This window comes from Streptomyces vulcanius (assembly GCF_042653945.1).
Taxonomy (GTDB): domain Bacteria; phylum Actinomycetota; class Actinomycetes; order Streptomycetales; family Streptomycetaceae; genus Streptomyces; species Streptomyces mangrovi.
In genome coordinates, this window is sequence record NZ_JBHSFK010000056.1 from 1 (window position 1) to 56,475 (window position 56,475).

Consider the following 56,475-nt stretch of genomic DNA (forward strand, 5'->3'; position numbering starts at 1 on the left):
TGGCGGGCGAACTCCTTGTTCGCACCGATGTAGGAACCGGTCACCCGCGCGATCCGCCCCGCGGCCAGCAGGACCGCCAGCCCGGACTCCATCGCCCCGCAGTTGTTGGACACCACGCCCAGACCGCCCACCCCCCGCTCGTAGAGGGCCTGGATCAGCACGTTCGGCACACCGCTCAGCCCGAAGCCGCCGACGGCGAGCGTCGCGTCGTCCGGCACATCGGCCACCGCCTCGGCAGCCGTGGGGACCACTTTGTCCATCGGAGAAGCTCCATCTCGTCCGAGCCGACCGGTCAGGGCATTAGTCAGGGCACTGAGCATTTCGGCGACGTTTCCCTCACGCTGCCACTGGACGGGGATGACGTCAAGGACGAGTATCGTTCAGTACACGGACGAATACCACGACGATCTCGGGAGTGCACATGGCCGCGGTGGACCTCTCCACCCACCCCGGGCACCTGGCCCGGCGGCTCCAGCAGGCCCACTACCTGCTGTGGAACACGATGGTCTCCGAGGAGATCACGTCGCCGCAGTTCGCGGTGCTCAACGCGCTCGTCGCCGAGCCGGGCCTCGACCAGCGCACGGTGGGGGAGCGGGTGGGGCTCGACCGGTCCACCATCGCCGAGGTGATCAGCCGTCTCGGCCGGCGCGGGCTGCTCGACAAGGTCCGTGACGCCCAGGACGGCCGCCGGTTCCTGCTGCGGCTCACCGACGACGGGGTGCGCACCCACCGCAAGCTGACCGTGCGCACGGCCCGGATGAACCAGATGTTCCTGGCGCCGCTCTCCGCCGACGAGCAGTCGCAGTTCTTCGAGCTGATCCGCCGGGTGTCCGACGCGGCGGAAGGGCTGCGCAATCCCGCCGAACCGCTGGTCACGCCGGCCTGATCGCCGCCCCCTCGCCGCCGGTCTGTCGCCCTTGACTGATCACGCCTTCGCGAGGACCACCCACACCTGCCCCTCGGCGAAGTCGACCGGTGTGCCGTCGTCCGTGGTGAACTCCGTGCCGTCCGTGGCCGTCGGACGCTGCCAGTGCACGTCGTAGGCGCGTCCGTCGCGCAGCACCTCCGCCTTCCCCGAGCCCACCGTCTCGGTGTACGGCGTGTTGTTGCCGAGGAAGTCGTGGAACGCCGACGTGCGGACCTTGACGTACTGCACGACCACCGTGGCCGGCGAGACCCGCGGTGCGGCCCTGCCGTCCATGGAGACCAGCCAGCCCGCCCGGTTCTCGGACCAGGTGAAGGTGAAGCGGGCCGCCGGGTACCGCACGGTCCGGGAGGCCTCGGGCCTGCCGCCGGAGGGGGCGGCGCCGTAGCGGAAGCCGGTGGTGAGCGCCGCGGGGCCTGCCGGGGAGGGCACCAGCCGGTCGGGGCGCAGATAGAGGTTGTGGGGGGCCGACCGGTCCGAGCCGCGGTAGTAGTCGCCGGACGCCGCGTCCTCCGGGGTCACGGCGTCCAGCGGCGCCCGGTCGATCAGCGGCAGCAGTTTGCCCTGCGCCCCCGAGAAGGCCAGCACCGGGCGGTCGAACTGGCGCAGCAGCTCCAGATCGGACTCACGGGCGCTGCGCACCGGCCCCACGGCCTTCGGCAGGCTGGTCGCGTACACCGCCATCAGCCGGCTCAGACCGCCCTCGACCTGCTCGACGTACACGATGTCCGCCGCGTCCAGGCCGGTCTGCGGCCGGGCCGCACCCGCGTTGTCGATCTTCACGGCGAGCACCGGGCCGACCGCGGCGGAGGGGCTGGTGACCACCGGGTTCGGCCGCTGGGACGCGCTGCGGCCGTCGTCCGGGGCGGGAGCGCGGGACGACGTACAGCCCGCCGCCAGTGACACCGCGAGGGCCGCCGCCATCAGCGCGCCGACGGCGGAGCGGCGCCGCCCCGTTCTTCGTCTGGAACGTCCCGTGCCTGTCATGGCCACCCCGTTTCGTGTCTCGATTGTGCGCTCATCGGATCGCGAACGCCCAGCGGAGGGGTAGCGGACAGGGAGGGCGCGGCGGGACCGGGGCCGCTACGGCGCCGTCCGCGGGGGCGTTCCGAGGATCTCCGCGAGGTCGTAGCGCACCGGCTCCTCCAGCTGGGCGTATGTGCAGCTCTCCGGTTCGCGGTCCGGGCGCCAGCGGCGGAGGCGGGCCGTGTGCCGGAAGCGCGCGCCGTTCTCCATGTGGTCGTACGCCACCTCGGCCACCCGCTCCGGGCGCAACGCCACCCAGGACAGGTCCTTCTTGCCCGACCAGCGGCTCGGAGCGCCGGGCAGCCGGGCGCTCTCGTGCGCCGCCTCGTCCGACCAGGCCGCCCACGGATGGCCCGTCGCGTCCGCCATCCGCAGCGGCTCCAGCTCCTCCACCAGCTCCTCCCGGCGTTTCATCGGGAAGGCGGCGGACACGCCGACGTGCTGAAGCGCGCCCCGGTCGTCGTACAGCCCCAGCAGCAGCGAGCCGACCACCGGCCCGCTCTTGTGGAAGCGGTAGCCCGCCACGACGACGTCCGCGGTGCGCTCGTGCTTGACCTTGAACATGGCCCGCTCGTCCTGGAGGTACCGCAGCGAGAGCGGCTTGGCGATCACACCGTCGAGGCCCGCGCCCTCGTACTCCTCGAACCACCGCAGGGCGACCGCCTCGTCGGTCGTCGCCGGCGCCAGATGCACGGGCGGGGTCACCCCGGCCAGCGCCCTGGTCAGCAGCTCCCGCCGGTCGGTCAGCTCCACGTCGACGAGCGCGGCGTCCGCGAGCGCCAGCAGATCGAAGGCGACGAAGGACGCCGGGGTCCGCTCGGCGAGCGTGCGCACCCGGGAGTCCGCCGGATGGATGCGCTCGGTCAGCGCGTCGAAGTCCAGCCGCCCCTCCCGGGCGATCACGATCTCCCCGTCCAGCACGCACCGCTCGGGCACCCGCTCCCGCAACGCCTCCACCAGCTCGGGGAAATACCTGGTGAGCGGTTTCCCGGTACGGCTGCCCAGCTCGACCTCGTCCCCGTCGCGGAACACGATCGCCCGGAAGCCGTCCCACTTCGCCTCGTACTGCATGCCCGGCGGAATCGCCGTCACCGATTTGGCGAGCATCGGCTTCACGGGCGGCATCACCGGCAGATCCATGCTCCGACTCTACGATTCGTCCATGGTGTCCGCACGCTGCGCGGTACGTCCGGCCAGAGGCCGTCTATTCTCGGTTTTTGCCGCAGTCCGGCGGCTGGACTGTGAGACGAGTGTGAGACGGCCTCCCCGTCCCCAGGGCTCGGTGACCGTCTCCGTCTCGCCAGCTGTGCCAACGGCCTCCGCACCGTGGTCAAGCGACTCGGCGTCATCCCCGCCGCAACCGCCTGCACCCGCCGCACCGTCCACGGTGGCCGCGAAAGCCGCACCCACTCCGGCGGCCGGTACACCCTCCGGCAGGTTCGGACGCTGCTGGGCTCCTACTCCCCGCGCAAGCCCGAGTACCGGGCCGCAGTTCCCCGCATCGCCGTCTTCGCTGGAGCGTAACCGCCACCTCGGTCGGCCGCTCGGGGCACGCGGGGAGATCTCCTGGGCGGCACCCCGAAAAGCCGAAACGGTGCATTCTGTGCTCCACTTACCGTGAAGTAGGCGGGCTCGGGGCGCACACCCCTCGAACGGGACGGTTCCCGCAACCGCGTTCGACAAGGCCCGTACCGCCAAAGAAACCGCCCCGGTCGGTCCTTTCACCACCGGTCCCGAGGTCATAGCCCGACTCCTGTATGTCGCCGCACCGCACCTGGTCCGGAGCGTCGGCGGTGAAGTCGCGGCGGGCAAAGTCCGCGAACGCGGGCCGTTTGCCGGGGCGGGTCAGTCCGCCCCGGCGGCGGATCTTTCGTCCGGCCGGGCTGAGTTCGGCCATGAGACGCGTGACGGTGTTCACCGAGACGCGCCAGCCGGCTCGGATCAGGAGGAGCCAGGCCTTCGGAGAACCGTAGGTGCCGCCGGAGTTCTCGAAGATCTGCCGGAAGAACCCGGCAGGCCAGGCGGTGCGGGACGTGGTGCTCGGTCCTCTGGTTACCGATGAACGCGGCCAGGGCGGCCGGGTCCGTTTCGGTCACTTCACCCAGGGGACCATGCATCGCTTGAGGACATCACGCTCCATCTCCGGCTCGCGGATCCGCTTGTTCTTGTCCGCCGCATCCCGCCGCAGCCGCTCCAGCTCGGCCCGCTCGGGTTCGCGCAGCTGCCCGCCCGGTGCGGGCTCGGCAGGCTGGTCGGACGACGCCGACCCGTTGCGCCACCACCGCGACACCCAGCTGTGCAGCGTGCCGGAATGCACACCGAACTCCTCGGCGACCTCCGGGATCGGCCTGCCCGTCTCGATCACTATGCGTACAGCACCCTCAACGAAACTCAGGCGCGTACGTCCGTTGCCTGGACCCGATGAACCCCAACTTCCCCTGCAATCACGGACTCCGTGACCAGCAGTTACGGGACAACCCTCGGGGTTGGCGAAAATCCGTGGCAGACGGCGCACCGTGCCATGTGCTTTGCAGGTAGTTCACCCGGGCAGTGACCGATGGCTCGGCGGCCAACTTCCCTGTACACGCGGGCAGTTCGGCCCTCTCGGGCTGGTCAGCTGCCGTTTCAACGGAAGAGAATGATCATGGATCTCGGTGACTGTACCACGCACCCCAACGGACAAAACGATGCAATGAAGCATCGATTTGATTCTCAACCCCTGCGCATCGGGAATTCAGCGAAAGGTTGAGATTACCCGTGTCGATTCCTTCTGGGGCCACACGCTTCATTGATGAACAGCTGATCGATTTGATCAAAAAGCGAAAGGAAATATCCCGCAATATTCAGGAGTGTCGTTTAGGAGCCGGAGGGACCAGGTCCGACGTATCCCGCGAGAACAACATCCTGCAAATATACCGTGAAGGCATCGGCAGCCAACGAGGCGTGGCTCTCGCCATGAAGGTACTGGAGATTTGCCGAGTCTAGTTTCTCGTCACCAAAATCGCACCCAAATCCCATTGATTCCAACCGGAGGTATTCCCGTGAAAACAATCGAAGACATGCTCAAGCAGCACGAAACGTCCCGCTTGGACTCGCTGAATCTCATAGTGAGCGAAAATCGCATGACTGAGCGGGCGATGCGCCCTCTGGGATCAGACATAGCTCAGCGCTATGCAGCCGATTTCTATCACGGCACGGCGGCCGCTCAAGAAATCACCGAATACGCGACAAATCTCGCCCGTGAAGTATTCGATGCACGGTACGCGAACTTGTCGCCGATCTCGGGAAATATGAGCTTACTGGCGGTCGTGTTCGCGCTCTCCGAAGTGAACGATCACGTAGGGCGAATTCCTCCGTTCTTCCCCGGAGGCGGCTACCCTCTTGACTACGCCGTATTCGACCGCCAGCCCCTGCCGCTGCCCTTCTCGGACAAGAACTGGCAGGTCGACCTTGACGCCGCGGTCTCCCTCCTCGAGAAGGTACAGCCGCCCCTGGTCGTTCTGGGTTCCTCGATCGTCACTTACCCCATGCCCGTCCGAGAAATCAGCGAGGTCGTCCATGCGTACGGAGGTCTCGTCGCGTACGACGGCTCACACAGTCTTGGCCTGATCGCGGGCGGCCAATACCAGGATCCGCTGCGCGAGGGTGCAGATCTGTTGCTGGGGTCGACGCACAAAACATTCCCTGGACCGCAGGGTGGCGTGATACTCACCAACAACGAAGAGATCCACAAGCGAGTGGAAGTTCTTTCGAATTTCCGTCCGCTGAACGGGCCGACTCTGATCTGCAACCCGCATCTTGCCCGGATTGCGTCGACCGGAATGGTCCTCGAGGAGACCGACTGGCGACACTACGCGAAGCGGGTCGTCGAGAATGCGCGGGCCATCGCTGCGTCTTTGCAGGAGGAGGGCATACCACTGCGCGGGGTGACCGCCGAGAACTTCCCCGAGTTGACGTACTGCCACCAGGTCCTCCCGGATATCCCGCTGGAAGACGCGCGACGGCTTCGTGATCGCCTCGGCCGGCACGGGATCAATGTGGACGGTTTTCTTCGCCTGGGGGTTTCAGAGATAACACGCCTGGGCTTCACGGTTGAGGAATGCGTGGAATTGGGGGGTCTCATTGCGGCCCTCCTCGCGAACGAAAATGAAGTGCCGCGCGGCGTTGACCAGCGAATCCAGGAGCTGATTGAAACGCATCGGGAGGTTGTCCTCTAACCTCGCCGTTTCGCTTGGGTACGGCGGCTGTTGAGGCGGACATACGAAAGTGCCTTCCTGAACTGGGACGATGAACCTTGCTGAGGGGTTCTGTCGGTCCAGGCGGAGGGCACTTTCTACGTGCAGGCTATCGGGTTGCGTCCCAGGGTCCTTGTCAGGGCGACGGCCTGGCGGCTGCTCGCCGATGTCGACGAGACCGCCCTCGCCTCGCTGGCTTCTGCCCGTGCCCAGGCCCGGGAAGCCGCCTGGCTACAGGCCGCCGAACACAGTGAAGGCATACCCGCAGCCCGGGCCGCCGGACGCATTCTGCCCGGGCCGGCCCTGGACCTCGACGCCACGCCGGTCACCTGTCACTCCGAGAAAGCGCAGGCCGCGCCGACCTATAAGGGCGACTTCGGGTTCCACCCGCTGCTGTGCTTCCTGGCCAACACCGGCGAGGCACTGTCCGGCCGGCTGGCCCGGGAACGCCGGCGCCAGCACCGCCACCGACCACATCACGGTCCTCGACCAGGTACTCGCACAGATCCCCGACGTCCACCGGCACGGCACCGACATCCTCATCCGCACCGACAGCGCCGGATCCGCGAAAGCCTTCCTTGCCCACGTCCGCGACCTGCGGAAACGAGGAATACGTACCTACTTCTCCGTCGGATACGCCATCACCGAGCCCGTCCGCCACGCTATCCGCGTGATGCCTGACCGCCTCTGGAGTCCCGCCCTGAACCAGGACGGGACGCTGCGTGACGGCGCCGAGGTCGCCGAGCTGACCGGCATGGCCGACCTGACCGGCTACCCGACTTCAACATCAATACCGTCTGGCTCGAACTCAGTCTCGCGGCGATCGATCTGCTGGCCTGGATGGTCCTGGCGGCGTGGGCGGGGCACCCGCGAACGCGGCGTTCACCGTGGCCAAGTACGCCGCTCCGGACGCTGAGGATCTTCGTCAGCGTCCGCTGCGCTCGACGGTCTGCACGGGCTGGGGTGAGAAATTGTGAGCGAAACGCGTGAGAGGGTGAGCCGATGTGGCGAGTGACCTGCTCTTATGAGGTTCGTCGCAGATCCATGCTCCGATGCTGCGCCGAGATCCTCCCTCCTGCCCGGTATGCGCCTCCCGGCGGCCTCGCCTACCGTGGCTCGCATGGGTGACGCGGTGGAACTGGAGGCGGGCGGCCGGACCGTACGGCTGTCCAGTCCCGGCAAGGTCTTCTTCCCGGAGCGGGGCTTCACCAAGCTGGACCTCGCCCGGTACTACCAGGCGGTCGCCCCCGGCATCCTGCGCGCCCTGCGAAGCCGCCCCACCACCCTGGAGCGGTACCCGGACGGCGTCACCGGCGAGTCCTTCTTCCAGAAGCGGGCGCCGAAGAACATGCCCGACTGGATCCCGACCGCCCACATCACCTTCCCCAGCGGCCGCAGCGCCGACGAGATGTGCCCCACCGAGGAGGCGGCGGTGCTGTGGGCCGCCCAGTTCGGCACGCTCACCTTCCACCCCTGGCCGGTCCGCCGGGACGACGTCGACCGCCCCGACGAACTGCGCATCGACCTCGACCCGCAGCCCGGCACCGACTTCGACGACGCAGTCCGCGCCGCCCACGAACTGCGCGCCGTCCTCGACGAGTTCGGCGGGCTGCGCGGCTGGCCCAAGACCTCCGGCGGGCGCGGCCTGCACGTCTTCGTGCCGATCGAACCCCGCTGGACGTTCACCCAGGTCCGGCGCGCCGCCATCGCCGTGGGCCGTGAGCTGGAACGCCGGATGCCGGAGCAGGTGACCATCAAGTGGTGGAAGGAGGAGCGCGGCGAGCGCATCTTCGTCGACTACAACCAGACCGCCCGCGACCGCACCATCGCCTCCGCCTACTCCGTACGGCCCCGCCCGCACGCCCCCGTGTCGGCGCCCCTGCGCTGGGAGGAGGTCGGCGAGGCCCACCCGCGCGACTTCGACCTCGCGACCATGCCGGGCCGGTTCGCCGAGGTCGGCGACGTCCACGCCGACATGGACGACCACGCCTTCTCCCTCGAGACCCTCCTGGATCTCGCCCGCCGCGACGAACACGACCACGGCCTGGGCGACCTGCCGTATCCGCCGGAGTACCCGAAGATGCCGGGCGAACCGAAACGCGTCCAGCCGAGCCGGGCCCGGCACGACACCCCGCCGGAGGCGGCGGCGCCCTGACATACCGGTCACGGCGGTCTCCCCAGGGGGGTGAGAGCGCTCTCACCCCCCTGGCTCCCGCGGCTATCCTGATCCGCACCCGCGAGGAGGAGGACCCCGACCGTGACCCCCGACCCGACCGGGACCGCGCAGCGTCCCACCCTTGAGGCCGTGGCCGCGCGGGCCGGGGTCTCCAGGGCGACCGTGTCGAGGGTCGTCAACGGCGGGGACGGGGTGCGGGAGCCGCTGGCGGAGCGGGTCCGGCGCGCGGTGGAGGAGCTCGGGTACGTGCCCAACCAGGCCGCGCGCAGCCTGGTGACGAAGCGGCACGGCGCCGTCGCCGTCGTCATCGCCGAACCGGAGACCCGGGTCTTCGCCGACCCCTTCTTCGCGCTCCAGCTCCGTGGCATCAGCAAGGAACTGACGGCCCACGACAACCAGTTGGTGCTGCTGCTCACCGAGGGCCGCGCCGACCACGCGCGTGTCGCCCGCTATCTCGCCGGCGGCCATGTCGACGGCGCCCTGGTCTTCTCCCTGCACTTCGACGACCCGCTGCCCGGCCTCATCCAGGGCGCCGGGATCCCCACGGTGTTCGGTGGCCGCCCCGGCTGGCGCGAGGAGGGCGGTGGTGTGGTGTACGTCGACAGCGACAACCGCGGCGGCGCCCGTGAGGCCGTGCGCCACCTCGTCGGCCTTGGCCGCACCCGGGTCGCCCACATCACCGGCCCCCTCGACCAGACGTCGGCGGCGGACAGGCTCGCAGGGTTCCGGGACGTGACGGGCGACGTGACGGGCGATGCGACGGGTGATATGACGAGGGACGCCATGGGGGACATCGATCAGGGGCTCGTGGTGGAGAGCGACTTCACGCCCGGCGGCGGGAAGCGCGCGATGCGGGAACTCCTCGACCGCCGGCCCGACCTGGACGCCGTGTTCGCCGCCAACGACCTCTCCGCCTCCGGCGCCCTGCGGGTGCTGCGTGAGCGCGGACTGCGGGTGCCCGAGGACGTCGCCGTGGTCGGTTTCGACGACATGCTGCCCGTCGCCGAGACCACCGACCCGCCGCTGACGACGGTCCGTCAGGACATCGAGGAGATGGGCCGCATCATGGCCCGCCTGCTCCTCACCGGCCTGGCCCCCCGCACCACCGACGCCGACCCCCCGTCCGGAGTGATCCTCCCGACGACCCTCGTACACCGCGCCTCGGCCTAGGAGTGCCGTTCCGGGGAGTCCCGACCCGGTTCATCCCTACTGTGGCGTGGCGCTCCTGATCACTGCGAAACGCGCCCCGTAGGGGTCGGCCAGCCGGGCTGTGCGGCCCACTCCCTCGACGTCCGTGGCCGGCATCCGGACCGTGCCGCCCCGCCGCTCCGCCTCCGCGACGACCCCGTCCACGTCCGCCACCTCGAAGTACGGCAGCCAGTGGGGCTGAGTCTCGACCGGGTCGTCGGCCAGTGGGACGACCCCGCCGAACATGGCGTCCTCGCCCAGGCCGGCCGGGTTGACGCAGGTGTACGTGCCGCCGGGGAAGGTGACCGCGGAGGTCTCCAGGCCGAGCGTCGCGTAGTAGAAGGCGGCCGCCGCGGCGATGTCCGCGGTGTACAGCTCGACCCAGCACAGCGAGCCGGGGTCGCCCGCCTTGTCCAGGCCCTTGTTCAGCCCCGGCTGCCACAGGCCGAACGGCACGCCCGCCGAGTCGGCGACGATCGCCGTCGTGCCCTGGTCCATCACGTCCATCGGTGGGGCCAGTACATGGCCGCGGGTGCGCTCGGCCGCCTCGGCCGTGGCCGCCGCGTCCGCTGTCCGGAAGTAGACCGTCCATGACGGGGGGCCCTGCTCCGGTGCGGTCCGCATGCCGCCAGCCACGGTCCGGCCGTCCAGCTGGAAGAAGCCGTAGCCGCCGGCCTCGGGACCCGCCGACTCGAACCGCCAGCCGAAGAGGGCACCGTAGAACGACGTCGCGCCGTCCATGTCGGACGTACCGACGTCGATCCAGTTCGGAGCGCCGTCGACGAAACGGGTGGTGAGCATTCTCGCCCTCCTCGAAGGGTCCCGTTGCCTGCACACCCGAGTCTTGCACCGCCCACTGACAATCGCCGCCGGAGTACCCGTGCCAGTTCCGGCAATCGCCGCCGCGGTACCCGTGTCGTTCCGCGCGCCGCCGTGCGCCCAGGGGTTCCACGGGTCACCATCGAGTCGGCCGGAGGCCCACGCCGTCGCGTATATGCGGCGTTGATCGAACGTTTTTCGCCGACGGGCAGCATGCTCGACATGTCCACAGACACGTACACAGACACGATCGCCGTCCCCGACCTCGGCTGGCAGCGCGAGGCGCTGTGCGCGCAGACGGGGGCCGACTTCTTCTTCCCGGAGCCCGGCAGTTCGGTGCGGGAGGCGAAGCGCATCTGCGGCATGTGCGAGATGCGCTCGGCCTGTCTCGACTACGCCCTGGCCAACGACGAACGCTTCGGTGTCTGGGGCGGCCTGTCCGAGAAGGAACGGCTCCAGATCAGGCGTACGGCACGGTGAACCGCCCCACCGGGCCGGGTCGGCAGGTCCCGGTGACCGCATCGCGGGGGTGCGGTCACCGGGGTCGGATCACGGGGGTTCAGGTCAGCCGGCGGCGCGGGCCGCCACGCGGGCCTTGCGCGCGGCCAGCTTCTCGTCGAACTTCGAGGCCTCCGCGTCCAGGCCGCCCATGAACAGACCGAGCTCGTCCTGGGCCTGCTGACCCTCCGGGCCGAGGCCGTCGATCTCCATGACCTTCAGATGGCGCAGGACGGGCTGCAGGACGTCGTCGTGGTGGATGCGCATGTTGTAGACCTCGCCGATCGCCATCTGCGCGGCGAACCGCTCGAAGCCGGGCATGCCGTGACCGGGCATCCGGAAGTTGACGAGGACGTCGCGCACGGCCTGCATGGTGAGGTCGGGGGCCAGCTCGAACGCGGCCTTCAGGAGGTTGCGGTAGAAGACCATGTGGAGGTTCTCGTCGGTCGCGATGCGGGCCAGCATGCGGTCGCAGACCGGGTCGCCCGACTGGTGGCCGGTGTTGCGGTGCGAGACGCGGGTGGCCAGCTCCTGGAAGGCGACATAGGCGACCGAGTGCAGCATCGAGTGCCGGTTGTCCGACTCGAAGCCCTCGCTCATGTGGACCATGCGGAACGCTTCCAGCTTGTCCGGGTCCACCGCGCGCGAGGCGAGCAGGTAGTCGCGCATCACGATGCCGTGCCGGCCCTCCTCCGCGGTCCAGCGGTGCACCCAGGTGCCCCAGGCGCCGTCACGGCCGAAGAGGGAGGCGATCTCGTGGTGGTAGCTGGGGAGGTTGTCCTCGGTGAGGAGGTTCACCACGAGCGCGATACGGCCGATCTCGGTGACCTTCGACTGCTCCTTGCCCCAGGCCTCGCCGTCCTCGAAGAGGCCGGGGAAGTTGCGGGCGTCGCTCCAGGGCACGTACTCGTGCGGCATCCAGTCCTTCGCCACCTTCAGGTGCCGGTTGAGTTCCGTCTCGACCACTTCCTCCAGCGCGTACAGCAGCTTGGCGTCGGTCCAGACGGCGGGGCTGCCGAGGTGAGGGGAGGTGATCGTCACGAGGTACTCCAGGGGACGGTGAACGGAGCGGGAAACTCCGGCGAGCGGTGCCGGTGCTCGGCTAACTTACGGGATCGTAGGCTACGAACCCGTAGGTTACGACACCGTAGGTTAAGTTCGCGGTAAAGACCGCTGATCAACCATGCTGCGCCCGGGAATTCGAGGGCATGCGACAGCCCCGGGATCCGCAGGTCCCGGGGCCGAAACGGTGATCCGCTCACCCGTTCAGGCGTACAGCTCCCGCAGCCGGACCGAGAGGCACGTCACACATCCTTCGAGCTTCTCGAACTCGCTGATGTCGACCGGAACGGGTTCGTGCCCGAGGTCGGCGAGGAGATCCGCCGTCTGCGGCGCGCTCGCCGCGATCAGCAGCTTGGGGCCGCCGAGCAGCACCACGTGCGCGCCGGCCTCCTCGGGCACCGCCAGGAAGCTCGGGAACAGCGACGGCCGGTCCACCTTCGGGATGTGCCCGATCACCGTGCCGTCGGGCAGCGCCGTGACCGCCGACTTCAGGTGCAGCACCTTGCTCACCGGCACGGCGATCACCCGCGCGCCCAGCGGCTCGAACGCGGCCCGCAACTGCTGCACCCCGGCCGCGTTGGTGCGCCCGCCCCGGCCGACGTAGATCGTGTCGCCGATCTTCAGCACGTCGCCGCCGTCCAGCGTGCCCGGCTCCCAGATCCAGTTGACCGAGCAGCCCAGGCGCGCCACGGCCTCCTCGACGCCCTCGGTCTCGTCGCGCCGGGACTCGGCGCCGGAGCGCGCGATCAGGGCGACGTTCCGGTACATGACCACCGTGTCCTCGACGAACACGGAGTCCGGGCAGTCGTCGGCCGGTTCGACCTCGACGGTCTCCCAGCCGTGCGCGCGCAGTGTCTCCGCGTACGCCTCCCACTGGTCCAGGGCGAGCTCCACGTCGACCTTCTCCCGCTCGACGTGCGTCACCAGACCTTCGGCGAGAAGCGGGCTGGGGCGGCGCATGAGGGCCTTCTTGCTGGGCACGTCCAGGACTCCGAATCGAACGGTATCGACAGGTATCGGCGGTGACGGAACCGGCGCCTCGGACTCGGCACCGGTCAGCCATCATGCAGCCCGGGTCCACCAGGGGAAAACCCCTGTCCTCACCCTGTGCCTCTCCTGAGACCCGGGCGGGCCCGCGCTAGTCCGCCACCTCCTCGAGGCTGCTCTCCCGCAACTCCCCGTCCAGCAGCAGCCAGCGGGTGATTCCGACGGACTCCAGGAAGGGCAGGTCGTGGCTGGCGACGACCAGGGCGCCCTCGTAGGACTCCAGGGCCGTGGTGAGCTGTCTCACGCTCGCCATGTCGAGGTTGTTCGTCGGTTCGTCCAGCATCAGCAGCTGCGGGGCAGGCTCGGCCAGCATCAGCGCCGCCAGGGTCGCCCGGAAGCGTTCCCCGCCGGAGAGGGTCGCCGCCCTGCGGTCGGCGCGGGCGCCCCGGAACAGGAAGCGGGCGAGCCGGGCCCGGATCCGGTTGTTGGTGGCGTCGGGCGCGAACCGGGCCACGTTCTCGGCGACCGTCAGCGTGTCGTCGAGGACGTCCAGGCGCTGCGGCAGGAAACGCAGCGGCACATGCGTGTGCACCTCGCCCGCCACCGGGGCCAGTTCCCCGGCGATGGTGCGCAGCAGGGTCGTCTTGCCCGCGCCGTTGCGCCCGACCAGTGCCACCCGCTCCGGGCCGCGCAGCTCGAAACCGCCCGCCACGCGCGCGCCGTAGGCGAGTTGCAGGTCCCGCAGGAGGAGGACCTCACGGCCCGGCGGGACAGCCGTGTACGGCAGTTCGACGCGGATCTCGTCGTCGTCGCGGACCGCGTCCACCGCCTCGTCGAGCCGTTCGCGCGCGTCGGCGAGCCGCTCCTCGTGCAGGATGCGGTGCTTGCCCGCGGACTCCTGCGCCGCGCGCTTGCGCGCCCCCATGACGATCTTCGGCTCGCGCTTCTGGTCCCACATCTTCTGCCCGTACCGCCTGCGGCGGGCCAGTTTCATCTGGGCGTCGGCCAGTTCGCGCTTCTCCTTGCGCAGGCCGGCCTCCGCGGCGCGCACCATGCGCTCGGCGGCCTCCTGCTCGGTGGCGAGGGACTCCTCGTAGGCGGAGTAGTTTCCGCCGTACCAGGTGATCTCCCCGGAATGCAGATCGGCGATCCGGTCGACGAGTTCAAGGAGTTCACGGTCGTGGCTGACGACGACCAGGACGCCCGGAAAGGACGCCACGGCCTCGTACAGCCTCCGCCGGGCGTACAGGTCGAGGTTGTTGGTCGGTTCGTCGAGCAGCAGGACGTCAGGGCGGCGCAGCAGCAGGGCGGCCAGCCGCAGCAGGACGGACTCGCCGCCCGACACCTCGCCGACGGTGCGGTCCAGGTCGACGTGGCCGAGGCCGAGTTCGCCGAGGGTGGCCAGGGCGCGCTCCTCGACGTCCCAGTCGTCGCCGACGGCCTCGAAGCGCGCCTCGGAGGCGTCGCCCGCCTCGATGGCGTGCAGCGCGGCCCGCCGGGCGGCGATACCGAGGGCCTGGTCGACCCTCAGCGTGGTGTCGAGGGTGACGGTCTGCGGGAGGTGGCCGACCTCGCCCGCGACCCGCACGGAGCCGTCGGCCGGGGTGAGCAGTCCGGCGATCAGTTTCAGCAGGGTCGACTTGCCGGAGCCGTTGACGCCGACGAGTCCGGTCCGGCCGGGGCCGAAGGCGACGTCGAGCCCGTCGAAGACGGGGGTGCCGTCGGGCCAGGAGAAGGCGAGGGAGGAACAGGTGATGGATCGAGTCAAGGCGGGCCTCGCGGTTGCGTGTGCGGTCAGTGAGCAACGCGTGTCGAGACACCGGAGAGCGGCGACCACCGCGGGAGCGGGCACGAAGGCCTGCCACGCAAGGGAGCAAGGAACGGCTCGTATGCCGAGGTCGCACGCAACGCCCACACGTCTGGCGTGTGGCGTGGTGTCTCAGGACCTCAGACGAGCAACGTCCTTCTCCAATCGACGGCAACAGGACCGCTTCAGAGCCTAGAAGCGGCCGAGGGGGCCGTCAAAGCAATTAAGCCGTCGAGCAGCCAGGCGGAAGTGATCAACAGGCGTCGCGCATCAGCTCCGCCAGGTCGTGGTCGAGGTCCAGCTGGAGGTGCTCCAGACCGACGGGCACCAGTTCGTCGGTGGCCTTCAGGAAGCGGCGGACGTCCGAGGAGTGGATGTGCACCACGGCGGTGCCCTCGGGCGCGTGGAACTCCAGCACGGTGCGGTCGTAGCCGTACGGGCGGACGCGGACGTCGCCGTGGCCCACGGCCTCCTCCAGACCCGCGGAGAGCAGGTCGCGGGCGAAGGTCCAGCAGACCTCGACGCCCTCCAGGGTGGCCGGGGCCGGGAAGGTCATCCGGATGGCGAAGGGATCGCTCCGGTCGTAGTGCAGCATGGCGGGGATGCTGGGCATCCGAGGCGCGGCGGCGACCAGGCGGGCCTCTACGGGCTGCTCGATGACGGTGGACATCGCCTTGCTCCCTTGCTGACGACGGACTGCGCAGACGGACTTCCGGGTGGATCGGACCCGGATACTGGAAGAGACGCAGGAACCGGCCGATCCGTGCACACCCGGCTCTAGTGACCTCGGTCACCGCCCCGTATGCACGGGAGTGACGAAGCTCTCCTGCCGTGCCGGGTACGGCGGTTGGGGCCACGGGGGCCTCTGGACGCCACCGTGACCGTGGGCTAGCTTCCCCCGCCATGAGGCCCTTGGGGAAGACGCGACGCACGGTAAGAACGGTTCTGGCAGCGGTGTGCGGTGCGGCGCTCGCCGTGCTGGCCCCCGCGCCCGCCGGGGCCCACGGGGATCCGCACTGGCGGCTCACGGACACCGGCACCCCCTCGGTCCGCTTCCGCGGCCTGTCGGCGGTCGACCGGCACACCGCGTGGGTCTCCGGCACCGGGGGCACCGTGCTGCGCACCACCGACGGCGGCGCGAACTGGCGGAACGTCTCCCCGCCGGGCGCCTCCGACCTGCAGTTCCGCGACATCGAGGCGTTCGACGCGCGCCGCGCCGTGGTGCTGGCCATCGGCGAGGGCGAGTCCTCACGCGTGTACCGCACCGAGGACGGCGGAGCGACCTGGACGGAGTCCTTCCGCAACACCGACGCCCGCGCCTTCTACGACTGCCTGACCTTCTTCGACCGCCGCCACGGCCTGGCGATGAGCGACCCCGTGGACGGAAAGTTCCGCATCCTGTCGACGAGTGACGGGGGCCGTTCCTGGAAGGTGCTGCCGGACCGGGGCATGCCGGCCGCCCAGGAGGGCGAGGCGGGCTTCGCGGCGAGCGGCCAGTGCCTGGTGTCCTCCGGACCCAAGGACGTGTGGCTGGCCACCGGGGGAGCGGCACACGCGCGTGTACTGCACTCCGCCGACCGGGGGCTCACCTGGACGGCCGCCGGCACGCCGGTCCCGGCCGGTGACCCCGCGCGCGGTGTCTTCGCCCTCGCGTTCCGCGACCGCGTCCACGGCCTCGCGGTCGGCGGCGACTACCGCGCCGACCAGCCCTCCCCGCAGGCCGCCGCCACCACCGGCGACGCCGGCCGCAGCTGGCGCCCCGCCGCAGGCCCGCCGCCCGCCTACCGCTCGGGCGTGACCTGGCTCCCGCACAGCCGCACCACGGCCCTCGCGGTGGGCCCCACCGGCACCGACCTCACCACCGACGCCGGCCGCACCTGGCGCACCCTCGACACCGGCTCCTACGACACCGTGGACTGCGCCCCCGACCTCGGCTGCTGGGCTGCGGGCGAGCAGGGCCGTGTGGCACGTCTGGAGGGATGAGTCCGGATCGGGGGTACCCGGAGGGCACGCACGCGAGAGGAGTGAGCGTCCATGCCACGCGGTTCCAGCCCCAAACGGGAACGCCAGTACGAGCACATCAAGGAGAGTGCGCGCGACCGCGGCGAGAGCACGAGGCGAGCCGAGGAGATCGCCGCCCGGACGGTCAACAAGGAACGCGCCCGGGCCGGCGAGTCGAAGACCGCGAGCCGCACCTCCCTGGAGGACATCTCGTCCGGCAGGCGCGGCGGTCTGCGGTCCGGCAGGGGCTCCCAGGGGCCCACCTACGACCAGCTCTACGAGGAGGCGAAGCAGCGCGGGATCAAGGGGCGTTCAGGTATGAACAAGAGCCGGCTCCAGCGCGCCCTGGAGGACCGCAAGGGCTGACGGGAGCCGTACGCTCGTCCCCACCATGACGATCGTGAACATTCCCGCGGGCTGGCCCGTGACCGAGGAAGCGGCCCGCGCCGTCCAGGACGGACTGCGCGCCCGGGCGGTGCTCGACGAACCCGGACCACCGCCCGGGTCCGGCCGGGTGACCGGGGTCGACGTCGCCTACGACGACGAGCGGGACGTTGTCGCGGCGGCGGCCGTCGTCCTGGACGCGGCCACTCTCGACGTGGTCGCCGAGGCCACCGCCGTCGGGCGGGTCTCCTTCCCGTACGTGCCCGGCCTGCTCGCCTTCCGTGAGATCCCCACCGTGCTGGCCGCCCTCGACGCCCTGCCGGGCCCGCCCGGCCTGGTGGTCTGCGACGGCTACGGCCTCGCCCACCCGCGCCGCTTCGGGCTCGCCAGCCACCTCGGCGTCCTCACCGGCCTGCCCACGATCGGCGTCGCGAAGAACCCGTTCACCTTCACGTACGACGACCCGGACGCGCCGCGGGGATCCGGCGCGCCCCTGCTCGCGGGCGGTGAGGAGGTCGGGCGGGCGCTGCGGACCAGGGCGGGCGTCAAGCCGGTCTTCGTCTCCGTCGGCCACCGCGTGAGCCTGGAGAACGCCTGCGCCCACACCCTCGCCCTCACCCCGGAGTACCGCCTGCCGGAGACCACCCGCAGGGCGGACGCGCTGTGCCGGCGAGCGCTTCGTGAGGCGGCCTGAGCACGAGGCCTGAGCACGCGGTCCGAGCACGCGGTCTGGTGCCCGGCCTGAGTACGTCGTCTGAGTATCTGTACGGATGTGCGAGCCGCCCGCCCCCCGACAGGCTGTGCGCATGACCACGCACCGCGCGACGCACCGCGCCCCGCAGCCCCTGGCCGACCCGAACCGGCCCGTCGAGCGTGCCGTGAACGCCGCTCTCGTCCTCGGCGCCCTGGCAGGGTTCGGCTGGATCGTCGGGATGATCTACACGCTCATCAACTGGCCGGGCTAGAGCTGTCCGGCGGGCAGGCTCAGCGGCTCGCCGCGAGCCGGAAGCGGATGCCGGCCCGGATCAGCCGCTCGGTCAGGGCGTCGCCCATCGCCACCGCCGTGGTGACCTGCCCCGCCGTCGGCGGAAGGTCGTCGCAGGCCAGGGCCAGCGCCCCCTCGGCGAACATCTTCGCCGTCTCGTCGTAGCCGGGGTCGCCGCCCGAGACCTCCGTGTACACCCGCCGTCCGCCGCCCTCGCCGACGAACCGCACCGAGAAGCAGCTGCGCGCCCGCTTCTCCGCGCTCGGGCCCTCACCCGGCTTCAGCCGGTCCGACAGCCAGCGCCGGGCGGGCGCCACCTGGGCCGCCGCCGCGAGCGTCCCGACGGCCGCCACCCCGCCCACGGCGACCGGCAGATGCCGTACGGCGGCGTAGTGGCGGTAACGGAAGTCGGGGCCGTAACGTGCCAGCGCCTTCGCCGAGCGGCGCACGATCTGCGGGTCGATGGTCGGCAGGGGCAGCGCCCAGGCGCCCACCTCCGGGGCGAACCGGGGCACGCCCAGCGGCGCCGAGGCCCGACGCCCCATCAGCCGCGGTTCGTGCCGCCCCCGTTCCCGGGCGGCGGCGAGAAGCTGCCGGCCGCGCGCGAACTGGTTCAGCGCCGAGGCCAGCGTCCCGCCCGAGAAGGTGGCGTCGGCGGTGACGAAACCGTCCACCGTCAGCGGCACGCCCTCCGGCAGCTGCCGGACCGTGAAGTACGCGCCCAGGTCGTGCGGGACGGAGTCGAAGCCGACGGCGTGCACCAGCCGGGCCCCCGTCTCACGCGCGCGTGCGTCGTGCCGGACGTACGTCAGGTCCACGAACTCCGGCTCCCCGCACAGGTCGAGGTAGTCGGCGCCGGTGTCCGCGCAGGCGGCCACGAGGTCCTCGCCGTGGCGCACATAGGGGCCGACGGTGGTGGCCACCACGCGCGCGTGCTCGGCGAGGGCGCGCAGTGACGCGGGGTCCGCGACATCGGCGGTCAGGACCCCGGGCTTCACAGCGAGCCGCTCGCGCAGCCGCTCCAGCTTCGCCGCGTCCCGGCCGGCGATCGCCCACCGCACGTCGTCCGGGGCATGAGCGGCCAGGTACTCCGCGGTGAGCGCCCCGGCGAAGCCGGTCGCCCCGAAGAGCACGATGTCGTACGGACGGTCCGTCATTTTCAGCCTGCTCATGACACCCCATTGCTTTCGCAGCCCGCGCCGTTGTCGGTGGCTGAGGCTAGCGTGAGGGGTGCGGAGGCCGACAAGGAGCCCGGAGGCGGCAGGTGACCGTGGACAGGAACGCCCTGAAGAAGTGGGAGAAAGTACGCGAGTTCGCGCTCGGTCTGCCGGGCGCGGCCGAGGAGTTCCCGTGGGGCGAGTCGGTCGCCAAGGTCAACAAGAAGGTGTTCGTCTTCCTCGGCGTCGACGACGGCAGTCACCCGTTGGGAGTCACCGTCAAGCTCCGGGACGACACGGCCCACGCCCACGCGCTGGCCTTCCCGGGCGCCGAACCGGCCGGGTACGGCCTGGGGAAGGCGGGCTGGGTGCGTGTCCCGCTGGAGGAGAAGGGCGCCCCGGCGGCCGAGGTGCTGTGCGACTGGGTGGAGGAGAGCTACCGCGTCATCGCCCCCAAACGGCTCATAGCGGAACTCGACGCCGACTGAGCGCCGACCCGCACTGGCTAAGCGCTTGCTCGTTCAGGTCTTGTGTCCACTGGAACACGTTCCTAGCATCACTGGTGTCACATCGGTTGTGTCACAGCAAGGGGGCTGTATGACAACGGCAGAAACGCCAGGGCACGGCCCGCTGGCCGGTGTGCGCGTGGTCGAACTGGCCGGCATCGGTCCCGGGCCGTTCGCCGGCATGCTCCTCGCCGACCTCGGCGCCGACGTCGTCCGCGTCGACCGCCCCGGCGTTCCCTCCATCGCCGTCGACCCGGCGTACGACGTCACCAACCGCAACAAGCGCTCGGTTCTCGTCGACCTCAAGGCGCCGGACGGCCCCGCGCGCGTGCTCGACCTCGCCGCCCGCGCCGACGTCCTGATCGAGGGCAACCGCCCGGGCGTCGCCGAGCGCTTGGGCGTCGGCCCCGAGGACTGCCACGCCCGCAACCCCCGGCTGGTGTACGGCAGGATGACCGGCTGGGGCCAGCAGGGCCCCCTCGCCGGGCGTGCCGGGCACGACATCGCCTACATCGCGCTCACCGGCGCCCTCGGGGTGATCGGCGACCCCGACCGGCCGCCGCCCGCCCCCGCCAACCTGCTCGGCGACTACGCGGGCGGCTCCCTCTACCTCGTCGTCGGCGTCCTCGCCGCGCTCCACCACGCGCGCGTGACGGGCGACGGCCAGGTCGTCGACGCGGCCATCGTGGACGGCACCGCCCACCTCTCCGCCATGCTCCACGGCATGCTCGCCGCCGGCGGCTGGCGGGACCGGCGCGGCGTCAACCTCTTGGACGGCGGCTGCCCGTACTACGGCACCTACGAGACCGCCGACGGCGGGTACATGGCGGTCGGCGCCCTGGAGCCGCAGTTCTACGACGAGTTCGTGATCCTCCTGGGCCTCGAGGACTTCGCCGACGCCCGCAAGGACCGGGCCCGCTGGGGCGACCTGCGCGAGGCGGTCGCCGCCCGCTTCCGGACCCGTAACCGGGACGAGTGGACGGCCCTGTTCGAGGGCACGGACGCGTGCGTGGCGCCCGTCCTGTCGCTGGGCGAGGCCCCGCACCACCCGCACTTAGCCGCCCGCGGCACCTTCACCGACCACGGCGGTCTCACCCAGCCGGCCCCCGCGCCCCGCTTCTCCGCGACCCCGACCTCCGTCCGCAGCGGCCCGGCCGGGCCCGGCGCCGACACGGCCGCCGTCGCCCGGGACTGGGACGTCCCCCGCATCCTCGCCGGCCCCCGGGACTCCCGGGACCCCCGCCTCCCGGACCCTCACTGAAAGGCCCCCTGTGAGCACCGAAGCGTATGTGTACGACGCGATCCGCACCCCGCGCGGGCGCGGAAAGGCGAACGGCGCCCTGCACGGCACGAAGCCCATCGACCTCGTCGTCGGCCTCATCCACGAACTGCGCGCCCGCTTCCCGGGCCTCGACCCGGCCGCGATCGACGACATCGTGCTCGGCGTCGTCGGCCCCGTGGGCGACCAGGGCTCCGACATCGCGCGGATCGCCGCCATCGCGGCCGGCCTGCCGGACACGGTGGCCGGCGTCCAGGAGAACCGCTTCTGTGCCTCGGGTCTGGAGGCCGTCAACCTGGCCGCCGCCAAGGTCCGCGCGGGCTGGGAGGACCTGGTCCTCGCGGGCGGCGTCGAGTCGATGTCCCGGGTGCCGATGGCCTCCGACGGCGGCGCCTGGTTCAACGACCCGATGACCAACCTGGCCGTCAACTTCGTGCCCCAGGGCATCGGGGCCGACCTCATCGCCACCATCGAGGGCTTCTCCCGGCGCGACGTCGACGAGTACGCGGCCCTGTCCCAGGAGCGCGCCGCCACCGCCTGGAAGGAGGGCCGCTTCGACCGCTCCGTGGTCCCCGTGAAGGACCGCGCCGGCCTCGTCGTCCTCGACCACGACGAGCATCCGCGCCCCGGCACCACCGCCGACTCCCTGGGGAAGCTCAAGCCCTCCTTCGCCGACATCGGCGAACTCGGCGGCTTCGACGCGGTGGCGCTGCAGAAGTACCACTGGGTGGAGAAGATCGACCACGTCCACCACGCGGGCAACTCCTCCGGCATCGTCGACGGCGCCTCCCTGGTCGCCATCGGCTCCAGGGAGGTCGGCGAGCGGTACGGCCTCACCCCGCGCGCGCGGATCGTCTCCGCCGCCGTCTCCGGCTCCGAGCCGACCATCATGCTCACCGGCCCCGCCCCCGCCACCCGCAAGGCCCTCGCGAAGGCCGGGCTGACCATCGACGACATCGACCTCGTCGAGATCAACGAGGCGTTCGCGGCGGTCGTCCTGCGCTTCGTCAAGGACATGGGCCTGTCCCTCGACAAGGTCAACGTCAACGGCGGCGCCATCGCCCTCGGCCACCCGCTCGGCGCCACCGGCGCCATGATCCTCGGCTCGCTCGTCGACGAACTGGAGCGCCAGGACAAGCGCTACGGCCTCGCCACCCTCTGCGTCGGCGGCGGCATGGGCGTCGCCACGATCGTCGAACGCGTCTGACCACCCCAGCGCAGTCCAGAGACTTCTACGGAGAGCCCGTCATGACCGAGAGCACCACCATCCGCTGGGAACAGGACCGCACCGGCCTGGTCACCCTCGTCCTCGACGACCCCGACCAGTCCGCGAACACCATGAACGCGGCGTTCCGCGCCTCCCTCGCCGCGGTCACCGACCGCCTGGAGGCCGAGAAGGACACCATTCGCGGCATCATCCTCACGTCCGCCAAGAAGACCTTCTTCGCCGGCGGCGACCTGCGCGACCTGATCCGCGTCACCCCCGAGACCGCCCAGGAGCTGTTCGACGGCGGCCTGGAGATCAAGCGCAACCTGCGCCGCATCGAGACCCTCGGCAAACCCGTCGTCGCGGCCCTCAACGGCGCCGCCCTGGGCGGCGGCTACGAACTCGCCCTCGCCTGCCACCACCGCGTCGCCCTCGACGCCCCCGGCTCGAAGATCGGCTGCCCCGAGGTCACCCTCGGGCTGCTCCCCGGAGGCGGCGGCGTCGTGCGCACCGTGCGCCTGCTGGGCATCGCCGACGCCCTCCTGAAGGTCCTCCTCCAGGGCACCCAGTACAGCCCCCGCAAGGCCCTGGAGAACGGCCTGATCGACGACGTGGCCGCCACCCCCGAGGAACTCCTCGCCAAGGCCCGCGCCTTCGTCGACGCCAACCCGGAGTCCCGGCAGCCCTGGGACAGGCCGGGCCACCGCATCCCCGGCGGCACCCCCGCCAACCCCAAGTTCGCCGCCAACCTGCCCGCCTTCCCCGCCACCCTGCGCAAGCAGACCGGCGGCGCCCCCTATCCGGCGCCGCGGGCCATCCTGGCCGCCGCCGTCGAGGGCTCCCAGGTCGACTTCGAGACCGCACAGGTCATCGAGGCCCGCTACTTCGTCGAACTCGCGGCGGGCCAGACGTCGAAGAACATGATCCAGGCGTTCTTCTTCGACCTCCAGGCCGTCAACTCCGGCGCCAACCGCCCCAAGGGCGTCGAGCCCCGCCAGGTCCGCAGGGTGGCCGTCCTGGGCGCCGGGATGATGGGCGCCGGCATCGCCTACTCGTGCGCCCGCGCGGGCATCGACGTCGTCCTGAAGGACGTGTCGCCGGAGGCCGCTGCCAAGGGCAAGGACTACTCCGGGAAGCTCTGCGCCAAGGCCGTCTCCCGGGGCCGCACCACCCAGGAGAAGGCGGACGCGCTGCTCGCCCGCATCACCCCCACCGCCGACCCCGCCGACCTCGCGGGCTGTGACGCCGTCATCGAGGCCGTCTTCGAGGACACCGCCCTCAAACACAAGGTCTTCCAGGAGATCGAGCAGGTCGTCGCCCCCGACGCGCTGCTGTGCTCCAACACCTCCACGCTTCCCATCACCGCCCTCGCCGAGGGCGTGGAGCGTCAGGAGGACTTCATCGGGCTGCACTTCTTCTCGCCGGTCGACAAGATGCCGCTCGTCGAGATCATCAAGGGCGAGCGCACCGGCGACGAGGCCCTGGCGCGCGCCTTCGACCTGGTCCGGCAGATCAGGAAGACCCCGATCGTCGTCAACGACTCGCGCGGCTTCTTCACCTCCCGGGTCATCGGCCACTTCATCAACGAGGGCGTCGCCATGGTCGGCGAGGGCATCGAGCCCGCGTCGGTCGAGCAGGCGGCGGCACAGTGCGGCTACCCGGCCAAGGTGCTGTCCCTGATGGACGAACTGACACTCACCCTCCCGCAGAAGATCCGCCGCGAGTCCAGGCGGGCCGTCGAGGAGGCCGGCGGCACCTGGCCCGGCCACCCCGCCGAAGCCGTCATCGACCGCATGGTCGACGAGTTCGGCCGCCCCGGCCGCAGCGGGGGAGTGGGCTTCTACGAGTACGGCGAGGACGGCGGCCGAGGCGCCCTCTGGCCGGGCCTGCGCGAGCACTTCACGCGCGCGGGCAGCGAGATCCCCTTCGAGGACATGCAGGAACGCATGCTCTTCTCGGAGGCCCTCGACACCGTCCGGCTCCTGGAGGAGGGCGTTCTCACCTCCGTCGCCGACGCCAACATCGGCTCCCTCTTCGGCATCGGCTTCCCGGGCTGGACCGGCGGCGTGCTCCAGTACATCAACGGCTACGACGGAGGCCTGCCCGGTTTCGTCGCACGCGCGCGTGAACTCGCCGAACGCTACGGCGACCGCTTCACCCCGCCCGCCCTGCTGGTCGCCAAGGCGGAACGGGGAGAGACCTTCACCGACGCCCGCTGAGTGGACGGCGCGGAACGCTCACGGCTGGGCTGGCTGGACGCGCTGCGCGGCATCGCGGCACTGGTCGTGGTCCTCGACCACTCGTCGCAGCACTTCCTGCCGGAACTCCGGCGGGACGTGATGCCGCACTTCAACACCAGCCGCTACGGGATCATGGTGTTCTTCCTCGTCAGCGGCTACATCATCCCCGCCTCCCTGGAGCGCCGGGGCTGCGTCCGGAGCTTCTGGACCGGACGGATCTTCCGCCTCTACCCGCTGTGGGCGGTCGCCGTCACCGCCGTCCTCGTCCTCGACCTGGCGGGCGTCGCCCGGCTGCGCGCCCACTTCGGCGGCGAGAGCGTGCCCACGGTGGCCGCCGCCCACCTCACCCTCCTCCAGGAACTGCTGGGCACGCCCAACCTCCTGCTGGTCCTGTGGACGCTGTCCTACGAGATGGCCTTCTACCTGCTGGTGGTCGCCCTGTTCACGGTCCGTCTGCACCGGCCCTCGGCGGCGGTCGCCGTGCTCCTGGCGGGGCTCGCCGTCGTCGGCGCGGCGGCGGGCGGCGCGCTGCCCGCCTCGGCCCTCTCCGACGCGCTCGGCACCGGCCCGCTGGTCGCGCTCGTCTGCGCCGCCATGGTGGCCGCCCTCGGCTGCGCGAGCGCCGGGCCGCCCGCCCTGCGCGTCTTCGGCGGCCTGCTGGGCGGGGTCACGGCGCTCGCCCTGGCCGCGTTCAACAGCACGGTCCCGATATGGGAGAGCCTGGTGATCCTCGCCGTGATGTTCCTCGGCACCGCCGTCCACCGCGCCGAACACGGACAGAGCAGCCGGCGGGTCACGGCCTGCGCGGCGGCCGTGGTGATCGTCTGCGCCGTGGGCAGCGCCTACCACTACGGCGACGGCGCCTACTTCACCCGGCGCGGCTGGATCACGGCGTTCCTGCTGGCCGTGCTCACCTTCGGCGCCGGACTCGCGGTGCGCCGCCGCCGGATCCCGCGCCCGCTGAGCGGACTCGGCACGATCAGCTACTCGGTCTACCTGCTGCACCCGGTGCTGCTCGCGGTGGTCGCCGGCACGATCGGCCGGGTGCGCCGGGACAGCCCGCTGCTCGAAGCGGCCTTCTTCGCGGTGCTGCTGCCCCTGTGCGTGCTGACGTACCGGTACGTCGAGACACCGGGCCAGGCGTGGGGCCGCAGACCGACCCGCCGCAGCCCGACCCGCCACTGACCGCTCCCGTCAGAGCGTCAGCCGTCCGTCTCCTGGACCAGCCACTCCCGCAGCTCCGCCCGCAGCGACCGCTGGAAGGTGGTCAGCAGGGCCTGCACCACCAGGGGGTGCATGTCGGCGGTCAGCGACCGCACGTCCCGCGCGTCCCGTTCGGCCACCGCCTCCCGCAGCAGCCGGGACAGGTCGTGCGCCGCCGCGCGCGAGTGCTCGATCAGCGCGGTGCGCGCCGCCAGGATCACCTCAGGCGACAGGGGCACGTCGAGCAGCCGCACCCCGAGCGGGAGCAGCCCACAGTCGACGCGGTAGCCGCCGTCGGCCGCCTCCCCGGGCGCCTTTTCGACGATGTCCATCGCCACCAGCCGCTCCACGTCCGCCTCGGACAGTTGCCGCCCCGCGCGCGCCCGCAGTTCCTCCGCCGTCACCGTCTCGACCGTGTCCGGCGCCCAGGAGGCGACCACCGCGCGGTGGATGGCGAGGTCGCGCGCGTCGAGACCGGGTGGCAGCTGCCCCAGGTAGCGCTCGATCGCCGCGAGCGTCATGCCCTGCCGCTGGAGCTCCTCGATGAGGGCGAGGCGCGCCAGGTGCCCCGGACCGTAGAGCCCCACCCGGCGCGGGCCGATCGCCGGCGGCGGCAGCAGGCCCCGGCCGCTGTAGAAGCGGACCGTGCGCACCGTGACGCCGGCGCGGGCGGCCAGTTCGTCGACCGTGAGGGTCTGCTCGGCGGCTTCGTCGGCCTTGCTCGTCATGTGCAGCAGTATCGCTGTCCCACCATTGCTGTGACACCCGCTCCCGGACCGCGCGGCCACTGTCAGTGGCATCGCCTACGGTGGCTTCATGTCGGGGATCACATATGTGCGGGGCGACGCCACCGTTCCGTCGGTGAAGGGCGTCAAGGTGATCGCCCATGTCTGCAACGACATCGGGGGATGGGGAAAGGGCTTCGTGCTGGCCCTCTCACGCCGTTGGCCGGAGCCGGAGGCGGCCTACCGCCTCTGGCACCGCGAGCGCTCCGCCAACGACTTCGGCCTGGGCGCGGTCCAGCTCGTCCAGGTGAAGCCGGACGTCTGGATCGCCAACATGATCGGCCAGCGCGGAACACGCACCGGCAGCAAGGGCGTCCCGGTGCGCTACGACGCCGTCGACACCGCGCTGGGCCGGCTCGCGGATCACGCGGCCGGCCTCGGCGCCTCCGTGCACATGCCCCGCATAGGCTGCGGCCTCGCCGGTGGCAAGTGGTCACGGATCGAACCCCTTGTCACCGAGCGACTGGTACGGCGGGGCATCGCGGTCACGGTGTACGACCACGACTAGCCCACAGAGGGTGCTACTTGCTTCGTGTGGCCATCAGCCCGATCAGACCGACGAAGACGAAGAGCGCCCCCATCAGGCTCAGTACGGGGACTCCCGCGATCAGGCCGATACCGACCCCCACCCCGCCGATCCCCGCCAGGACCCGCCATGTTGCCTCGTTGCCGTTGCCCGCCCCCGCCATGACTGGCCCCCCTCTGTCTCCACGCTTCCTTCGCATGGTGATACCCGGCAGGCGCGCCGTGACTCAGTTCTGGTGCACGGAGTTCGTCGCCGCGATCTTCTGCCACGACTTCGGCCGCACGGGTGCGGCGACGGTCCTCGCGCCGGACGCCGGCTTCGACGGCCGGAACAGCCAGGTGTCGAACAGCGCCTCCAGGGGCTTCCCTGACACCTGCTCGGCGTACGCCCGGAAGTCGGCGATGTCGGCGCTGCCGTACGCGTACGTCCGCGGCCAGCCCTTCAGCACGGCGAAGAACGCGTCGTCGCCGATCTCGTTCCGCAGTGCCTGCACGGCGAGCGCGCCCCGGTCGTACACGGCGGTGTCGAACTGGTTCTCGGCGCCCGGGTCGCCCGGCTTCACCGTCCAGAACGGGTCGTCGGCCGGATGCGAGGCGTACACGTAGTCGGCGAGTTCCTGAGCCGTGCCCTCGCCCTCGTGCTCGGACCACAGCCACTGCGCGTACCGCGCGAACCCCTCGTTGAGCCAGATGTCCCGCCAGCCCTTCAGGGACACGGAGTCCCCGTACCACTGGTGGGCCAGCTCATGGACGACGACGGAGGTGTTGGAGCCGTTCGCGAACTGCCGCGGGCTGTAGAACACGCGGGTCTGCGTCTCCAGCGCGTAACTCGTGGTCGTGTTGGGCACGTACCCGCCCGCCGAGCCGAAGGGATACGGCCCGAAGTACCCGCTCAGCCAGTCGACGATCTCCCCGGTGCGCTCCACGCTCGCGCGGGCCGCCCCGTCGTCGTCCCCCAGGTCCCTGCTGTAGGCGTTGACGACCGGGACACCGCCCTCCGAGGTGCTCGTCGTGATGTCGAACCTCCCCAGCGCCAGGGTGGCCAGATAGGTCGCCTGCGGCTTGTCCTGCCGCCAGTTGTAGCGGGTCCAGCCCAGCCGCGAGGTCGTCGAACGGAGCGTGCCGTTGGAGATCGCCCGGGTGCCGTCCGGTACGGCCACCGAGACGTCGTAGGTCGCCTTGTCGAGGGGATGGTCGTTGCTCGGGAACCACCACCAGGCCGACTCCGGCTCGTCCGCCGCGACCGCGCCGTCCGGGGTGCGGTGCCAGGTGGAGAAGCCGTACGCGCTCTTCGTCGACGGCACCCCGGCGTAGCGGACGACGACCGTGACGGGTGTCCCCTTCACCAGCGGGGACTTCGGGGTGACGACCAGTTCGTGCTCGCCGGAGGCCGCGAAGGAGGCCGTGACGCCGTTGACCCGCACCTCGCTGACATCCAGCAGGAAGTCCAGGTCGAAGCTCGACAGATCCTGCGTGGTCCGGGCGAGGACCGTCGCGGTCCCCTCCAGGCGGTCCGTCGCCGGCTGGTACGTCAGCCGCAGGTCGTAGTGGGAGACGTCGTACCCGCCGTTGCCGTACGCCGGGTAGTAGGGGTCGCCGATGCCCGGCGCGCCGGGGGAGGCGCCCGCGGCGGACGCCGGGATCGCCAGCAGGACGGACGCGGCGGCGAGCGCGCCGGGCACAAGGATTCTGCGGTGCACGAGAGCTCCAAGTCGTGGGGGGTGGAGTCCGCTCGGAGCCTATGGAGTCCACTTCAGTCCACGCCCGCCCCCACACCACCCGGTGGGCGAGTTCCGGCCATCTGGCACAGCCGGACCACAGCAGGCTCACAAACGCCCTCTTCTGCACGGGAGTTGCCCGCTGTACCGTCCCGCGCATGCGCCCCACGATCTGGAGACCGCTCGCGACCGCCGCCGTCACCCTGCTGCTGGCCGCCTTCCTCACCCCGGCAGCCGCCCACGGAACCCCGCGCGAGAGCCGGCCCGTCTACTCCTACGCCGACGCGATCCGTGAGGCCGTCTGGGTCGACACCGGACTCGACGGGGACGGCGACGGCAGGCGGGACCGGGTGGCCGTCGACATCGTCCGCCCCCGCGAACCCGCCGCCCAGGGCCGCAAGGTGCCCGTCATCATGGACGCCAGCCCCTACTACTCCTGCTGCGGGCGCGGCAACGAGAGCCAGCGCAAGACCTACGACGCCGCCGGGAACGTCGTACAGATGCCGCTGTTCTACGACAACTACTTCGTGCCGCGCGGCTACGCCTTCGTCGGCGTCGACCTGGCCGGTACCAACCGCTCCGACGGCTGCGTCGACGTCGGCGGACGCTCCGACATCCTCTCCGCGAAGGCCGTCGTCGACTGGCTGAACGGCCGCGCCAGGGCGTACACCACCCGCACCGGCACCACCGCCGCGAAGGCCGGCTGGACCAACGGCAGAACCGGCATGATCGGCAAGAGCTGGGACGGCACCATCGCCAACGGCGTCGCCGCGACCGGCGTGAAGGGACTCAGGACGATCGTCCCGATCGCCGCCATCTCCTCCTGGTACGACTACTACTTCTCGCAGGGCGCGCCCCTCTACGACTCGGGACCCGACTGGCTCTCCGACTACGTCGACAGCCCCGCCGCCCGCGCCAAGTGCGCCGCCGTGCAACGGAGGATCGTCGACGGGGCCCCGCGCACCGGCGACCGGACCTCCCTGTGGACCGAGCGGGACTACGTCAAGGACGCCCGCAAGGTACGGGCCAGCGTGTTCGTCGTCCACGGAATGCAGGACCTCAACGTCCGCACCAAGCACTTCGGCCAGTGGTGGGACGCCCTGGCGAAGAACGGCGTCGAGCGGAAGATCTGGCTGTCCCAGACCGGCCACGTCGACCCCTTCGATTTCCGCCGCGCCGCCTGGGTGGACACCCTGCACCGCTGGTTCGACCACGAACTCCTCGGCTACGACAACGGTGTCGACCGCGAGCCCATGGCCGACGTCGAACGCCACCCCGACCAGTGGGCCACCTCCAAGGTCTGGCCGCCGCGCGGCACGGCCGGCGCGACCCTGCGCCCGGCCACCGGCCCCCGGGCGGGCGTCGGCACCCTCGGTCTGCGCAAGAGCAACGGCACCGAGACCCTCACCGACGACCCGCGGCTGAGCGAGACCGACTGGGCCGCACGGATCGACACCCCGACCTCCGACAAGGCGGGCTTCACCACCGGGCCGCTCACCAGGGACCTGCGCCTGTCCGGCTCCTCGAAGGTCACCGTCACCGCGACCCCGACCACCGCGACAGCCCATCTCTCCGCCGTCCTGGTCGACCTCGGCCCCGACACCGTCCGCGACTACGCGGCGAGCGGCGAGGGCATCACCACGCTCACCGACCGCACCTGCTGGGGCGCGAGCACACCCGGCGACAGCGCCTGCTACCGGGAGACGAAGCCACGGACCACCGACGTCGAGCAGACCGTCCTCAGCCGCGGCTGGGCCGACCTCGGCACCTCCGCGAACCCCGGCAAGGGCGTCCCGCTCACCCCGGGCCGGGCCTACACCATCACCCTCGACCTGGCGGCCACCGACCACGTCGTCCCCGCCGGACACCGCCTCGCGCTGATCGTCGCGGGCACCGACCGGGACCTCATCGACCCGCCCGCCGACACCCCGACGCTCACCCTGGACCTGTCCCGGACCTCGGCCCGGGTCCCGTTCGTCGGCGGCACCGCCGCCTTCGCCGCCGCCACGGCCGGAGCCACGCCGGTCACGCCCGACTCCGGGCCCCTGGACGGCGTCACCACACCGCAGGACCCGTACCGGATCCCGTAGGGGACGGCCGCCAGGAGGAGGCGGCCAGTGCGGCCGCCTCCTCCGCGCAGCCCCAGGCCACCGTCACCCCCGCCCCGCCGTGCCCGTAGTGGTGCACCAGCACCCGCCCGTCGGGCAGTGCCTCCCGCTCCAGCCGCACCGCGGGCCGCACCGGCCGCAGCCCCACCCGGTGCTCCAGGATCCGCGCCCCGGCGACCTCCGGACGCAAGCCGGCACACCGCCGTACGATCCCCTCGGCCACCGCCGGATCCGGCTCCCGCGACCACGCGTCGTCCTCGGCCGTGCCGCCCAGCAGCAGCCGGCCGGGCTGCGGGAAGAGATACACCAGCTCGGCGCCCGAGGTCGCGGCGACGAGCCAGGTGTCGACCCCGGGGTTCTCGACCACGACCAGCTGCCCGCGCTGGGGCCGCACCGACAGGTCGCCCACCAGCTCCCGCGCGCCCAGGCCCGCGCAGTTGACGACGACCGGCGCCTCGGCCTCGGCCAGGTCGGTCACCGTGCGCTCCTCGACCGTGCCGCCCGCCCGCAGCAACCGCTGCCGCAGCCACGGCAGATGCACGGCCATGTCGATCAACGGCAGCCGCGCCCACATCGCGGCCCCGGCCGGGTACTCCCGCTCCGTGGCCCGGCGCAGCACGGCCAGCCGGCCCGCCGCCCAGCCCTCGACGTCCGCCGGGTCCGTCCCGCCCATGGCGCCTTCGACCAGCCGCACCCCGGTCTCCTCGGGCCGGGCGGCCAGTTCCTCGTACACCTCCAGCGAGCGCAGCGCCCATCGCCGGGCCGTCGCCACCGGCTCTATGTGGTACGGCCACCACAGCGCCCCGGCCACGGCCGAGGTGGTCCGCTCCACGGGATCCCGGGTCCAGACCCGCACCCGCAGTCCGCGCTCGGCCAGCACGACGGCCGTCGCCAGCCCCACGACCCCGCCCCCGACCACGATCACTTCGCCGTTCGCCCCGGTGTCCACCCCGGGACGGTAACCGAACGGACCGGAGATCGGCGAGGTCACGGCGGGAGAGACGGGCCGCTAGGATCTACGACCTGTGACCGCCACCCTTGTCGCCAAGAACCTCGCCGCCGGGCACGGCGACCGCTCCCTCTTCTCCGGGCTCGACCTCGTCGTCGCCCCCGGTGACGTGATCGGTCTTGTCGGTGCCAACGGCGCGGGCAAGTCCACCCTGCTGACGATGCTCGCCGGGCTCACCACGCCCGAGGAGGGCCAACTGCGGCTCTCCCCGCCCACCGCGACCGTCGGCCATCTGCCCCAGGAACCCGAGCGCCGCCCCGGCGAGACCGTAGGGGAGTTCCTCGCCCGCCGCACCGGAGTCGCCGAGGCGCAGCGCGCGATGGACGAGGCGACCCAGGCCCTGGTCGACGGCGCCCCCGGCGCGGACGACGCCTACGCCACCTCCCTGGAGCGCTGGCTCGGGCTCGGCGGCGCCGACCTGGACGAGCGGGCCGAGGAGGTCGCCGACTCCCTCGGCCTCGCCGTCGGCCTGGAGCAGCCGATGACCTCCCTCTCCGGCGGCCAGGCCGCCCGCGCGGGCCTCGCCTCCCTCCTGCTCTCCCGCTACGACGTCTTCCTCCTCGACGAACCGACCAACGACCTCGACCTGGACGGCCTGGAGCGCCTCGAACGGTTCGTGACCGGCCTGCGCGCCGGCACCGTCGTCGTCAGCCACGACCGCGAGTTCCTCACCCGCACCGTCACCAAGGTCCTCGAACTCGACCTCGCCCAGCGGCAGATCAACCTCTACGGCGGCGGCTACGACGCCTACCTGGAGGAGCGGGACGTGGCCCGCCGGCACGCGCGCGAGGACTACGAGGAGTACGCCGACAAGAAGGGCGCGCTCCAGGACCGGGCGCAGATGCAGCGGTCCTGGATGGACAAGGGTGTCAAGAACGCGCGCCGCAAGGCGAACAACGACAACGACAAGATCGGCCGCAAGTTCCGCAGCGAGGCCAGCGAGAAGCAGGCCGCGAAGGCCCGGCAGACCCAGCGCATGATCGAACGCCTGGACGTCGTCGAGGAGCCCCGCAAGGAGTGGGAGCTGCGCATGGAGATCGCGTCCGCCCCGCGCTCCGGCGCGGTCGTCGCCACCCTGCGCGACGCCGAGGTACGGCGCGGCGACTTCCGCCTCGGCCCGGTGACCCTGCAGATCGACTGGGCCGACCGGGTCGCGGTGACCGGCGCGAACGGCGCGGGCAAGTCCACGCTGCTCGCCGCGCTGCTCGGGCGGATCCCGCTCGACGCGGGGGCCGCCGCGCTCGGCTCGGGCGTGCTGGTGGGTGAGGTGGACCAGGCGCGGAAGCTGTTCCTCGGCTCGGAGGCGCTGCTGGACGCGTTCTGTGCGGCGGTGCCGGACACCGAGCCGGCCGAAGTACGCACCCTGCTGGCCAAGTTCGGGCTCAAGGCGGACCACGTGATGCGGTCGGCGGTGACGCTGTCACCCGGTGAGCGCACGCGGGCGGCGCTGGCCCTTCTCCAGGGGCGGGGGGTCAATCTCCTTGTCCTCGACGAACCGACGAACCATCTGGATCTGCCGGCCATCGAGCAGCTGGAGTCGGCGCTCGACGCGTATGAGGGCACGTTGCTGCTGGTGACCCATGACCGGCGGATGCTGGAGGCGGTGCGGGTCACCCGGCGGTTCGAGGTCGTGGCGGGGAAGGTCTCCGAACACTGACGGCCCCGCGCCCGTTCAGGGCGCGGGGCACTCGAGAGTCAGCGTTTGCCCTTCTTCGGGTCCACCAGACCCGCCTTGCGCAAGGCGTCGGCCATCGCGCTGTTGGCCGGAGCGGGTGCCTGCCGCTGCTGCTGCTGTCGCTGCTGAGGCGGACGCCCACCCCGCTGCGGCCGGCGCTCACCCCCGGAGGCGGGCTTCGCCTGCGCCTCGTCGTCCAGGCGGAGGGTCAGGGAGATCCGCTTACGCGGGATGTCCACGTCGAGGACCTTCACCTTGACGATGTCACCCGGCTTCACCACGTCCCGCGGGTCCTTGACGAACGTCTTCGACAGCGCGGAGACATGCGCCAGGCCGTCCTGGTGGACGCCGATGTCGATGAACGCGCCGAAGGCCGCCACGTTCGTCACCACGCCCTCCAGGACCATCCCGGAGGCCAGGTCGGAGATCTTCTCCACGCCCTCCTTGAAGGTGGCCGTCTTGAAGGCGGGCCGCGGGTCGCGCCCGGGCTTCTCCAGCTCCTTGAGGATGTCGGTGACGGTCGGCAGACCGAACGTGTCGTCCACGAAGTCGGCGGGCCGCAGCGAGCGCAGGACGCCCGTGTTGCCGACGAGGACCGCCACCTCCTGGCCGGAGGTCTTCACCATCCGCCGCACCACCGGGTACGCCTCCGGGTGCACGCTGGAGGCGTCCAGCGGGTCGTCGCCGCCGCGGATCCGCAGGAAGCCCGCGCACTGCTCGTACGCCTTGGGGCCCAGCCGCGCCACGTTCTTCAGCTGGGTGCGGGAGGTGAAGGGGCCGTTGGCGTCGCGGTGGGCGACGATGTTCTCGGCGAGTCCGGAGGTGATGCCGGAGACCCGGGCCAGCAGCGGCGTCGAGGCGGTGTTCACGTCCACGCCCACGCCGTTCACACAGTCCTCCACCACCGCGTCCAGCGAACGCGACAGCTTCACCTCGGACAGGTCGTGCTGGTACTGGCCGACGCCGATCGACTTCGGGTCGATCTTCACCAGCTCGGCGAGCGGGTCCTGGAGCCGGCGCGCGATGGACACCGCGCCGCGCAGCGACACGTCCATGCCGGGCAGTTCCTGCGAGGCGAACGCGGAGGCCGAGTACACGGAGGCACCCGCCTCGGACACCATCACCTTGGTGAGCTTCAGCTCCGGGTGCCTGGTGATCAGCTCACCGGCCAGCTTGTCGGTCTCGCGGGACGCCGTGCCGTTGCCGATCGCGACCAGGTCGACCGAGTGTTCCTTCGCGAGGCGGGCGAGCTTGGCGATCGCCTCGTCCCACTTGTTGGCCGGGACGTGCGGGTAGATGACGTCCGTCGCGACGGCCTTGCCGGTCGCGTCGACCACGGCCACCTTCACGCCCGTACGGAAGCCGGGGTCCAGGCCCAGCGTCGACCGCGTGCCGGCCGGGGCGGCGAGCAGCAGGTCGCGCAGGTTCGCCGCGAACACGTTCACCGCCTCGTCCTCGGCGGCCGTGCGCAGCCGCAGCCGCAGGTCGATGCCGAGATGGACGAGGATGCGGGTGCGCCAGGCCCAGCGGACGGTGTCCGTCAGCCACTTGTCGCCCGGCCGGCCGCGGTCGGCGATCCGGAACCGCTGGGCGACGATCCCCTCGTACGACGAAGGCCCCTCCGTCGCCTCCTCCGGCTCCAGGACGAGGTCGAGGACGTCCTCCTTCTCGCCGCGCAGCATCGCTAGGATCCGGTGCGAGGGCAGCGCGGTGAAGGGCTCGGCGAAGTCGAAGTAGTCGGCGAACTTGGCGCCCGCCTCCTCCTTGCCGTTGCGCACCTTGGCGGCCAGCCGGCCGCGCACCCACATCCGCTCGCGCAGCTCGCCGATCAGGTCGGCGTCCTCCGAGAACCGCTCGGTCAGGATCGCCCGCGCGCCGTCGAGGGCGGCCTGCGGATCGGCGACACCCTTGTCGGCGTCGACGAACGCGGCGGCCGCGGCCTGCGGATCGACCGACGGGTCGCCCAGCAGGCCCTCCGCGAGCGGCTCCAGGCCCGCCTCGCGCGCGATCTGCGCCTTGGTGCGCCGCTTGGGCTTGTAGGGCAGGTAGATGTCCTCCAGCCGCGCCTTGGTCTCGGCGCCGCGGATCTGCGCCTCCAGGGCGTCGGTGAGCTTGCCCTGCTCCCGCACCGACTCCAGGATCGCCGTGCGCCGCTCCTCCAGCTCCCGCAGATAGCGCAGCCGCTCCTCGATCGTGCGCAGCTGCGCGTCGTCGAGCATCTCGGTCGCTTCCTTGCGGTAGCGGGCGATGAAAGGCACCGTGGAGCCGCCGTCGAGCAGCTCCACCGCGGACTTCACCTGCCGCTCCCGTACGCCGAGTTCCTCGGCGATCCTGCCTTCGATGGACCCTACTTCGATGGATCCGGGTGTCGTCACGAGCCGTACCGCCTTCTCCACTGAGGTTGCGCCGCAATTGTGGCAGGTGGCACCGACACTCGGGGATCCGGCGCGGACATCAGGCCCTGCGGCTCCTGGTGGAGCCCGACGCGCCGCCGAAGAGCCGGGCCAGCGCCCGGAAGGGCAGCGTCACGACGGTGGCGACGGCGCCACCGATCTGCCGCAGTACGTCTGCGATCGCACGGAACACGAGTTTCCCCTTTCCTCACCCGGGCCACGGCGGCCCGGGGCCCTTCGAGTACCTCGACGGCGCCGGGTCATGCCGCCGCGACCGTCCCGCATGGCGGAAAAGGTGGGAAACTCGTCATTGCCGCCATGACCTGCCGCGCGAAGAATCGTGCCCATGGCGCAGCGAACCGTCCTCGTCGTCCTCTTCGACGGCGTCCAGAGCCTCGACGTCACCGGACCCCTGGAGGTCCTCACCGGCGCCGAGCGGCACACCGCGGGCGCCTACCGGGTCCGCACGGCCTCCCTGGACGGGGCGCCGGTGCGCACCTCCAGCGGGCTGACCGTCGTACCGGACGAGGCACTCACGCGCGCGTGCGACCCGCACACCCTCCTCGTGCCCGGCGGGCAGGGCACCCGGTCGTACCCGCCGGCGCTGACCGACTGGCTGCGGGAGCGCGCCCCGCGCGCGGAGCGACTGGTGTCGGTCTGCACCGGCGCGATCCTGCTCGCCGCGGCCGGACTCCTCGACGGCCACCGGGTGACGACGCACTGGGCGTACTGCGCGACCCTCGCCCGCGACCATCCCGCCGTCCAGGTCGACCCCGATCCGATCTACGTCCGGGACGGCGCCCTCTGGACGTCGGCCGGCGTCACCTCGGGCATCGACCTGGCGCTCGCCCTGGTCGAGGAGGACCTCGGCCGGGACGCGGCCCTGGCCGTCGCCCGCCACCTGGTCGTCTTTCTGCGCAGGCCCGGGAACCAGGCCCAGTTCAGCGTCCGGCCGGCTGCCCGCACCGCGCGGCGCGAGCCCCTGCGGGAGGTCCAGGAGTGGATCACCGAGCATCCGGCCGCCGACCTGAGCGTGGAGTCGCTGGCCGTCCGCGCCAGCCTCTCGCCCCGCCACTTTGCCCGCGCCTTCCTCGCCGACACCGGTACGACCCCCGGCCGCTACGTCGACCTGGTTCGCCTCGAACACGCCCGCCGCCGTCTGGAGGACACCGCCGACGGCGTCGAGGAGATCTCCCGCGCCACCGGCTACGGCACCCCCGAGGCGATGCGCCGAGCCTTCGTCAAAGCCTTCGGCACGGCTCCGGCGGAGTACCGCCGCCGGTTCCGCCCGGCCGTCCCTCCGAGGTAAGGAAACCCCGTGCAGATCGCCATCGTCCTCTTCGACCGGTTCACCGCCCTCGACGCCGTGGGGCCGTACGAGATCCTGGCGCGGCTGCCCGGGGCGGAGACGGTGTTCGCCGCCGAGCGGACCGGACCGCTGCGCACCGACACCGGGAACCTCGCTCTGGTCGCCGACCGGACCCTGGCCGAGGTGCCGCGCCCCGACATCGTGGTGGTGCCGGGCGGGCCGGGTCAGACCCCGCAGATGGAGAACGAGACCCTGCTGGACTGGCTGCGGGCCGTCGACGCCACCAGTGTCTGGACGACGTCCGTGTGCACCGGCTCCCTGCTGCTGGCCGCCGCCGGGCTGCTGCGGGGCCGGCGCGCCACCTCGCACTGGCTGGCCCTGGACCAGCTGACGCGGTTCGGCGCCGAGCCGACGGGGGAGCGGGTGGTCACCGACGGCAAGTACGTCACCGCGGCCGGGGTGTCCTCCGGCATCGACATGGCGCTCACGCTGCTCGGCCGGATCGCGGGGGACGACCACGCCAGGACCGTACAGCTGGCCACCGAGTACGACCCGCAGCCGCCCTACGACGCGGGCGCCCCGCACAAGGCGCCCGCGCACCTCGTGGCCGCGCTGCGGGCCCGCAGCCGGTTCACCCCGACGCCGTCCAGCTGAACCGGGGCGGCCTGCCCTCCAGGAACGCGGCGACGCCCTCCGCCGTGTCGCCGCTGCCCCGGGCCTGCGCGGCCCAGTGGGCGTCCCGGTCCGTGCGGCCGTTCGCGAACTCCTTCGCGGCGGCCTGCGTCAGCCGCGACCGCGACAGCAGCACCCCGGTGAACTCCGCGACCCGCTCGTCCAGTCCGCCCGCGGGCAGCACTTCGTCGACCAGGCCCGTGCGCAGGGCGCGCTCCGCGTCGACGAGTTCGCCGGAGTACAGCAGGTACTTGGCGGTCGCGGGACCGACCAGCGACACCAGCCGCCGGGTCGCGGAGGACGGGTAGACGATCCCCAGCTTCGCCGGGGTCACCCCGAACAGCGCGTCCTCCTCGGCGAACCGCAGGTCGCACGCCGCCGCGAGCTGCGCGCCGCCGCCCACGCAGTGCCCCTTCACCGCCGCCAGGGTCGGCTTCGGGAACGCCGCCAGGGCCTCCTCGGCCCGCACCGCCAGGGTCTGCGCGTCCTCCGGCGAGACCCGCAGCGTGGAGATGTCGGCCCCCGCGCAGAAGGTGCCGCCCGCGCCGGTCAGCACCAGTGCCCGCACCCCGGGATCGGCGGCCAGCGTGTCCAGCAGCGGGGGCAGCGCCTCCCACATCGCGACCGTCATGGCGTTGCGCTTCGCCGGGTGGTGCAGGACGACGGTGGCGACCCCGTCGGTGACGCCGTGCAGCAGTTCGGGCTCCATGGCCCGGATGCTAACCGGGACAGGAACGGTCGCAGTCACCACCAGGTCATACGCAGACGGTCGGAACCGCTCGATAACTGCTGACTTCTGTTCAGTCGTCCGACGGTGGGTGCCCCGGTGCCAACACTCGACGCGTGGTGACAATCGAGCGCGAGGGCGGCGACCGGACGATGGAGAACCAGGGGCGCGGGCCCGACCCACGCCCGGCAGACGGCGCGGACGCACCTCTGGACCCCCTGGAGAACCCGGTGCCGCGACCGCTGCCCTACGAAGGTGTCTGGCGGTTCACCGCACCGGCCGTCGACGCCTCCGTCCCGCAGGCCCGGCACGCCGTGCGGGACCTGCTGCACCGTCAGGGGGTGCCCGTCTCGGACGACCTGGTCCAGGGGCTGCTGCTGATCGTCTCCGAGCTGGTGACCAACGCCGTCAGGCACGCGGCGCTGCTGTCGCCGACGCTCGCGGTGGAGGTCGCCGTCGGGGCCGAGTGGGTGCGGGTGGCCGTGGAGGACAACCACCCCTACCGCCCGACCGCCCTGGAGGCCGACCACGGCCGGACCGGCGGCCGGGGACTGCTCCTGGTGCGGGAGATCGCCAGGGAGGCGGGCGGGGCGTGCGACGTCGAGCACACATCGGGCGGCGGCAAGGTGATCTGGGCGGCCGTGCCGCTCAAGTCCCCCCGGCCGTCCTGAGGGTCACCAGTCGGCCGACGGGCCCGTCAGCTCCCGTACGGCGGGACGGGCCGCGTCCAGCACGGTCATGAACCAGGAGGAGAACGTGTCCTTCGCGTGCCGCTCGGACAGCTCGGCGGGCGTCACGAAGGCCGTCTCGCCGACCTCCTCCGGGTCCGGCCGCAGCGGCGCCTGCACCATCCCGACGAACAGGTGGTTGTACTCCTGCTCGACCAGTCCCGACGCCGGGTCCGGGTGGTTGTAGCGGACCGTGCCCGCCTCCGCGAGCAGCGACGGGGACACCCCGAGCTCCTCGAAGGTGCGCCGGGCCGCCGCCGCGAACGGCGCCTCGCCCGGGTAGGGGTGACCGCAGCAGGTGTTGGACCAGACGCCGGGGGAGTGGTACTTGCCGAGCGCCCGCCGCTGGATGAGCAGCCGGCCCTGCTCGTCGAAGAGGAACACCGAGAAGGCGCGGTGCAGCTGCCCCGGCGGCTGGTGGGCGGTGAGCTTCTCCGCGGTGCCGATCGTCACGCCGTCCTCGTCGACCAGTTCCAGCAAAATCGCGTCCGCGGCGCCGTTCGGTGAACGGTCCGGCGCCGTGGCAGGTGTGATCGGCATACCCATCCTTCGCATCGGTCCTCGCGCCCCAGTCTGCCGTACTCGTCCGCCGCTCCCGGCACTTCCGGTGAACGCCGCGCACGGCACCGGGGCCCGGTGGGTGATCTTGCCCGAAGCCGGGTCCCGGGAACCGTACTGAACGAATGTGCGAATTCGGGGCGCCGCTCGGAACCGCTCAGTGGCAGAGCCGTGCCTCGTGCTCCGCGTGGCCGCTCGGCTCCAGCTGGAAGGTGCAGTGCTCCACGTCGAAGTGGTGGCCGAGGCAGCCCTGGAGCTCGTGGAGCATCTTCTCGTGGCCGATCGCGTTCAGCACCTCCGAGCGCACCACCACGTGCGCCGACAGCACCGGCAGCCCCGAGGTGATCGTCCACGCGTGCAGGTCGTGCACGTCCTGTACGCCGTCCAGGGCGACGATGTGCGCCCGCACCTCCGCCATGTCGACGTCCTTGGGCGCCGACTCCAGCAGCACGTCGAGCGTCTCGCGCAGCAGCTTCACCGTGCGCGGCACGATCATCAGGCCGATGACCAGCGAGGCGACCGGGTCGGCCGCCTGCCAGCCGGTGGTCAGGATGACCACCGCCGAGATCAGCACCGCGACCGAGCCCAGCGCGTCCGCCGCGACCTCCAGGAACGCCCCCCGCACGTTCAGGCTCTCCGCCTGGCCCCGCATCAGCAGCGTGAGCGAGACCAGGTTCGCCACCAGGCCCATCGCGCCGAACCAGATCATCAGCCCGCCCTCGGTGGCGGCCGGCGTGAAGAACCGCTGCACCGCCTCGTACAGGACGTACCCGCCCACCCCGAGCAGCAGCAGACAGTTGGCGAGCGCGGCCAGTATCTCGGCGCGGGCGTACCCGAAGGTGCGGTTGCCGGTCGCCGGCCGGTTGGCGAAGTGGATGGCGAGCAGGGCCATGCCGAGGCCCAGCGCGTCGGTCGCCATGTGCGCCGCGTCCGCGATCAGCGCGAGGGAGTCCGCGAGGACCCCGCCGACGATCTCGACCACCATCACGCCAAGCGTGATCGACAGCGCGACGCGCAGTCTGCCGCGGTAGGCCGCGGCGGCCGTACCGGTGGTCGGCGCGTGCGAGTGCGCATGGCCGTGGTCATGCCCAGCCCCCATGGCAGACACCCTCCTGTGGTCGTCCCGGATCACAGTGAACTACGGGTGGGGGGTATCCGGCAACGCGGCACTGAACACCGTTGTCATGTGCCCTGACCTGCGGAAACGAATCGCAGGTCAGGGCACCCTCAGTTGCCGGACCGCCAGCCCGCCCAGGCCGACTCGACCATCTCGCGCACCCCGCGCCGGGCCGTCCACCCCAACTCCCGCTCCGCCAGCGCCGCCGAGGCGACCGCGCGCGGCGCGTCCCCCGGGCGCCGCCCCTCGACGACCGCCGGGAGGGCGCCGCCGGCCACCTCGCCGATCAGCGTGACCAGTTCGCGCACCGAGACGCCCTCGCCCCGGCCGATGTTCACCGTCAGATCCCCCGCCGCGCCCGGCGCCGCGAGCCGCCGGGCCGCCGCCAGATGCGCCTCGGCCAGATCGGCGACGTGGATGTAGTCGCGGACACAGGTGCCGTCGGGGGTCGGGTAGTCGGCGCCGAAGATCCTCGGGGCCTCACCGCGGGACAGCCGGTCGAAGACCATGGGGACGACGTTGAAGACGCCCCGGTCGGCCAGTCCGGGCACCGCCGCCCCCGCCACGTTGAAGTAGCGCAGGCAGGCCGTCGCGATGCCGTGCGCCCGGCCCGCCGCCCGCACCAGCCACTCCCCGGCCAGCTTGGTCTCGCCGTACGGGTTCACCGGGGCGCACGGGGTGTCCTCGGTGATCAGGTCCACGTCCGGGGCGCCGTACACGGCCGCGGACGAGGAGAACACGAACCGGCCGATCCCGGCCCCGGCGACGGCCTCCAGCAGGGTGGCAAGGCCGCCCACGTTCTCCCGGTAGTAGAGCGTGGGATCCGTCACGGACCCGGCGACCTGCTTGTGCGCAGCCAGGTGGACGACACCCGTCACCGCGTGCTCGGCGAACACGCCCTCGAGCAGGGCGGAGTCCAGCGCGGAACCCTCGACGAGGGGCACGTGCGCGGGCAGCCTGGCCGGGATCCCGGCCGAGAGGTCGTCGAGGGCGACGACGCGTTCCCCGGCCCCGCTCATGGCGTGCGCCACATGGGCCCCTATGTATCCGGCACCGCCGGTGATCAGCCACGTCATGGCCGCCCACCCTATGCCGACCCGGCCCGGCACCCGGCGTCCGGCGGAGCCACGGTTTGTGGGGCGGGCCGCCGATCACCCATGATGATCTCGGCAGGACCGGTTCGAACGGAGCCGCCGAACCGCGTTGACCCCAGCTGAACGGCCGGTGAACTCGGGCCTCCCGGCATCGGATAGCCTCTGCCGAATGCCGCCCGCCCGGCCCCGACCGGCGCAGCCAAAGGGCGCCCCCATCGTGAACACGACCGGCGCGGACGCGTCGGCACCCAGGGAGTGAGTTCGGTTGTCGACCGCCATCCTCACCGGTCAGCCGGTACCCGGATCGTCGCTCGAGGGCGACCTGCGGTCCCTCGGCTTCGACGTCAGGACCGCCGCCGACGCCGCCGACGCCGGGCACCTCCTGGCCGCCGTACCGGCCGCGGAGCGGGTCGCCGTCGTCGACGCCCGCTTCGTCGGCCACCGGCACGCGCTGCGGCTCGGCCTCACCGACCCCCGCTTCCCGCTCGCCGCGGTCCCGGGCGCGGTCACCGCACAGCCCGCCGGACGCGCGGCCCTCACCCGCGCGCTGGCCCGGGAGGACTCCGCGGGCGGCGGCACCGCGCTCGCGGTGGACAGCGTCGCCGACCGCGTCGCCGAAGCCCTCGACGCCGACGAGGCGGGCCTCCACCGCCCCGAGTTGGGCAGCCTGGTCGCCGAGGTCCCCGCCGACCCCCAGGCCCGCAACGAGGCACGGCAGGCCGTCGCCGCCGTCGACGACGAGGCCGTACGCCTGAAGTCGGCCGTGAAGGCCCGCGACGGCTTCTTCACCACCTTCTGCGTCAGCCCCTACTCCCGCTACCTCGCCCGCTGGTGCGCCCGCCGCGGTCTCACCCCCAACCAGGTCACCACCGCCTCCCTGCTCACCGCGCTGATCGCGGCCGGCTGCGCGGCCACCGGCACCCGGGCCGGGTTCGTCGCGGCCGGCGTCCTGCTGATCGCGTCCTTCGTCCTGGACTGCACCGACGGCCAGCTCGCCCGCTACTCCCTGCAGTACTCCACGCTCGGCGCCTGGCTGGACGCCACCTTCGACCGGGCCAAGGAGTACGCCTACTACGCCGGCCTCGCCCTCGGAGCGGCCCGCGGCGGCGACGACGTATGGGCCCTCGCCCTGGGCGCGATGGTGCTCCAGACCTGCCGGCACGTCGTCGACTTCTCCTTCAACGAGGCCAACCACGACGCGACCGCCAACACCAGCCCCACCGCCGCGCTCTCCGACAAGCTGGACGGCGTCGGCTGGACGGTCTGGGTGCGGCGGATGATAGTGCTGCCCATCGGCGAACGATGGGCCATGATCGCCGTCCTGACGGCAGTCACGACGCCCCGCATCACCTTCTACGCGCTGCTGGTCGGCTGCGCCTTCGCGGCGACGTACACCACCGCCGGGCGCGTCCTGCGCTCGCTCACCCGCAAGGCCCGGCGCACCGACCGGGCCGCGCAGGCGCTCGCGGACCTCGCGGACACCGGACCGCTCGCCGGGGCGCTGGCCCGGGTCGTGAAGGGCAGGAGCCCCTACCTGGCGCCGCTCAGCGCCGCTCTGGGCGCCGCCGTGGTGGCCACCGGGGCCTGGGCCTGGGGGCCGAGTTGGTGGGTCGTCCTGATGGCCGGCGCCTACGTCCTGTTCTCCGCCGAAGCCGTCTCGCACCCCCTCAAGGGCGCCCTCGACTGGCTCGTCCCCCCGCTCTTCCGCGCCGGCGAGTACCTCACCGTGCTGATCCTCGCCGCGAAATCGGAGGTGAACGGGGCGCTTCCTGCGGCTTTCGGGCTGGTTGCCGCCGTCGCCTACCATCACTACGACACGGTGTACCGCATCCGTGGCAACGCGGGAGCGCCGCCGGTCTGGCTGGTGCGCTCCCTCGGGGGGCAGGAGGGGCGGACGCTGCTCGTCGCGGCGCTGGCCGCCCTGCTCACCGGCACGCAGTTCACGGTCGCGCTCACGGCCTCGGCCGTGGCCGTCGCCCTGGTGGTGCTCGTCGAGAGCATCCGCTTCTGGGTGTCCGCAGGGGCGCCCGCCGTTCACGATGAAGGAGAACCCGCATGATCGGCCTCGTGCTGGCGGCCGGCGCCGGCCGGCGTCTGCGCCCCTACACCGACAGCCTGCCGAAGGCGCTGGTGCCGGTGGGGCCGGCGGGCGCGGAGGACTCGATCACCGTGCTCGACCTGACCCTCGGCAACTTCGCCGAGATCGGGCTGACCGAGGTCGCGGTCATCGTCGGCTACCGCAAGGAGGCCGTGTACGCGCGCAAGGCGGCCCTGGAGGAGAAGTACGGCCTCAGGCTGACCCTCATCGACAACGACAAGGCCGAGGAGTGGAACAACGCCTACTCCCTGTGGTGCGGCCGTGACGCCCTCAAGGACGGCGTGATCCTCGCCAACGGCGACACCGTCCACCCCGTCTCCGTCGAGAGGACGCTGCTCGCCGCGCGCGACGAGTTCAAGCAGATCATCCTGGCGGTGGACACCGTGAAGTCCCTCGGCGACGAGGAGATGAAGGTCGTCGTGGACCCCGACATGGGCGTCCAGAGGATCACCAAGCTGATGGACCCGGCCGAGGCCACCGGCGAGTACATCGGGGTCACCCTGATCGAGGGCACGGCCGCCGAGGAACTGATCGAAGCGCTGAAGACCGTCTGGGAGAAGGACCCGCAGCAGTTCTACGAGCACGGCTACCAGGAGCTGATCAACGTCGGATTCACCATCGACGCAGCGCCGATCGGTGACGTCGCGTGGGTGGAGATCGACAACCACGACGACCTCGCCCGTGGACGGGAGATCGCGTGCCGGTACTGACCCGCCTCATCCCCTCGCCGCTCGTCGTGGACATCCGCCCCGGTGCCCTCGACGACCTCGCGTCCGTCCTCGCCGACGAGCGCATCTCGCACTCCGGCAAGCTGGCCGTCGCGGTCAGCGGGGGTTCCGGGGCCCGGCTGCGTGAGCGCATCGCCCCCTCGCTGCCCGGCGCCACCTGGTTCGAGGTGGACGGCGGCACCATCGACGACGCGGTCCGGCTGGCCACCGACATCAAGGCGGGCCGCTACGACGCGGTCGTGGGGCTCGGCGGCGGAAAGATCATCGACTGCGCCAAGTTCGCGGCGGCGCGCGTCGGGCTGCCGCTGGTGGCCGTCGCCACCAACCTCGCGCACGACGGCCTGTGTTCACCGGTCGCCACCCTCGACAACGACGCCGGCCGCGGTTCCTACGGTGTGCCGAACCCGATCGCGGTCGTCATCGACCTCAACGTGATCCGCGAGGCCCCCGTCCGTTTCGTGCGCTCGGGCATCGGCGACGTCGTCTCCAACATCTCCGCGGTCGCCGACTGGGAGCTCGCCCACCGCGTCAAGGGCGAGAAGGTCGACGGACTCGCCGCGGCGATGGCCCGGCAGGCCGGCGAGGCGGTGCTGCGGCACCCGGGCGGTGTCGGGGACGACGCCTTTCTCCAGGTCCTGGCCGAGGCACTCGTCCTCACCGGCATCGCCATGTCGGTGTCGGGCGACTCCCGCCCGTCCTCCGGCGCCTGCCACGAGATCAACCACGCGTTCGACCTGCTCTTCCCCAGGCGGGCCGCCGCCCACGGCGAGCAGTGCGGCCTCGGCGCCGCCTTCGCGATGTACCTGCGCGGCGCCCACGAGGAGTCGGCGTACATGACCGAGGTACTGCGCAGGCACGGACTGCCGGTGCTGCCGGAGGAGATCGGCTTCACGGCGGACGAGTTCGTCCGCGTCGTGGAGTTCGCCCCACAGACCCGGCCCGGCCGCTACACGATCCTCGAACACCTCGACCTCAAGACCGAACAGATCAAGGACATCTACTCCGACTATGTCAAGGCCATCGGTAGCTGAACTCCGTCCGGTCGTCCATCCCCCGGGGGTGAAGGACCGGCGCAGCGGTGAGCACTGGATGGGGCGCCTCTACATGCGCGAGGTGTCCCTGCGGGTCGACCGCTATCTGGTCAACACCCGGGTCACACCCAACCAGCTCACGTACCTGATGACCGTCTGCGGCGTCCTCGCGGCCCCGGCCCTGCTGGTGCCCGGGATACCGGGCGCCGTGCTCGGCGTGGTCTGCGTGCAGCTGTACCTGCTGCTGGACTGCGTCGACGGCGAGATAGCGCGCTGGAAGAAGCAGTACTCGCTCGGCGGGGTCTACCTCGACCGGGTGGGCGCCTATCTGACCGACGCCGCCGTGCTCGTCGGCTTCGGGCTGCGCGCCGCCGACCCGTGGGGCACCGGCCGGGTCGACTGGCTGTGGGCGTTCCTCGGCACGCTGGCCGCGCTCGGCGCGATCCTGATCAAGGCCGAGACCGACCTGGTGGGCGTCGCCCGGCACCAGGGCGGGCTGCCGCCGGTCAAGGAGACGGCCGCCGAGATGCGCTCCTCCGGCATGGCGCTGGCCCGCCGGGCCGCGTCGGCGCTGAAGTTCCACCGGCTGATCCTGGGCATCGAGGCGTCCCTGCTGATCCTGGTCCTCGCCGTTGTGGACCAGGCGCGCGGCGACCTCTTCTTCTCCCGGCTCGGCGTCGCCGTGCTGGCCGGCATCGCACTGCTGCAGACCCTGCTGCACCTGGTGTCCATCCTCGCGTCGAGCAGGCTGAAGTGAGCGCGCCGATGAAGGTCGGCGCGGTCGTCATCACCATGGGCAACCGCCCCGACGAACTCAGGGCCCTGATCGACTCGGTCGCCAAGCAGGACGGCGACCCGGTCCGGGTCGTCGTGGTCGGCAACGGCTCGCCCGTCCCCGACGTCCCCGACGGCGTCCGCACCGTCGAGCTGTCCGAGAACATCGGCATCCCGGGCGGGCGCAACGTGGGCATAGAGTCCTTCGGGCCCGGTGGCCGCGATGTCGACATACTGCTCTTCCTCGACGACGACGGCCTCCTCGCCCACCACGACACCGCCGAGCTCTGCCGCGAGGCCTTCGCGGCCGACCGGGACCTCGGCATCGTCAGCTTCCGCATCGCCGACCCGGACACCGGCGTCACCCAGCGCCGCCACGTCCCCCGGCTGCGCGCCGCCGACCCGATGCGCTCCTCCCGGGTCACCACCTTCCTCGGCGGCGCCAACGCCGTCCGTACGAAGGTCTTCGCGGAGGTCGGCGGACTGCCCGACGAGTTCTTCTACGCGCACGAGGAGACCGACCTGGCCTGGCGGGCCCTGGACGCCGGCTGGATGATCGACTACCGGTCCGACATGGTGCTGTACCACCCCACGACCGCCCCGTCCCGGCACGCGGTCTACCACCGGATGGTCGCGCGCAACCGCGTCTGGCTGGCCCGCCGCAACCTGCCCGCCGTGCTCGTCCCGGTCTATCTCGGCGTCTGGCTGCTGCTCACGCTGGCCCGCCGCCCCTCGAAGTCCGCGCTGCGGGCGTGGTTCGGCGGCTTCCGGGAAGGCTGGACCACACCGTGCGGTGAACGCCGGCCCATCAAGTGGCGTACCGTTTGGCGGCTGACCAGACTGGGCCGTCCCCCGGTCGTCTGACAAGCTCGTCCCGAGGGCTCCCGGGCCTGCCGCGAGCCCCCGGCTCATGCGCGGCCCCGTCCGGACCGCGCGTCCCGAAGACGAAAGTTTCCTGACCTGTGAGTGAGACAACGCATGACGGCGGAATCGCGGTGAGCGCGCTTCCGTCGCCCGACGAGGGCCTCACGGCCGCCCAGCTGGCCGCCAAGTACGGGCTGGCCGTGAGCGGTGCCCGGCCCCCGGTGCGGGAGTACGTCCGCCGGCTCTGGGGACGCCGCCACTTCATCATCGCGTTCTCCCGGGCGAAGCTGACCGCACAGTACAGCCAGGCCAAGCTCGGTCAGCTGTGGCAGGTGGCCACCCCGCTGCTGAACGCGTTCGTGTACTTCATGATCTTCGGCGTGCTCCTCGGCGCCGGCCGGGGGATGTCCAAGGACGTCTACATCCCCTTCCTGGTCACCGGTGTCTTCGTGTTCACCTTCACCCAGAGCTCGGTGATGAGCGGCGTCCGCGCGATCTCCGGCAACCTCGGCCTGGTACGCGCCCTGCACTTCCCGCGCGCCGCGCTGCCGATCTCCTTCGCGCTCCAGCAGCTCCAGCAACTGCTGTACTCGATGCTCGTGCTGTTCGTCGTGGTGATCGGCTTCGGCAGCTTCCCGGACGCCTCATGGGTGCTCATCGTCCCCGCGCTCGCCCTGCAGTTCTGCTTCAACACCGGTCTGGCGCTGGTCTTCGCGCGGGCCGGCGCGAAGACCCCGGACCTCGCGCAGCTGATGCCGTTCGTGATGCGGACATGGATGTACGCGTCCGGCGTGATGTTCTCCATCCCGGTCTTCCTCGCGGACAAGCCGCAGTGGGTGGCGAACATCCTGCAGTGGAACCCGGCCGCGATCTACATGGACCTGATGCGCTTCGCGCTCATCGAGGAGTACGCCGCCGAGAACCTCCCCGCCCATGTGTGGGCCGTCGCCGGCGGCTGGGCCCTGGTGCTCGCGGTCGGCGGCTTCCTGTACTTCTGGAAGGCGGAGGAGAGGTACGGCCGTGGCTGACGAGGTCGCACGGGAGCACATCCCCACCGTCATCGCCGACGAGGTGCACATCGTGTACCGCGTCCACGGCGCCAAGACCGGCCGGGGCAGCGCGACGGCCGCGCTCAGCCGGATCGTCCGGCGGGGCGGCGAGCGGGGCGTGCGCAAGGTGCACGCGGTGCGCGGGGTCTCCTTCGTCGCCTACCGGGGCGAGGCCATCGGGCTGATCGGCTCCAACGGCTCCGGCAAGTCCACCCTGCTGCGCGCCATCGCCGGTCTGCTGCCGCCGGAGGGCGGCAAGGTGTACACCGACGGCCAGCCCTCGCTGCTCGGCGTCAACGCGGCCCTCATGAACGACCTCACCGGCGAACGCAACGTCGTCCTCGGCGGCCTGGCCATGGGCATGTCCCGGGAGCAGATCAAGGAGCGCTACCAGGAGATCGTCGACTTCTCCGGCATCAACGAGAAGGGCGACTTCATCACCCTGCCGATGCGCACCTATTCCTCCGGCATGCAGGCGCGGCTGCGCTTCTCCATCGCCGCCGCGAAGGACCACGACGTCCTGATGATCGACGAGGCGCTGGCGACCGGCGACCGCAAGTTCCAGAAGCGCTCCGAGGACCGCATCCGGGAACTGCGCAAGCACGCCGGCACGGTGTTCCTGGTCAGTCACAGCAACAAGTCGATCCGCGACACCTGCGACCGCGTGCTGTGGCTGGAGCGCGGCGAACTCCGCCTGGACGGCCCGACCGAAGAGGTCCTCAAGGAGTACGAGAAGTTCACCGGGAAGTAGCCCGGAGTGCCCCGGGGCCCCGCCGGAAAGGTCCGGTGGGGCCCCGTCTGTGCAAAGGAAGCGTCAACTCCGGCTTTCCGTAGGAATCTTGACACCAATCGGTGTGTTGTTGTGATCTGCGGGACACCCCCGGGAACCTCGCTGCGTTGTACAACGTAAGCTGTACCGGGTCCCGAAACGCGTCAAGTGGGGCGATAACGCACGACACCCTCGGCCAGGGCTGCCGTGCAGACAGGTGGGCGGCGTGTCCGAAATAGTGTGTCTTGGGTCGGCGGTGTAGAACGGGAGATGTGACGGCAATGGCTACGGAAACTCCCCAGCTCAACGCAGCGTGCGCCGTCCCTGTCCCGGGCAGCCGGCGATGACGGCGCAGACCGGGGCGCGTACCGGCGACCCGGAGCGCGGCACCCTCGACAAGGCCGCGGGCGAGAACTTCCCCGTGGCGCCGTTCTTCCTGCCCAGGGCCTGGCGCGAGGACCTGATGGCCGTCTACGGCTTCGCCCGCCTCGTCGACGACATCGGCGACGGCGACCTCGCCCCTGGCGGTGCCGACGCGGCGCTGCTCGGCGTTTCGGCCACCGACGCCGAGGACCGCACACTCCTCCTGGACGCCCTCGAGGCCGACCTGCGCCGTGTTTTCGACAGCTTCGACGGCCGGCCGCGCCACCCCCTGATGCGCCGGCTCCAGTCGACCGTGCGCCGCCGCGACCTCACCCCCGAGCCCTTCCTCGGCCTGATCGCCGCCAACCGCCAGGACCAGCTCGTCGCGCGCTACGAGACCTACGACGATCTCCTCGCCTACTGCGAGCTGTCCGCCAACCCCGTCGGCCGGCTCGTCCTAGCCGTCACCGGCACCTCGACCCCCGAGCGGATCCGCCGCTCCGACGCCGTCTGCACCGCGCTGCAGATCGTCGAACACCTCCAGGACGTGGCCGAGGACCTCGGCCGCGACCGCATCTACCTGCCCGCCGCCGACATGAAGCGCTTCCACGTGCGGGAAGCGGATCTCGCCGCGAAATCCGCGGGCGCGTCGGTGCGCGCACTGGTCGCGTACGAAGCGCAACACGCCCGCGATCTGCTGAATGAAGGCGCCCCCCTGGTGGGTAGCGTCCACGGCAGGCTGAGGCTGCTGCTCGCGGGATTCGTGGCGGGGGGAAGGGCGGCGATCAGCGCGATCGCCGCCGCCGACTACGACGTACTTCCCGGCCCGCCCAAGCCCGGCAAGCTCCGGCTGCTGCGCGAGGTGGGCGTGACTCTGCGAGGAGAGGGGTGATCCGGACCGTGGAGTCGTCACCGAACGCGTCCGCGCCAGTACTCGCCGCCTACAGCTACTGCGAGACCGTCACCGGCCATCAGGCCCGTAACTTCGCGTACGGCATCAGGCTGCTGCCCACGCCCAAACGCCGCGCGATGTCCGCGCTGTACGCGTTCTCGCGCCGCGTCGACGACATCGGCGACGGCGCGCTGGCAAGCGACGTCAAGACCGCCCGGCTCGAGGAGACCCGCGCGCTGCTCACCCGGGTCCGCGAGGGCGAAATCGCCGAGGACGACACCGACCCCGTCGCGGTCGCCCTCGCCCACACGGCGCGGACCTTCCCGGTCCCGCTCGACGGCCTCGACGAACTCATCGACGGCGTGCTGAAGGACGTACGCGGCGAGACCTACGAGACCTGGGACGACCTGAAGGTGTACTGCCGCTGTGTGGCGGGCGCCATCGGGCGGCTCTCGCTCGGTGTGTTCGGTACGGAGTCCGGCGCGCGCGGCGTCGAGCGGGCGCCGGAGTACGCCGACACCCTGGGACTCGCGCTCCAGTTGACGAACATCCTCCGGGACGTCCGCGAGGACGCGGCGGGCGGGCGCACCTATCTGCCCGCCGACGACCTCGCCAAGTTCGGCTGCTCGGCCGGGTTCGACGGGCCGACGCCGCCGGAGGGCTCCGACTTCGCGGGCCTCGTGCACTTCGAAGTGCGCCGGGCCCGCACCCTGTTCGCCGAGGGCTACCGGCTGCTGCCCATGCTCGACCGGCGCAGCGGCGCCTGTGTCGCCGCCATGGCCGGCATCTACCGCCGCCTCCTCGACCGCATCGAGCGCGACCCGGAGGCCGTGCTGCGCGGCCGGGTCTCGCTGCCCGGCCGGGAGAAGGCCTACGTCGCCGTCCGCGGCCTGTCGGGACTGGACACCCGGCATGTGTCGCGGCTGACCGTCAGGAGGCACTCCTGATGGACGCCGTGGCCGCCCTGGCCGCCGGGGGTGCCTGGGTCGCCGGGGTCGCCGTGGGCGACAAACCGGCCCAAGGTGATGCCGTCGGAGAAAAGCGGCACGCAACCCTCCGCCACGGCGCGGCGTCCCTGACTGCGACAGCCCGCCGTGCAGAGTTCACCTACCACCGCGGGAGCGCAGGGGAGGGTGCACGATGAGCGACGGTCACCGGCTCGCGGACGGGCGGCACACCGTGGTCGTCGGCGGCGGGCTCGCCGGCGTGACCGCCGCGCTCGCGCTCGCCGACGCGGGCGTGCGCGTGACGTTGCTGGAGGGCCGGCCCCGGCTCGGCGGCCTGGCCTTCTCCTTCCGGCGCGGCGAACTGACCGTCGACAACGGCCAGCACGTGTACCTGCGTTGCTGCACCGCCTACCGCTGGTTCCTCGACCGCATCGAGGGCAGCGCGCTGGCACCGGTGCAGAAACGCCTCGACGTGCCCGTCGTCGACGTCGCGAGACCCGAGGGACGGCGGCTGGGCCGACTGCGGCGCGACGCGCTGCCGGTGCCCCTGCATCTGGGGCGCAGCCTCGCCACGTACCCGCACCTCTCCCTCGCCGAACGCGCCGGGGTGGGCCGGGCCGCGCTCGCGCTCAAAGGGCTCGACCTCGCCGATCCGGTCCTGGACGCAACCGACTTCGGCAGCTGGCTGACCGCGCACGGTCAGTCGGCACGCGCCGTCGAGGCCCTGTGGGACCTGGTCGGGGTGGCCACCCTCAACGCGGTCGCGGGCGACTCCTCGCTGGGGCTCGCCGCGATGGTGTTCAAGACCGGTCTGCTGTCCGACCCGGGCGCCGCCGACATCGGCTGGGCCCACGTACCCCTGGGTGAACTGCACGACCGGCTGGCCCGCAAGGCGCTCGACTCCGCGGGCGTGCGTACCGAGGTCCGTACACGCGTCACCTCCGTCTCCCTCAACGAGAACGGCAGCTGGGACGTATCGGTTCCCGGCGAGACGCTCACCGCCGACGCGGTCGTGCTCGCCGTACCGCAGCGCGAGACGTACGACCTGCTGCCGGACGGCGCGCTCGACGACCCCGGGCGGCTCCTGGAGATCGGCACCGCGCCCATCCTCAACGTCCATGTCGTCTACGACCGCAAGGTGCTGGACGCCCCCTTCCTCGCCGCGCTCGGCACGCCCGTGCAGTGGGTCTTCGACCGCACCCACGCCTCCGGGCTGCGCACCGGCCAGTACCTCGCGCTGTCCCAGTCGGCCGCCCAGGACGAGATCGACACCCCCGTCGCCGCACTGCGCGAGCGCTATCTCCCGGAGCTGGAGCGGCTGCTGCCGGCCACCCGTGGCGCCGCGGTGAGGGACTTCTTCGTGACCCGGGAGCGCACCGCGACCTTCGCTCCCGCCCCCGGTGTCGGGCGCCTGCGGCCCGGCGCCCGCACCAGAGCCCCCGGCCTGTACCTGGCCGGAGCGTGGACCGCCACAGGGTGGCCCGCGACCATGGAGAGTGCGGTCCGCAGCGGTGTGAGTGCGGCGGACGCCGCGCTGAGCACCCTGGGCCGGCCCCGACCCCACCACCTCTTCGCAGTCGAGGAGGCGGCCTGATGCTCGATCAGCACGGCTCGGCACACCCCCGCACCCCCTCCGGTACCGCAACAAGAGGAGAAACTGTGCCCACTGTGCCCCCGGCCCCCCAGGCCGCGCGGAGGACCGCGGTGGACGTGACCGCGCTCCTGGAGCGCGGCCGGACCCTGGCCACACCGGTGCTCCGGGCGGCGGTCGACCGTCTGGCGCCGCCCATGGACACGGTCGCCGCCTACCACTTCGGCTGGATCGACGCCCAGGGCAAGCCGACCGACGGCGACGGCGGCAAGGCCGTGCGCCCCGCCCTCGCCGTGCTCTCCGCCGAGGTCACCGGCGCCTCCCCGCAGGTCGGGGTGCCCGGCGCGGTCGCCGTCGAGCTGGTCCACAACTTCTCGCTCCTGCACGACGACCTGATGGACGGCGACGAACAGCGCCGGCACCGCGACACCGTCTGGAAGGTGCACGGCCCCGCCCAGGCCATCCTGGTCGGCGACGCCCTGTTCGCCCTCGCCAACGAGATCCTCCTCGAACTCGGCACCGCCGAGGCCGGCCGCGCCACCCGCCGGCTGACCACGGCCACCCGCGCCCTGATCGACGGCCAGGCCCAGGACATCTCCTACGAGCACCGCGACCGCGTCAGCGTCGAGGAGTGCCTGGAGATGGAGGGCAACAAGACGGGCGCCCTGCTGGCCTGCGCCAGCTCCATCGGCGCCGTGCTCGGCGGCGCGGACGAGCGCACCGCCGACACGCTGGAGAAGTACGGCTACCACCTCGGCCTGGCCTTCCAGGCCGTCGACGACCTCCTCGGCATCTGGGGGGACCCGGAGGCCACCGGCAAGCAGACCTGGAGCGACCTGCGCCAGCGCAAGAAGTCCCTGCCGGTGGTGGCCGCGCTCGCGGCGGGCGGCTCCGCCTCGGACCGGCTCGGCGAGATGCTCGCCGCCGACGCGAAGAGCAGCGATTTCGACACCTTCTCCGAGGAGGAGTTCGCGGCCCGCGCGGCCCTCATCGAGGAGGCCGGCGGCCGTGAGTGGACCGCCGAGGAGGCTCGCCGTCAGCACACCATCGCCATCGAAGCCCTGAACGCCGTCGACATGCCCGAGCGGGTCCGGGCCCGGTTCACGGCGCTCGCCGACTTCGTCGTCGTACGAAAGAGATGATCACTATCGGTCGAATAGTCCTCGCGTAGTCGCCGGCCGGTGCAGCGAGGCGAGTCACGCACCGGCCGACGGCGGACCCACAGCAGAGCACGACATGCACACTGCACGAAGGGGAAGCCATGACAGCGACGACCGACGGAAGCACCGGGGCTCTGCCGCCCCGCGCTGCCGCGGCCAGCGACACCGACATCACCATCCCCGTGGCGGCCGGGGTACAAGAAGCCGCCGTACGCGCGGTGCGGCGCGCCACCGACCATCTGCTCGCCCAGCAGGACGCCGAGGGCTGGTGGAAGGGCGACCTCGAGACGAACGTCACCATGGACGCCGAGGACCTGCTGCTCCGTCAGTTCCTGGGCATCCGCGACGAGGCCACCACCCAGGCCGCCGCCCGGTTCGTCCGGGGCGAGCAGCGCGACGACGGCACCTGGGCCACCTTCTACGGCGGCCCGTCCGACCTCTCCGCCACCGTCGAGGCGTACGTCGCCCTGCGGCTGGCCGGCGACGCCCCCGAAGCGCCCCACATGGCGAAGGCGTCCGCGTGGGTCCGCGACCGGGGCGGCGTCGCCGAGGCCCGGGTGTTCACCCGGATCTGGCTGGCCCTGTTCGGCTGGTGGAAGTGGGAGGACCTGCCCGAACTCCCGCCGGAGCTCCTGTACTTCCCGAAGTGGTTCCCGCTCAGCATCTACAACTTCGGCTGCTGGGCCCGGCAGACGATCGTCCCGCTCACCGTCGTCTCCGCCAAGCGCCCGGTGCGCCCGGCGCCCTTCCCGCTCGACGAACTCCACACCGACCCCGCGAACCCCAACCCGCCCAAGCCGCTTGCCCCGGTGAACAGTTGGGACGGGCTCTTCCAGCGCCTCGACAAGGTGGTCCGCGGCTACCGCAGTGTCGCGGTGCGCCGGCTGCGCGGGTCGGCCCTGAACTCCGCCGCCCGCTGGATCATCGAGCGGCAGGAGAACGACGGCGCCTGGGGAGGCATCCAGCCCCCGGCGGTCTACTCCGTGATCGCCCTGCACCTGCTCGGCTACGACCTCGAACACCCCGTGATGCGGGCGGGCCTGGAGTCGCTGGACCGCTACGCCGTGTGGCGCGAGGACGGCGCCCGGATGATCGAGGCCTGCCAGTCGCCGGTGTGGGACACCTGCCTGGCGACCATCGCGCTCGCCGACGCAGGGCTTCCGGCCGACCATCCGCAACTGGTCAAGGCCGCCGACTGGATGCTCGGCGAACAGGTCGTACGGCCCGGCGACTGGTCCGTACGGCGGCCCCAACTGCCGCCGGGCGGCTGGTCGTTCGAGTTCCACAACGACAACTACCCCGATATCGACGACACCGCCGAGGTGGTCCTCGCGCTGCGCCGGGTCGCGCACCCCGACCCGCAGCGGATGGAGAAGGCCATCGCGCGCGGTGTGCGCTGGAACCTCGGGATGCAGTCGCGCAACGGCGCCTGGGGCGCGTTCGACGTCGACAACACCAGCAAGTTCCCCAACCGGATGCCGTTCTGCGACTTCGGGGAGGTCATCGACCCGCCGTCGGCGGACGTCACCGCGCATGTCGTCGAGATGCTCGCCGTCGAGGGACTGTCCCACGATCCGCGCACCCGGCGCGGCATCGGGTGGCTGCTCGCCGAACAGGAGCCGGACGGCTCGTGGTTCGGCCGCTGGGGCGTCAACTACGTCTACGGCACCGGCTCGGTGGTGCCCGCGCTGACCGCCGCCGGACTGCCCGTGCAGCACCCGGCGATCCGTCGCGCGGCCGCCTGGCTGGAGCGGGCCCAGAACGACGACGGCGGCTGGGGCGAGGACCTGCGCTCCTACCAGGACCCCGCCCGGTGGAGCGCCCGCGGCGCCTCCACCGCCTCCCAGACCGCCTGGGCGCTGATGGCGCTGCTCGCGGCGGGGGAGCGGGACTCCAAGGCCGTCGAGCGGGGCGTCGCCTGGCTCGCCGAGACCCAGCGGGAGGACGGCTCCTGGGACGAGCCCTACTTCACCGGCACCGGCTTCCCCTGGGACTTCTCCATCAACTACCACCTCTACCGCCAGGTCTTCCCACTGACCGCGCTCGGCCGCTACGTCCACGGGGAGCCGTTCAGCAAGAAGTCCGGCCCCACGGCTTCCGAGGCCA

At 71.7% G+C, this 56,475-nt stretch carries 55 protein-coding genes (1 of these 55 only partly in view); 34 read left to right on the top strand and 21 right to left on the bottom strand.

The features are described from left to right. On the bottom strand, nt 1–260 hold a 260-nt coding region (locus ACFPIH_RS49845; protein WP_381182038.1), incomplete at its 3' end, for a CoA-transferase. Nucleotides 261–421: 161 nt separating this feature from the next. Here ACFPIH_RS49845 and ACFPIH_RS49850 point away from each other — a divergent pair. Beyond that, the gene (locus tag ACFPIH_RS49850; protein ID WP_381182036.1) at nt 422–886 is read left to right on the top strand and encodes a MarR family winged helix-turn-helix transcriptional regulator; all 465 of its coding nucleotides are present in this window, start codon (nt 422–424) and stop codon (nt 884–886) included. A 39-nt stretch (nt 887–925) separates the two neighbouring features. Here the strand turns inward: ACFPIH_RS49850 and ACFPIH_RS49855 are convergent, their stop codons facing one another. Beyond that, nucleotides 926–1,912: a DUF3048 domain-containing protein gene (locus tag ACFPIH_RS49855; RefSeq protein WP_381182034.1), complete on the bottom strand. Its 987-nt coding sequence runs from the start codon at nt 1,910–1,912 to the stop codon at nt 926–928. Nucleotides 1,913–2,008: 96 nt separating this feature from the next. Continuing rightward, nucleotides 2,009–3,091 carry an ATP-dependent DNA ligase gene (locus ACFPIH_RS49860; protein ID WP_381182032.1) on the bottom strand — a complete coding sequence of 361 codons (1,083 nt, stop codon included), beginning with the start codon at nt 3,089–3,091 and terminating at the stop codon, nt 2,009–2,011. Nucleotides 3,092–3,277: 186 nt separating this feature from the next. Between ACFPIH_RS49860 and ACFPIH_RS49865 the strand changes: the two genes are divergently transcribed. Beyond that, nucleotides 3,278–3,475, top strand: coding sequence for a hypothetical protein (locus tag ACFPIH_RS49865; RefSeq protein ID WP_381182030.1), 198 nt, complete (start codon nt 3,278–3,280; stop codon nt 3,473–3,475). Between the two features lie 88 nt (nt 3,476–3,563). Here ACFPIH_RS49865 and ACFPIH_RS49870 read toward each other — a convergent pair whose 3' ends face one another. Continuing rightward, the gene (locus ACFPIH_RS49870) at nt 3,564–3,947 is read right to left on the bottom strand and encodes an IS3 family transposase (RefSeq protein WP_381182056.1); all 384 of its coding nucleotides are present in this window, start codon (nt 3,945–3,947) and stop codon (nt 3,564–3,566) included. A gap of 96 nt (nt 3,948–4,043) precedes the next feature. Next, nucleotides 4,044–4,316, bottom strand: a complete 273-nt coding sequence (locus ACFPIH_RS49875; protein ID WP_381182028.1) for a helix-turn-helix domain-containing protein — start codon at nt 4,314–4,316, stop codon at nt 4,044–4,046. A 694-nt stretch (nt 4,317–5,010) separates the two neighbouring features. On the opposite strand from ACFPIH_RS49875, the gene ACFPIH_RS49880 reads away from it, so the two are divergent. The 3 genes from ACFPIH_RS49880 (at nt 5,011) to ACFPIH_RS49890 (ending at nt 9,532) form a co-directional block, all read left to right on the top strand. Beyond that, a complete protein-coding gene (locus ACFPIH_RS49880) occupies nt 5,011–6,168 on the top strand; it encodes a PLP-dependent aminotransferase family protein (RefSeq protein ID WP_381182026.1) in 1,158 nt (385 codons plus the stop codon). Nucleotides 6,169–7,306: 1,138 nt separating this feature from the next. Next, complete coding sequence (ligD, locus tag ACFPIH_RS49885; protein WP_381182024.1) at nt 7,307–8,341, top strand: non-homologous end-joining DNA ligase; 1,035 nt, start codon at nt 7,307–7,309, stop codon at nt 8,339–8,341. A 102-nt stretch (nt 8,342–8,443) separates the two neighbouring features. Further along, complete coding sequence (locus ACFPIH_RS49890) at nt 8,444–9,532, top strand: LacI family DNA-binding transcriptional regulator (RefSeq protein ID WP_381182022.1); 1,089 nt, start codon at nt 8,444–8,446, stop codon at nt 9,530–9,532. 36 nt (nt 9,533–9,568) lie between these two features. On the opposite strand, the gene ACFPIH_RS49895 is transcribed toward ACFPIH_RS49890, so the two are convergent. Continuing rightward, on the bottom strand, nt 9,569–10,351 hold the full coding sequence (locus tag ACFPIH_RS49895) for a VOC family protein (protein ID WP_381182020.1): 783 nt from the start codon (nt 10,349–10,351) through the stop codon (nt 9,569–9,571). A gap of 201 nt (nt 10,352–10,552) precedes the next feature. On the opposite strand from ACFPIH_RS49895, the gene ACFPIH_RS49900 reads away from it, so the two are divergent. Next, on the top strand, nt 10,553–10,849 hold the full coding sequence (locus ACFPIH_RS49900) for a WhiB family transcriptional regulator (RefSeq protein WP_381182018.1): 297 nt from the start codon (nt 10,553–10,555) through the stop codon (nt 10,847–10,849). Nucleotides 10,850–10,933: 84 nt separating this feature from the next. Here ACFPIH_RS49900 and ACFPIH_RS49905 read toward each other — a convergent pair whose 3' ends face one another. The 4 genes from ACFPIH_RS49905 to ssgD all read right to left on the bottom strand — a co-directional run bounded on the left by ACFPIH_RS49905 (nt 10,934) and on the right by ssgD (nt 15,393). Continuing rightward, nucleotides 10,934–11,908 (bottom strand): acyl-ACP desaturase, encoded by a 975-nt coding sequence (locus tag ACFPIH_RS49905; protein ID WP_381182016.1) that lies wholly within the window; start codon nt 11,906–11,908, stop codon nt 10,934–10,936. A gap of 225 nt (nt 11,909–12,133) precedes the next feature. Then, on the bottom strand, nt 12,134–12,910 hold the full coding sequence (ddaH, locus tag ACFPIH_RS49910; protein ID WP_381182014.1) for a dimethylargininase: 777 nt from the start codon (nt 12,908–12,910) through the stop codon (nt 12,134–12,136). A gap of 157 nt (nt 12,911–13,067) precedes the next feature. Next, a complete protein-coding gene (locus ACFPIH_RS49915) occupies nt 13,068–14,684 on the bottom strand; it encodes an ABC-F family ATP-binding cassette domain-containing protein (protein WP_381182012.1) in 1,617 nt (538 codons plus the stop codon). Between the two features lie 292 nt (nt 14,685–14,976). Then, nucleotides 14,977–15,393: a spore wall synthesis regulator SsgD gene (gene ssgD, locus ACFPIH_RS49920; RefSeq protein WP_381182010.1), complete on the bottom strand. Its 417-nt coding sequence runs from the start codon at nt 15,391–15,393 to the stop codon at nt 14,977–14,979. Nucleotides 15,394–15,626: 233 nt separating this feature from the next. Here ssgD and ACFPIH_RS49925 point away from each other — a divergent pair, with 233 nt between their 5' ends. From ACFPIH_RS49925 to mmpA, 4 genes are all read left to right on the top strand, one after another. After that, complete coding sequence (locus ACFPIH_RS49925) at nt 15,627–16,706, top strand: beta propeller repeat protein (RefSeq protein ID WP_381182008.1); 1,080 nt, start codon at nt 15,627–15,629, stop codon at nt 16,704–16,706. Nucleotides 16,707–16,757: 51 nt separating this feature from the next. Continuing rightward, entirely contained in the window at nt 16,758–17,090 is a 333-nt protein-coding gene (locus ACFPIH_RS49930) for a plasmid stabilization protein (protein ID WP_381182007.1), read from the top strand. Between the two features lie 25 nt (nt 17,091–17,115). Continuing rightward, entirely contained in the window at nt 17,116–17,802 is a 687-nt protein-coding gene (locus tag ACFPIH_RS49935; protein WP_381182005.1) for an endonuclease V, read from the top strand. A gap of 112 nt (nt 17,803–17,914) precedes the next feature. After that, nucleotides 17,915–18,073, top strand: a complete 159-nt coding sequence (mmpA, locus tag ACFPIH_RS49940) for a morphogenic membrane protein MmpA (protein WP_381182003.1) — start codon at nt 17,915–17,917, stop codon at nt 18,071–18,073. A 19-nt stretch (nt 18,074–18,092) separates the two neighbouring features. On the opposite strand, the gene ACFPIH_RS49945 is transcribed toward mmpA, so the two are convergent. Next, on the bottom strand, nt 18,093–19,265 hold the full coding sequence (locus ACFPIH_RS49945) for a saccharopine dehydrogenase family protein (RefSeq protein WP_381182001.1): 1,173 nt from the start codon (nt 19,263–19,265) through the stop codon (nt 18,093–18,095). 92 nt (nt 19,266–19,357) lie between these two features. Between ACFPIH_RS49945 and ACFPIH_RS49950 the strand changes: the two genes are divergently transcribed. From ACFPIH_RS49950 to ACFPIH_RS49970, 5 genes are all read left to right on the top strand, one after another. Continuing rightward, the gene (locus ACFPIH_RS49950) at nt 19,358–19,738 is read left to right on the top strand and encodes an MmcQ/YjbR family DNA-binding protein (RefSeq protein WP_381181999.1); all 381 of its coding nucleotides are present in this window, start codon (nt 19,358–19,360) and stop codon (nt 19,736–19,738) included. A gap of 109 nt (nt 19,739–19,847) precedes the next feature. Then, nucleotides 19,848–21,017, top strand: coding sequence for a CaiB/BaiF CoA transferase family protein (locus tag ACFPIH_RS49955; protein WP_381181997.1), 1,170 nt, complete (start codon nt 19,848–19,850; stop codon nt 21,015–21,017). Between the two features lie 10 nt (nt 21,018–21,027). Then, the gene (locus tag ACFPIH_RS49960; protein WP_381181996.1) at nt 21,028–22,242 is read left to right on the top strand and encodes an acetyl-CoA C-acetyltransferase; all 1,215 of its coding nucleotides are present in this window, start codon (nt 21,028–21,030) and stop codon (nt 22,240–22,242) included. A 41-nt stretch (nt 22,243–22,283) separates the two neighbouring features. Continuing rightward, nucleotides 22,284–24,461, top strand: a complete 2,178-nt coding sequence (locus ACFPIH_RS49965; protein WP_381181994.1) for a 3-hydroxyacyl-CoA dehydrogenase NAD-binding domain-containing protein — start codon at nt 22,284–22,286, stop codon at nt 24,459–24,461. Beyond that, entirely contained in the window at nt 24,462–25,667 is a 1,206-nt protein-coding gene (locus tag ACFPIH_RS49970) for an acyltransferase family protein (protein ID WP_381181993.1), read from the top strand. A gap of 17 nt (nt 25,668–25,684) precedes the next feature. Here ACFPIH_RS49970 and ACFPIH_RS49975 read toward each other — a convergent pair whose 3' ends face one another. Continuing rightward, nucleotides 25,685–26,413: a MerR family transcriptional regulator gene (locus tag ACFPIH_RS49975; protein WP_381181991.1), complete on the bottom strand. Its 729-nt coding sequence runs from the start codon at nt 26,411–26,413 to the stop codon at nt 25,685–25,687. A gap of 88 nt (nt 26,414–26,501) precedes the next feature. Between ACFPIH_RS49975 and ACFPIH_RS49980 the strand changes: the two genes are divergently transcribed. Further along, on the top strand, nt 26,502–26,978 hold the full coding sequence (locus ACFPIH_RS49980; protein ID WP_381181989.1) for a macro domain-containing protein: 477 nt from the start codon (nt 26,502–26,504) through the stop codon (nt 26,976–26,978). A 13-nt stretch (nt 26,979–26,991) separates the two neighbouring features. On the opposite strand, the gene ACFPIH_RS49985 is transcribed toward ACFPIH_RS49980, so the two are convergent. Both ACFPIH_RS49985 and ACFPIH_RS49990 read right to left on the bottom strand, forming a co-directional pair. After that, a complete protein-coding gene (locus ACFPIH_RS49985) occupies nt 26,992–27,159 on the bottom strand; it encodes a hypothetical protein (RefSeq protein ID WP_381181987.1) in 168 nt (55 codons plus the stop codon). A gap of 63 nt (nt 27,160–27,222) precedes the next feature. Next, nucleotides 27,223–28,695 (bottom strand): M1 family metallopeptidase, encoded by a 1,473-nt coding sequence (locus ACFPIH_RS49990; RefSeq protein WP_381181985.1) that lies wholly within the window; start codon nt 28,693–28,695, stop codon nt 27,223–27,225. A 176-nt stretch (nt 28,696–28,871) separates the two neighbouring features. Here ACFPIH_RS49990 and ACFPIH_RS49995 point away from each other — a divergent pair, with 176 nt between their 5' ends. After that, the gene (locus ACFPIH_RS49995; RefSeq protein WP_381181983.1) at nt 28,872–30,803 is read left to right on the top strand and encodes a Xaa-Pro dipeptidyl-peptidase; all 1,932 of its coding nucleotides are present in this window, start codon (nt 28,872–28,874) and stop codon (nt 30,801–30,803) included. Here the strand turns inward: ACFPIH_RS49995 and ACFPIH_RS50000 are convergent. After that, entirely contained in the window at nt 30,769–31,770 is a 1,002-nt protein-coding gene (locus ACFPIH_RS50000; protein ID WP_381181981.1) for an NAD(P)/FAD-dependent oxidoreductase, read from the bottom strand. The two genes, ACFPIH_RS49995 and ACFPIH_RS50000, sit on opposite strands and share 35 nt — an antisense overlap. Before the next feature lie 76 nt (nt 31,771–31,846). Between ACFPIH_RS50000 and ACFPIH_RS50005 the strand changes: the two genes are divergently transcribed. Then, a complete protein-coding gene (locus ACFPIH_RS50005) occupies nt 31,847–33,487 on the top strand; it encodes an ABC-F family ATP-binding cassette domain-containing protein (protein ID WP_381181979.1) in 1,641 nt (546 codons plus the stop codon). A 38-nt stretch (nt 33,488–33,525) separates the two neighbouring features. Here the strand turns inward: ACFPIH_RS50005 and ACFPIH_RS50010 are convergent, their stop codons facing one another. Beyond that, entirely contained in the window at nt 33,526–35,880 is a 2,355-nt protein-coding gene (locus ACFPIH_RS50010) for a Tex family protein (RefSeq protein WP_381181977.1), read from the bottom strand. A 79-nt stretch (nt 35,881–35,959) separates the two neighbouring features. Continuing rightward, on the bottom strand, nt 35,960–36,091 hold the full coding sequence (locus ACFPIH_RS50015) for an LPFR motif small protein (protein WP_020129452.1): 132 nt from the start codon (nt 36,089–36,091) through the stop codon (nt 35,960–35,962). A gap of 153 nt (nt 36,092–36,244) precedes the next feature. Between ACFPIH_RS50015 and ACFPIH_RS50020 the strand changes: the two genes are divergently transcribed. After that, nucleotides 36,245–37,207: a GlxA family transcriptional regulator gene (locus tag ACFPIH_RS50020; protein WP_381181975.1), complete on the top strand. Its 963-nt coding sequence runs from the start codon at nt 36,245–36,247 to the stop codon at nt 37,205–37,207. 9 nt (nt 37,208–37,216) lie between these two features. Further along, nucleotides 37,217–37,861, top strand: a complete 645-nt coding sequence (locus ACFPIH_RS50025; RefSeq protein ID WP_381181973.1) for a DJ-1/PfpI family protein — start codon at nt 37,217–37,219, stop codon at nt 37,859–37,861. Here the strand turns inward: ACFPIH_RS50025 and ACFPIH_RS50030 are convergent. After that, nucleotides 37,839–38,588, bottom strand: coding sequence for an enoyl-CoA hydratase/isomerase family protein (locus ACFPIH_RS50030; RefSeq protein ID WP_381181971.1), 750 nt, complete (start codon nt 38,586–38,588; stop codon nt 37,839–37,841). The two genes, ACFPIH_RS50025 and ACFPIH_RS50030, sit on opposite strands and share 23 nt — an antisense overlap. Before the next feature lie 170 nt (nt 38,589–38,758). Between ACFPIH_RS50030 and ACFPIH_RS50035 the strand changes: the two genes are divergently transcribed. Further along, nucleotides 38,759–39,277 carry an ATP-binding protein gene (locus ACFPIH_RS50035; RefSeq protein WP_381182054.1) on the top strand — a complete coding sequence of 173 codons (519 nt, stop codon included), beginning with the start codon at nt 38,759–38,761 and terminating at the stop codon, nt 39,275–39,277. A gap of 3 nt (nt 39,278–39,280) precedes the next feature. On the opposite strand, the gene idi is transcribed toward ACFPIH_RS50035, so the two are convergent. The 3 genes from idi to galE form a co-directional block, all read right to left on the bottom strand. After that, complete coding sequence (gene idi / locus ACFPIH_RS50040) at nt 39,281–39,874, bottom strand: isopentenyl-diphosphate Delta-isomerase (RefSeq protein ID WP_381181969.1); 594 nt, start codon at nt 39,872–39,874, stop codon at nt 39,281–39,283. Between the two features lie 175 nt (nt 39,875–40,049). Further along, on the bottom strand, nt 40,050–40,991 hold the full coding sequence (locus ACFPIH_RS50045; protein WP_381181967.1) for a cation diffusion facilitator family transporter: 942 nt from the start codon (nt 40,989–40,991) through the stop codon (nt 40,050–40,052). 128 nt (nt 40,992–41,119) lie between these two features. After that, the gene (gene galE, locus ACFPIH_RS50050) at nt 41,120–42,085 is read right to left on the bottom strand and encodes a UDP-glucose 4-epimerase GalE (RefSeq protein ID WP_381181965.1); all 966 of its coding nucleotides are present in this window, start codon (nt 42,083–42,085) and stop codon (nt 41,120–41,122) included. Nucleotides 42,086–42,368: 283 nt separating this feature from the next. On the opposite strand from galE, the gene ACFPIH_RS50055 reads away from it, so the two are divergent. The 13 genes from ACFPIH_RS50055 to shc form a co-directional block, all read left to right on the top strand. Then, a complete protein-coding gene (locus ACFPIH_RS50055) occupies nt 42,369–44,162 on the top strand; it encodes a DUF5941 domain-containing protein (RefSeq protein ID WP_381181963.1) in 1,794 nt (597 codons plus the stop codon). After that, on the top strand, nt 44,159–44,911 hold the full coding sequence (locus ACFPIH_RS50060) for a phosphocholine cytidylyltransferase family protein (protein WP_381181961.1): 753 nt from the start codon (nt 44,159–44,161) through the stop codon (nt 44,909–44,911). Before ACFPIH_RS50055 ends, ACFPIH_RS50060 begins: the two co-directional genes overlap by 4 nt. Next, on the top strand, nt 44,899–45,960 hold the full coding sequence (locus tag ACFPIH_RS50065; protein WP_381181959.1) for an iron-containing alcohol dehydrogenase family protein: 1,062 nt from the start codon (nt 44,899–44,901) through the stop codon (nt 45,958–45,960). Before ACFPIH_RS50060 ends, ACFPIH_RS50065 begins: the two co-directional genes overlap by 13 nt. Next, entirely contained in the window at nt 45,938–46,717 is a 780-nt protein-coding gene (locus ACFPIH_RS50070; protein ID WP_381181957.1) for a CDP-alcohol phosphatidyltransferase family protein, read from the top strand. The genes ACFPIH_RS50065 and ACFPIH_RS50070 overlap by 23 nt, the downstream gene beginning before the upstream one ends. After that, nucleotides 46,714–47,598 (top strand): glycosyltransferase family 2 protein, encoded by an 885-nt coding sequence (locus ACFPIH_RS50075; protein WP_381181955.1) that lies wholly within the window; start codon nt 46,714–46,716, stop codon nt 47,596–47,598. The genes ACFPIH_RS50070 and ACFPIH_RS50075 overlap by 4 nt, the downstream gene beginning before the upstream one ends. Nucleotides 47,599–47,696: 98 nt before the next feature. Next, nucleotides 47,697–48,626 (top strand): ABC transporter permease, encoded by a 930-nt coding sequence (locus ACFPIH_RS50080; protein ID WP_381181954.1) that lies wholly within the window; start codon nt 47,697–47,699, stop codon nt 48,624–48,626. Next, a complete protein-coding gene (locus ACFPIH_RS50085) occupies nt 48,619–49,398 on the top strand; it encodes an ABC transporter ATP-binding protein (protein WP_381181953.1) in 780 nt (259 codons plus the stop codon). The genes ACFPIH_RS50080 and ACFPIH_RS50085 overlap by 8 nt, the downstream gene beginning before the upstream one ends. Nucleotides 49,399–49,759: 361 nt before the next feature. Further along, complete coding sequence (hpnC, locus tag ACFPIH_RS50090; RefSeq protein WP_381181951.1) at nt 49,760–50,671, top strand: squalene synthase HpnC; 912 nt, start codon at nt 49,760–49,762, stop codon at nt 50,669–50,671. After that, nucleotides 50,668–51,618 carry a presqualene diphosphate synthase HpnD gene (gene hpnD, locus ACFPIH_RS50095; protein ID WP_381181949.1) on the top strand — a complete coding sequence of 317 codons (951 nt, stop codon included), beginning with the start codon at nt 50,668–50,670 and terminating at the stop codon, nt 51,616–51,618. The genes hpnC and hpnD overlap by 4 nt, the downstream gene beginning before the upstream one ends. Then, nucleotides 51,618–51,815 carry a DUF6380 family protein gene (locus tag ACFPIH_RS50100; protein WP_381181947.1) on the top strand — a complete coding sequence of 66 codons (198 nt, stop codon included), beginning with the start codon at nt 51,618–51,620 and terminating at the stop codon, nt 51,813–51,815. The genes hpnD and ACFPIH_RS50100 overlap by 1 nt, the downstream gene beginning before the upstream one ends. Continuing rightward, nucleotides 51,812–53,212: a hydroxysqualene dehydroxylase HpnE gene (gene hpnE / locus ACFPIH_RS50105; RefSeq protein ID WP_381181945.1), complete on the top strand. Its 1,401-nt coding sequence runs from the start codon at nt 51,812–51,814 to the stop codon at nt 53,210–53,212. The genes ACFPIH_RS50100 and hpnE overlap by 4 nt, the downstream gene beginning before the upstream one ends. Nucleotides 53,213–53,286: 74 nt before the next feature. Continuing rightward, nucleotides 53,287–54,351, top strand: a complete 1,065-nt coding sequence (locus tag ACFPIH_RS50110; protein WP_381182052.1) for a polyprenyl synthetase family protein — start codon at nt 53,287–53,289, stop codon at nt 54,349–54,351. Between the two features lie 119 nt (nt 54,352–54,470). Beyond that, on the top strand, nt 54,471–56,475 hold the 5' portion of the coding sequence (gene shc / locus ACFPIH_RS50115; protein WP_381181943.1) for a squalene--hopene cyclase. The gene runs 11 nt beyond the window's last position; 2,005 of the gene's 2,016 nt are visible here — the first part of the coding sequence; the start codon lies at nt 54,471–54,473; its stop codon lies off the right edge, out of view.

Coding starts and splice junctions, on each gene's coding strand:
- ACFPIH_RS49850 (WP_381182036.1), top strand. CDS start 422: ATGGCCGCGGTGGACCTCTCCACCCACCCCGGGCACCTGGCCCGGCGG.
- ACFPIH_RS49855 (WP_381182034.1), bottom strand. CDS start 1,912: ATGACAGGCACGGGACGTTCCAGACGAAGAACGGGGCGGCGCCGCTCC.
- ACFPIH_RS49860 (WP_381182032.1), bottom strand. CDS start 3,091: ATGGATCTGCCGGTGATGCCGCCCGTGAAGCCGATGCTCGCCAAATCG.
- ACFPIH_RS49880 (WP_381182026.1), top strand. CDS start 5,011: ATGCTCAAGCAGCACGAAACGTCCCGCTTGGACTCGCTGAATCTCATA.
- ligD (WP_381182024.1), top strand. CDS start 7,307: ATGGGTGACGCGGTGGAACTGGAGGCGGGCGGCCGGACCGTACGGCTG.
- ACFPIH_RS49895 (WP_381182020.1), bottom strand. CDS start 10,351: ATGCTCACCACCCGTTTCGTCGACGGCGCTCCGAACTGGATCGACGTC.
- ssgD (WP_381182010.1), bottom strand. CDS start 15,393: ATGTCCACCGTCATCGAGCAGCCCGTAGAGGCCCGCCTGGTCGCCGCC.
- ACFPIH_RS49925 (WP_381182008.1), top strand. CDS start 15,627: ATGAGGCCCTTGGGGAAGACGCGACGCACGGTAAGAACGGTTCTGGCA.
- ACFPIH_RS49930 (WP_381182007.1), top strand. CDS start 16,758: ATGCCACGCGGTTCCAGCCCCAAACGGGAACGCCAGTACGAGCACATC.
- ACFPIH_RS49935 (WP_381182005.1), top strand. CDS start 17,116: ATGACGATCGTGAACATTCCCGCGGGCTGGCCCGTGACCGAGGAAGCG.
- mmpA (WP_381182003.1), top strand. CDS start 17,915: ATGACCACGCACCGCGCGACGCACCGCGCCCCGCAGCCCCTGGCCGAC.
- ACFPIH_RS49945 (WP_381182001.1), bottom strand. CDS start 19,265: ATGAGCAGGCTGAAAATGACGGACCGTCCGTACGACATCGTGCTCTTC.
- ACFPIH_RS49955 (WP_381181997.1), top strand. CDS start 19,848: ATGACAACGGCAGAAACGCCAGGGCACGGCCCGCTGGCCGGTGTGCGC.
- ACFPIH_RS49965 (WP_381181994.1), top strand. CDS start 22,284: ATGACCGAGAGCACCACCATCCGCTGGGAACAGGACCGCACCGGCCTG.
- ACFPIH_RS49975 (WP_381181991.1), bottom strand. CDS start 26,413: ATGACGAGCAAGGCCGACGAAGCCGCCGAGCAGACCCTCACGGTCGAC.
- ACFPIH_RS49980 (WP_381181989.1), top strand. CDS start 26,502: ATGTCGGGGATCACATATGTGCGGGGCGACGCCACCGTTCCGTCGGTG.
- ACFPIH_RS49985 (WP_381181987.1), bottom strand. CDS start 27,159: ATGGCGGGGGCGGGCAACGGCAACGAGGCAACATGGCGGGTCCTGGCG.
- ACFPIH_RS49995 (WP_381181983.1), top strand. CDS start 28,872: ATGCGCCCCACGATCTGGAGACCGCTCGCGACCGCCGCCGTCACCCTG.
- ACFPIH_RS50020 (WP_381181975.1), top strand. CDS start 36,245: ATGGCGCAGCGAACCGTCCTCGTCGTCCTCTTCGACGGCGTCCAGAGC.
- ACFPIH_RS50030 (WP_381181971.1), bottom strand. CDS start 38,588: ATGGAGCCCGAACTGCTGCACGGCGTCACCGACGGGGTCGCCACCGTC.
- ACFPIH_RS50035 (WP_381182054.1), top strand. CDS start 38,759: ATGGAGAACCAGGGGCGCGGGCCCGACCCACGCCCGGCAGACGGCGCG.
- idi (WP_381181969.1), bottom strand. CDS start 39,874: ATGCCGATCACACCTGCCACGGCGCCGGACCGTTCACCGAACGGCGCC.
- ACFPIH_RS50045 (WP_381181967.1), bottom strand. CDS start 40,991: ATGGGGGCTGGGCATGACCACGGCCATGCGCACTCGCACGCGCCGACC.
- galE (WP_381181965.1), bottom strand. CDS start 42,085: ATGACGTGGCTGATCACCGGCGGTGCCGGATACATAGGGGCCCATGTG.
- ACFPIH_RS50060 (WP_381181961.1), top strand. CDS start 44,159: ATGATCGGCCTCGTGCTGGCGGCCGGCGCCGGCCGGCGTCTGCGCCCC.
- ACFPIH_RS50070 (WP_381181957.1), top strand. CDS start 45,938: ATGTCAAGGCCATCGGTAGCTGAACTCCGTCCGGTCGTCCATCCCCCG.
- hpnC (WP_381181951.1), top strand. CDS start 49,760: ATGACGGCGCAGACCGGGGCGCGTACCGGCGACCCGGAGCGCGGCACC.
- ACFPIH_RS50100 (WP_381181947.1), top strand. CDS start 51,618: ATGGACGCCGTGGCCGCCCTGGCCGCCGGGGGTGCCTGGGTCGCCGGG.
- hpnE (WP_381181945.1), top strand. CDS start 51,812: ATGAGCGACGGTCACCGGCTCGCGGACGGGCGGCACACCGTGGTCGTC.